Here is a 57671-nt window from a genome sequence, read left to right as displayed (position 1 = left end):
TGAACTTTGCCAACGGCGACATGGTAGGCCACACCGGCGACATGAATGCGATCCTTAAGGCAATCCACGCGGTAGACGCATGCGTGAAGGAGGTTGTTACTGCGGCTCGCGCCAACGGATACACCGTACTTATCACCGCCGACCACGGCAACGCCGACAACGCCATGAACGAAGACGGCTCGCCAAATACCGCCCACTCGCTTAACCCAGTTCCTTTCATCGTAGTTGACGATGAGATTAAGAGCGTAAAAAGCGGCGTGCTGGCTGATATCGCGCCAACCGTGCTTAAGCTAATGGACATCCCTGCCCCTGCAGAAATGACAGGAACGCCTTTGGTATAAGCATCCAATAGCATATTACAAGATAAAAGCCCCGCTCATGTTTTTGAGCGGGGCTTTCTTTTTGCCTTCTAGTAAGCAAAAAAAGGGCTGCATTGCTGCAGCCCTTTGAGGTATAAACGATAAAAATTTAGTCGTTTAGAGAGTAGCGAACGAAACCAGTAACCTTAACTTCAGCATCAGCACTCTTAACATAAGCCTCAACGCTCATCTTGTTATCCTTGATGAAGTCTTGAGCAAGAAGAGTACTTTCCTTGAAGAACTTGTTAAGCTTACCAGGAGCGATCTTTTCGATCATATCCTCAGACTTACCTTCAAGACGAAGTTGTTCCTTAGCAATGTGAAGTTCTTTTTCCACTACATCAGCTGGAGTAGAGCTCTTATCAAGCGCTACAGGCTTCATAGCAGCAACCTGCATTGCCACATCCTTAGCAACTTCTTCGTTGATACCCTTAGAGAAAGATACCAAAGTTGCAAGTTTGTTGTTCATGTGGATGTAAGGAATAACGTATCCATCCTCAAGCTTTCCGTAGAAAGAAACGCTCAACTTTTCGCCAGTAACACCAGACTTTTCGGTAACTAGATCAGCTACAGAAAGCTCACCCATCTTAAGAGCAAGAAGGTCTTCTAGGGTTGCTGGGTTTTGCTCGATAGCAAGGTTTAGGATGCTTTCAGCAAGAGCTACGAAATCTGCATTCTTAGCCACGAAGTCAGTTTCGCAGTTAAGACAGATAACAGCACCACGCTTGCCATCGGCAGTAGTTTTAGCGATAACGGCACCTTCAGTAGCTTCACGGTCAGCTCGCTTGCTGGCGATAAGCTTACCTCTTTCGCGGATAAGGTCCTGAGCACGCTCGAAGTCGCCATTAGCTTCTTCAAGAGCCTTCTTGCAGTCCATCATCCCGGCACCGGTCATTTTACGTAGCTTCGCTACGTCTTGTGCACTAATTGCCATAGTTATATTCTTTATCAGTTATTGAAATCGGATTATTCTGCGCTCTCTTCTGCCTGAGCAGGAGCTTCAGCATCAGCCTCGTCAGCTACAGTAGCCTTCTTAACCTTTGCCTTACCAGCTTTTTCAGCCTTAGCAGGTTGGCTGTCCTTATCCTTTTCCTTTTCAACCTTGCGCTCTTCTAGTCCTTCTTGAATAGCAGAAGCAACTACGTCGATTACTAGGCTGATAGACTTTGAAGCGTCGTCGTTAGCTGGGATAACATAATCAATTGGTGTTGGATCACAGCAGGTATCTACCATAGCAAATACTGGAATGTTAAGCCTCTTTGCTTCACGAACGGCGTTTGCTTCTTTTTGAACGTCAACGATGAAAAGAGCAGCAGGAAGACGAGTAAGATCTGCGATAGATCCTAAGTTCTTCTCAAGCTTAGCACGTTGACGGGTGATTTGTAGTTTCTCACGCTTAGAAAGCGCATCGAAAGTACCATCATTGGTCATCTTCTCAAGAGAAGCCATCTTCTTAACCGCCTTACGGATGGTTGGGAAGTTGGTAAGCATACCACCGGGCCAGCGCTCGGTAACATATGGCATGTTTACTTGACCTATTCTTTCCGAAACGATATCTTTTGCTTGCTTCTTAGTAGCAACAAAAAGAACCTTACGGCCTGATTTTGCGATTTGTTTTAGGGCGTTTGCAGCCTCATCTAGCTTTACAACGGTCTTGTGAAGGTCGATAATGTGAATACCGTTACGCTCCATAAAGATATAAGGAGCCATTTTAGGGTTCCACTTTCTCTTCAAGTGACCGAAGTGAACACCAGCGTCTAGCAGCTGGTTGAAATTTGTTCTTGGCATTTTTTTGTGTTTTACTTTGTTTAAAACCTCTTCGTCAACTAGCGAGTAGCATTACGATCTCGTCAGTTTTTCGCAGCTGGGCAACTTCCAAGTAGTACATCTGATGTAGTCTTGTAGGTTTGAAACCCAATCCGCAGTTGTTGGAAGAAGAAAAAATATTAACGTTTGCTGAACTGGAATTTCTTACGAGCCTTTGGTTGACCTGGCTTCTTACGCTCAACTACGCGAGAGTCGCGAGTTAGAAGGCCACTAGCCTTAAGCGCAGGACGGTAAGTTTCGTTGTCAATTTCGCATAGTGCGCGAGAGATAGCAAGACGTAGCGCCTCTGCTTGTCCCTTAACACCACCTCCATCAAGATTTACCTTAATGTCGTACTTACCAAGCTGGTTAGTAACAATAAGACCTTGGGTTGCAGTGTACTGAAGTACTCCAGTTGTAAAATAAGCCTCTAGCGGTTTTTCGTTAATTACGATTTCGCCCTTCCCAGGGGTCATGTAAATACGAGCTACAGCTGCTTTTCTTCTTCCAATAGTGTTAACAACTTCCATGCTCATTACTTAAGTTTATTAACGGTGATAACTTTTGGTTGTTGAGCCTCATGTGGATGCTCTGCGCCAGCGTAAACGTGTAGATTACGGAACAAAGCAGCACCTAGGCGGTTCTTTGGTAGCATACCCTTAACAGCCTTTTCTACAACGAAAAGAGGCTTACGCTTTAGCATATCAGCAGGAGTTGCAAAGCGTTGTCCACCTGGGTAGCCAGTGTGGCGAACATAAACCTTATCGGTAAGCTTGTTACCGGTAAAGCGTACCTTTTCAGCATTGATGATGATTACGTTATCACCACAATCTGAGTTTGGCGTAAAAGAAGGCTTGTGCTTACCTCTCAGAATCATCGCAACTTGAGAAGCAAGGCGGCCCACTACTAGATTGGTTGCATCTATCACTACCCACTCTTTCGGAGCAGATACCTTGTTGACAGATACAGTCTTGTAACTTAGTGCGTCCACTTTACTGTAAATTTTTGGTTAATACCTAAATATAACTGTGATCCAACCCCACTATAAGGGGTTTGCAAAAGTACAACTAATATTTCAAACAGCCAACTACCGCTCAGCGTTTTGTTTTACTGGCCATTACATTTTAACAATACATCCCTATGTAAGCTCCTGCAACTGCGACACAGCCGCCTTTTAAACCCTTTAAGCCCCATCCTATTCGCAAGTACGAACCTCCCAAAACTCACTTTCAAACTATTTAGGATTTCTTAATTATATATAGGTAGAATCATTTTACATTCCCGCTGTAAATTGTGTTTCTCTTATGAAACAACTTCGGGTAGGAGCCAATCAAACAAACGTACACAACAGCCAAACTCCTGCACGAAACATTTTGTACCAACATCCATCTTTAAAAGTAGAGTAAGATGAAGATTACTATTGTGGGGAGCGGGTATGTCGGTCTTGTAACAGGCGCCTGCTTTGCAGAAACGGGTGTCGATGTAACCTGTGTTGACGTGAATATCGAAAAAATTGAAGGCCTGAAAAAGGGGGTTATTCCCATATACGAACCAGGTCTGGAACAGCTTGTAGAACGAAATGTGGCAAAAGATCGGCTGCACTTCTCCACAAGCCTAAAAGATAGCCTAACCGATAGCGAGGCTGTGTTTATTGCCGTAGGAACGCCTCCTGACGAAGACGGTAGCGCAGATCTAAAATACGTAATTGGTGTAGCCCGAGAAATAGGACAATACGCCGACCACTATCTGGCCGTAGTTACCAAAAGTACGGTTCCCGTAGGTACTGCAAAAAAGGTAAAATCCGCGCTTCAAGAGGAGTACGCTAAGCGAAAAGCAACATTCGGCTTCGACGTTGTTTCCAACCCAGAGTTTCTAAAAGAAGGAAATGCCATTGACGACTTCCTAAAACCTGACAGAATCGTGGTAGGTGTAGAATCGGAAGAAGCCGAAAACTTAATGAAACGCCTCTATGCCCCGTTTGTACTCAACGGACACCCAATTATCGTAATGGACATTCCATCTGCAGAGATGACTAAATATGCGGCAAATGCAATGCTAGCCACTAAGATTAGCTTCATGAATGACATCGCCAACCTTTGCGAAATAGTTGGCGCAGATGTAAATTGGGTACGCAAAGGGATTGGAAGCGACAACCGAATTGGCAACAAATTTATATATCCCGGCATTGGCTATGGAGGATCTTGCTTCCCCAAGGATGTGAAAGCCCTCATACAAACAGGCAAAGAGCACCATCATAAGTTAGAAATACTGCAAGCGGTAGAAGATGTAAATCAACGCCAAAAAAATGTTCTTTTCCAAAAAGCCGTGAAATTCTTCGATGGTGACTTAACAGATCGCACATTTGGTATCTGGGGCTTAGCCTTTAAACCTCAGACCGATGATATGAGAGAAGCACCTTCAATAGTAATAATTGAGCACCTTCTTCAAAACGGCGCAAAGGTCAAAGCCTACGATCCAGTAGCCCAAAAAGAAGCTCGACACCACTTTGGAAATAAAATAGAATACTGTCAAGGACCGTATGAAGCAATCATTGATGCAGATGCGCTCTTCTTACTAACAGAGTGGCCCGAGTTTAGGCTTCCAGACTTCAAGGCTATCGAAAAACTCATGAGAGGAAATACCATTTTTGACGGACGCAACATCTACGACCCTGCTGAAATGCATCAGCTTGGATTCAACTATTTTAGCATTGGACGATTACCTATTTTAGCGAATAACGTAATTGGTGTTAGGCCTGCAGTAAAGCATGCCTAATACTAGACTATCAGTCGTTTGAAACGAGCCCCGCCAAATGGTGGGGCTTTTGCAAAACAGTTCAAGCAATACGCCAGCCTCTGAAATTAGACTTCGACACTCATTATCCGGCCAATTACCGAGGAGTTCCAAATTCTTGAGTCCAATAATTACCTACCCTAGCAGCACCCAACTCTTTAAATTCCTTCCGCATTATATTAAGACAGTGCCCCTCGCTAGCCAACCAAGCATTCATAACATCCTTCTCTGAAGTATAGCCCATAGCAATATTCTCACCTGTAGCCATCCATGAATAGCCAGCATTGGTCACCCTTTGCGAAGGAGTTGAACCATCACTCCCGGTATGCTCAAAAAAGCTTTTCGTAATCATATCTACGGTATGCACTAGTGCTGCCTTTTCTAAGTTATCGTTCCACGTTAAGGGACCAACCGGAGGCATATAGGTAGAGCCACAATTACACCCCTTCGCTCTAACTTCATTAACTAGAGCCAACATGCTGGCTTTATTCACTACATTTTTACTCGAGGACACAGGAGGAGGAGTTGTGCTAACAGCAACGTTATCGCTTTCCTTGCTGCAACTCCCCAACAACAACGCGCCTACAACAATTTGACAAACCAGTTTCATAATCAACCTTATTTTATAGTGGTCAGATGATGCATCAACCTAAAGTCTCCATCTCCTTTAAGAAGAAACATCATCCAACCTACAATTAAAAGCCCCAAATGTATTTGAATAAAGCATGTACAGTTACCATGTTAAATCTATTTAGTCATAATTCAACCTCTATAGTAGACGATAGCTTAAACGAAAAAATCCCATAGGAGACCTTCTCGGCATCCTATGGGAGGACGGACTATAAACCTAAAGCTGACCTTTTTAGGGTTATATTATAATGCTAGTTCAATAGCAACAGTTCTCTATACTTTGGGAGAGGCCACAACTCGTCATCAATAAGCGCTTCTAGCTTATCAATGTGGTAGCGGATTTCTTCAAAATATGGCAACACCTTAAAGTAGTAGGCATCAGCCTTATCTTCAATCGCATCAATATTATTGGCAACCTTTCGCTCTTCAATCATATCCAAAACTTTTGTGCGAATCTCAATAATATGCTGCGAAATTGTTTTTAGCGTATCAACCTGAGGTGCAGCAAATGTTTCAAACTCACCCGCTCCGTATAACTCTTTAAGCCCTTTTAGGTTTTCAATAAGGGTATTCTGATATTTAACAGCCGTTGGAATAATGTGGTTGATAGCCAAATCGCCCAATAGTCTCGATTCAATTTGAATCTTTTTCTCCATTGCTTCCAAACGAATATCAATACGCGCATGGATTTCCGAAAGGTTGAGCACCCCAAACTCTTCAAATAAACGAACAGACTTCGGGTTAAGGAATTCCTTAAAAGCAGCAGGTAGGTCTGGAATACTAGCCAACCCACGACGAGCAGCCTCTTCCACCCATTCCTTACTATAACCATTCCCTTCAAAGCGGATTTTTTTCGTTTCTACAATAATTTGTCGAAGCACCTGTAGAATCGCCTCATCCTTTTTAACTCCCTTTACTTCAATCAGGTTATCAACTTCAGCCTTAAACCTCACCAGCTGTTGAGCCATTGCTGTATTAAGGATAATCAAAGGAGAAGCAGTGTTGCTAGACGAACCTACGGCCCTAAACTCAAACCTATTACCTGTAAATGCAAATGGAGAGGTGCGGTTACGATCAGTATTATCTAGAAGGATATCTGGAATACGCCCAATATCAAGCTTTATTTCTGTTTTTTCGTCAGGAGTTAGCTTCTTATCTGTAATTCGCTCCTCTATCTGATCTAAAATATTAGAAAGAGTAGTCCCCAAAAATACCGACATGATTGAAGGAGGAGCCTCATTACCGCCTAAACGATGTGAGTTAGAAAAACTTGCTATGCTACTAAGCAATAATGCGGCATGCTCATCTACGGCTTTCATGCTGTTAATCATGAAAGTTAGGAATTGGATGTTCGTTTTAGGAGTCTTCCCAGGAGAAAGCAGGTTTGTTCCCGTATCAGTCATCATAGACCAATTGGCGTGCTTTCCAGAGCCATTAATTCCTTTAAAAGGCTTTTCGTGGAAAAGAACTCTAAGCTTATGTCTACGAGCCACACGATGCATAACCGTCATCAACAACAGGTTGTGATCAACCGCCAGATTAGCCTCCTCGAACATCGGAGCACATTCGTACTGGTTGGGAGCAACCTCATTATGACGAGTCTTTAACGGAATACCTAATTTATAGCATTCTACTTCAAAATCTTCCATAAATATTTTAATCCGATCAGGAATCGAACCAAAATAGTGATCTTCTAGCTGCTGATCTTTTGCGGAAATATTTCCCATAAGCGTTCGGCCGGTGATCATCAGATCTGGTCGTGCAAGAAACAATCCTTCATCAATTATAAAGTATTCCTGCTCCCACCCTAGGGTTACGCTTACCTTTTTTACATCCTTATCGAAATATTGGCAAACATCGGTAGCCGCTTTATCTAGCGCATTTAACGATTTTATATGAGGCGTTTTAAAATCAAGAGCCTCACCCGTATATGCCACAAATATAGTTGGTATACAAAGAGTTCCTTCAAGAACAAAGGCAGGAGAAGAAGGATCCCATGCGGTATAACCTCTTGCTTCAAACGTATTGCGCAAACCGCCATTGGGAAAACTTGACGCATCGGGCTCCTGCTGTACCAACATGGAACCTTTAAAAGACTCAAAAGAGCCACCATTCCATAGTGGTTCAAAAAATGAATCATGCTTTTCGGCAGTAGAGTCATTTAATGGTTGAAACCAGTGGGCGTAGTGTGTTGCACCTCGATCCATGGCCCAAGCTTTCATGCCCGCGGCTATTTGATCCGCCACCTTACGATCGATTCTTCGCCCCTCCTCAATTGCACTTACCACACTTTCGTAAGCTTCAGGGGATAAGTACTGACGCATTTTTGCGCGATCGAAAACATTTTCGCTATAATACTTCGAAATATTCTCGCAAGAAGGAGACAGCCGTTCTGCCTTTTTGTTTACTAAATCTGTTAGTGCTTTAAATCGAAGAGTTGCCATAGTTTGTTTTTTAATGCTCGGACAAATATACAACCTTTTTCAAATACACCCCTGTTTTTTGTGCGCTTTTTCATAAAAAAAACACAAAAAAAACACAAGACACCCCAATAAAAACAAAGATACAAACAAAAAATAATCAAACAAAACTCATCTTAAAGACAAACTCGATGGTTCCCAAACTAACAAAAGCCCACAAAAAACAACTAACAACCGTTCAGAATAAAACTCCACCTAGCAACATTATCATTAGCCAACCTTTTTGAACCTTTTTCACTAAGTTCCCTCCAATAGGACTACCCTAAAATTTTACATGAACAGAAAAAACAAGATATTTCAATTTGCAAGAACAAAATAGCGCAAATACAAATCACTGATTAACAATAAATTTTATTTAATTTCAAAAAAAAACAACTTTTTCACTATTTTTTTTCGAAAAAAAGTTAATTATTTAAATTTAATTATAACTTTGTCATCAAATAATCATTGAAAGTTATTTGGCTGTTGGTCATATATATTTAAGTTTAGGTAGCAAACCTTTCAAACCTCAAACTTTCTTATAGCTAAACCTTAACCGAAAAGAAAGCGACTGCCGTGAAGCAGGCGCTTTTTTGTTTTTATGATCTCTTAGGTTGTTTTATTTCTTTCGCTATATTTAAATGCAATTTGAATAACCCTAGCATGCAATGATAAAACGAGTTTTGATTTTAGTATCTATTTTGATATCAAGTTTTTACTGCAAATCAGAAAGCTACAAAAATGTAACCATAAGCATATTAACAGCCTCTCCTGGAAATGAATTGTACTCCCTATTTGGCCACAGCGCCATAAGAATTCAAATTCCGCTAAAAGGCATTGACGTTGTTTATAACTATGGAGTCTTCGACTTTAATACTCCAAATTTTGGGATTAAATTCCTCAAAGGAAACTTAGACTACATGCTCGCAGCAAACAACTACAACGACTTCTACCAGAGCTATTTCTGGGACGAACGCGATCTGCTAGAACAGACTCTAAACCTTTCGAAAGCAGAAAAAGAAAAAATCATATCGCTTTTAGAGGAGAACTACCTTCCTGCCAACAGATACTACAGGTATGCCTTCCTTGACAACAACTGCGCTACTCGCATCAGAGATATCATTGAACAAGGGCTGAACGACCAGTCCGTATTCAATAGAGCATCAACCAACTACCCCTCGATGACATACCGACAAATGTTACGATCCTTTTTAAAGGGTTATCCGTGGGTTGACTTTGGCATCAACTTAGCTCTTGGGCTACCAGCAGATAAAATCACCAATAATTCTGAAAAGATGTTTTTGCCAGAATACATGAGGCAAGTTGCCGCTGGAAGTAAGAAATTAAACGGGGAACCTCTTGTTGAAGAAACAAGAACCCTGCTAGCATCGATAAAAGAACCATACCAAACGGTTAACTTCCTAACGCCTACATCGATTTTCTTTGCAATGCTAACGCTCTCCTTGCTTGGATTTTCGGCAAGCAACTATTCGAGAATATACTGCTCAATATTCTACTTTGTACTCGGAGTGCTTGGGCTAGTTCTGACTACTATCACCTTTGTAACTGAGCATAAGGCGGTACAACAAAATCTAAACATTCTTTGGGCTCTTCCTCTCAATATCATATTTTTTAGAGCAGCAGGAAAATCCACCATCAATAAAATACAGCGATACTATTTTATAATTATAGGTATAATCGCGATTATGCTATTAGCAAGTTGGGGGCATTTCCCACAGCAGTTTCACCCAGCAATTATACCTATATTAATTACGATTGTCGTTACAGCTGTTCAAATTAGCTTTCAACGATACACTCCCAGAACGGCAAAGCGTAGTAATAAAAAGTGAAATAGGAAACCTTTAATTATTAACATTCGACCTTTAAGGTAAGGCGTTCATAACAACATAAGATGAAAAGGATACTTGTTGGAATATTAGGGCTAATCGGCTTAAGTATGAGCGCGAATGCCCAACAGCAGCTTTTAGATAAAGCTGACGCTCTTTTCAACGCAGGAGCGTATGTCGAAGCGATTGCAACCTATCGCAATGGAGACTTTATTCAAGCGATTGATAAGGCTCAACGCGGAGGTGTATTCTATAAAATAGGAGAATCGTATCGAAGAATCGGACAAAATCGCCAGGCAGAAATATTCTACGAAAAAGCCCTCGACAAAGGATTTTCAGAAGGGGACTTCTACCTCAACTATGCCAAAGTTTTGTTAATCAACGAAAACTACGAAAAAGCGCTAAATTCCTTCAAAAAGTACAAAGAGCTAAAACCAAACTCTAGAGATGCTGAGATGGGAATTCAATCGGTAGAGTTTGCTCAAAAGTGGAAGCAAACCCCCACCAACTATTCTGTCGAACCACTACCTTTTGCCAATACACGTTACAACGATTTTTCGCCTTGCATCATCCCCAACGAGCCTAACACACTTATATTTTCTTCATCAAGAGATGTTGCAACCGGCTTTACCACCCACAAGACTACAGGTGAGAAGTTCTCTGACATATTCATTTCTCAAATAGATAAAAGAGAAAAATGGACAGCACCCAAGCCAATTTTAGGAATATCTACAGAGGTAGAAGAAGCCACATGCACCTTTAACGAAGATGGCTCCACAATAATATTTTCCCGCGCACGACTTGCAAAGCGCAAACAAATGGGTTGTGAAATATACATGGGTAAAAAGGAAGGTGAGCGATACGTTGACATTACACTTATTCCTATTGCAGACGACAGCACCATCGTTACCCACCCTTCTCTTTCTGCTGATGGGAACACGCTTTACTTTTCCTCAAATATGAGTGGAGGATTAGGAGGCCTTGACCTCTGGAAGATTACGCGAGATGGAAACAAAGGCAGCTGGAGTAAGCCCGAAAATCTCGGCATTTCAATAAACACTCCAAACGACGAAGTTTTCCCATACATCCATACTGATGGTACCCTCTATTTCTCATCTAATGGAAAACCCGGAATGGGAGGATTAGACATATTTAAGGCGAAACCCAATGGGAACGACTGGGTGGTCGAAAATATGAGATATCCAATAAATACATCTTCAGATGATTTTGGGATTGTCTTTTTCCCAGGAAAAGAAGCTGGATACCTTTCATCTAGAAGACCTGGAGGAAAAGGTGGCGACGACATCTACATGTTCAACCTCCCCCCCATTTCAATCAATATCTCGGGAACAATCATTGACAGTAAAACACAGAAACCACTACAGGATGCAATTGTTAAGTTGCTAGGAAATGACGGCTCCACGCTAAACAGCCAAACAAATCTTGATGGCACTTTCAAATTTATGATGAAGCCAAATACTGACTACATTGTAATTGGGACTAAGAAAGGCTACCTGAATGGCAAGTATAAGTTAAATACATTCGAAATAAAGCAAAGCAAAGAATACAATGCAAAAATAGAGCTCACCTCATACGAAAGACCTGTAGAGGTTCCCAATATTTTCTACGATTTCAACAAATGGGAGCTAAACCCAAAATCTACAGCAGCTCTTGATATGCTGATTGAAACACTGAACGACAATCCTTCCATTATAATTGAACTTGGAAGCCATACAGACAGCAGAGGGACTATAGAGTACAACTACAACCTATCTCAAAAAAGAGCACAAGCGGTCGTAGACTACCTTATCGAGAAAGGTGTTCCGACAGAAAGGCTCAGGGCCAAAGGCTACTCTTCCTCTACGCCAAAAATTGTTGACGAAGCTATGGCGAAACAATACCCATTCTTAAAGGCAGGAACAGCATTAAACGAACAAATAATATCCGGCCTCACCAACGACGAACAAAAAGATATTGCTCACCAACTAAATAGAAGGACTGAGTTTAAAGTTATTTCAAGCACCTACATGCCAAAAAACAAATAGTGACAAAATAAAAAAAGGCGGTTTTAAAACCGCCCTTTTTTATTTCTTATAGTACTTCATCACTTCTGGCAATGATGCCCGAATCTTATCAATACGGGTATTTTCTGCAGGGTGAGTCGAAAGAAACTGAGGATTTTTTCCTCCTTTACTCATATCTGCCATACGTTGCCAAAAAGGGATTGCCGTATCCGGATTATATCCTGCCATAGCCATAAAGATAAGCCCCATCTTATCAGCCTCTAACTCGTTATCTCTACTATAAGGAAGAATTACACCAACCTGCGCTCCTATTGGATATAGAGTTTGGAATACCTGCTGAGTTTGCTGAGATTTCCCACCCAATAGTACAGCCCCTAATTTTCCTCCCATTTCCAAAGCCATTGCCTGAGACATTCTCTCAGCTCCATGGTTAGCAATAGCATGGGCTATTTCGTGCCCCATAACTACAGCTATTCCATTATCATCTTTACAAATGGGTAGAATCCCAGTATAAAAGGCAACCTTACCTCCAGGCATACACCAGGCATTTACGATAGTATCATTCTTTATGAGATTAAACTCCCAATTAAAACCTTCAAGCCTAGAAGCAAGCCCATTATCAGCCATGTATTTTTCTACAGCCTTTTGAATTTTCAGGCCAACTCGCTTAATTTGTTCGGTTTGAATTTTATTAGTCGACAATTTTGATTGCCCAAGAGTCTCCTTGTAATTCTGCTCGCCAAGAGCGACCATTTCGCCAGAAGACACTAACGAAAGCTGCTTACGCCCTGTTACAGGAACGGTAGTACAAGCGGAAATAAAAATACCTGCGCCCAACGCAAACATCAAAAATTTTCTCATAACTAAATGGTTTGAGTGTGTGTAATATTCTTCAACCTCGATTTAAAACACAAATATAGGAGAAATGTTACGGACGAAAAATGGAGAAAATAAAAAAGCCCAAGTAAAACTTGGGCTTGTGGTGCCACCAGGAATCGAACCGGGGACACAAGGATTTTCAGTCCTTTGCTCTACCAACTGAGCTATGGCACCTTGTCAATGATTAGCCTGCGTTAAACTTTCGTTTGGTGGTGCCACCAGGAATCGAACCGGGGACACAAGGATTTTCAGTCCTTTGCTCTACCAACTGAGCTATGGCACCTTTTAGCCGCTAAGCCGTTTTTCAAAGACGATGCAAAGGTACTTCAATTTTCCAAACCTGCAACATCCCACAGCCTATTTTTAAGATTTATCCGTGCTAAAATAACGAACTACCTAAAGTTCAAAAGCATCTCCTATCAAAAAAATAAGTTAAAGAAGCGACAACTCACTAGCAAGCCTTACTATTAGCGTAAGATTACTACCTTTGTGCAAATTATTTGTATGGATTTTCAGATTTTCCAGCTTCCTAACGGAATTCGCTTCATTCATCAATACAACAAATCGGCGGTAGCGCATTGCGGGCTTCTAATCAACTCAGGCACCCGCGATGAATTTCCTCACGAACATGGGCTCGCGCATTTCATAGAGCACGTCCTATTTAAAGGCACCTCAAAAAGAAAAACATACCACATCAATTCCAGACTAGAAGATGTCGGTGGTGAAATTAATGCTTATACATCGAAAGAGGAAACAGCAATCCATGCAACTGTTCTAAAAACAGACTTTGAAAAAGCCGTAGAGCTAATTGCTGACATTGCGTTTAACTCCATTTTCCCCGAAAAAGAGCTGATCAAGGAAAAGGAAGTTATTCTAGACGAAATAAACTCGTATAAAGACAGCCCTGCCGATCTCATTTTTGATGACTTCGAAGACCTTCTCTTCAACGAAACATCGTTAGGCCGCAATATCCTTGGAACAAAAAAGCATCTAAAATCCTTCAATAGAGACGCCGTATTGAAATTTATCGAAAGAACGTACAATACCGATCAAATGGTATTTAGCAGCGTAGGTAAAATAAAACCCGATAAAGCACTTGCAATCGTTCATAAATATTTCGGATCATTACCAGCCAACTTCAGATCATATAGCAGAGACTTACTGCTTCCATATACTCCTTTTAAAAAACAAGTAAGTAAAAACACTTACCAAACACATTTTATACTAGGAAACAGAGGTTATGCCTTTTCTGACGATAAAAGAATACCACTACTCCTACTAACCAATATACTTGGAGGTCCAGCACCAAATTCCCGACTCAACTATACGCTGCGAGAAAAATACGGACTTACATACAATGTTGAAGCAAACTACACCCCATACACGGACACAGGAGTTTTCTCCATCTACTTAGGAACGGACAAGTCCAATTTTGAGAGAAGTCGAGAGCTGGTTATTGGAGAAATGAAGAAGCTGCAATCCCAAAGACTCGGGATCATGCAGCTGCACCGAGCAAAAAAGCAAGTTTTAGGTCAACTTGCCATATCTGCAGAAAGCAACGAGCAGCTAATGCTCACAAACGCCAAAAGCTTATTAGTCTACAACTCTGTTGACAAAATGGATTTAATAACAGAAAGAATCAGTTCCATATCAGGAGATAAGCTAATGGAAATTGCTAACGAGATATTTGAAGAAAACGCGTTATCAACTCTACTATACACTTAAAATGCTTCAAAAGAACACGGCTATAGAACGTTACATCGAACAGCACACAACCCAAGAAGATCACTTGCTTGCAGAACTCAATCGCCAAACCCATCTTCATGTGCTCCAGCCTAGAATGGTATCTGGCCATATACAGGGAAAAATACTGGAAATGATCAGCTACATGATCAAACCTAAGTTTATACTTGAAATAGGCACATTCACAGGCTATTCGGCAATTTGTTTGGCCAAAGGATTAACGGATGACGGATGCCTACACACTTTTGAAATAAATGACGAGCTAGAAGAGCTTGCTAGTGATTTCATTGAACGCAGTGGATACACCAATAAAATAGTACAGCACGTTGGGTCAGCCCTAAAGCTCGCTCCAAACCTAAATTTAAAGTTTGACCTTATCTTTATAGACGGAGACAAGCGTGAATATCCAGAATATTACAAAATGGCAAAAGAGCTTATTACCGACGAAGGCTTTATTCTTGCCGACAATGTCCTATGGGATGGCAAAGTTATAGAAACGCCCACACCAACAGACCTCTACACACAACAAATATTAAAGTTCAACCAGATGGTACAAGACGATCCAGATGTTGAAAACGTCATTGTCCCATTTAGAGATGGAATGACATTTATAAAAATGAAAAGAAAAAAATAATACCATAACAAATTAAGACGAACTATAAAGACGTCATGCTAAATCTTGATGACGTCTTTATAGCAATCCAACATAATAAATACATTAAATATCACCACTAATGCCCGAATCTACTGCGGCAAGACATCAAAATATTCGCTATTAGCAATACCATAAACAACCGATTTCCAATCATCTATCATTACCTATGCGAAAAAAAATTCCAGCATATTAAATTGATAATATTTTTCTTTAATATTTATTAGCTTAAAAAAATAGTATTCGGATTCTAGCGCATCGTAAATTGTAGTTGATAGTCAGCCAAACCAATTTTATTTAGAAATAATTTATACGACACAGGTAAGTCGCTGATTTAATACAGCTGATCATTGTTATTATTTAGACTAATTATCAAAAACTGGGTAGTTGCCATTTGAGGGTATTGATATGTTTAACCGATAGCGTATATTTGTTAGACATTTATTTTGACTAAGTTTAAATAAACATAAAACCAACGTCTATGACTGCAGCTGAATTTAGTAACCAATTGCTCAACCTAGAGCAAAGCTTGGAACGCTTCGCGTATAGCCTCACTGCAAACAGAGAGGATGCCAAGGACTTATTGCAAGAAACCTTTCTTAAGGCGTTAACCTACAAGGAAAAGTTTGAAGATAACACCAATCTTAAAGCTTGGACTTTTACCATCATGAAAAATACGTTCATCAACAACTATAGAAAAAGCATAAAGCAAAATACGACATTTGACACAAGCGATAATCAGTATTTGATGAACAGCAAGCCCGATCAAATCAATCCTGAAGTTGAATTTTCGCACAGCGAAATCAGCAAAAAAGTTGATTTGCTAGAGGATGAATTCCGTATTCCTTTCCAAATGCATAATTCTGGATTCCAATACAAGGAGATAGCAGAAATGCTAAACCTAAAAATTGGCACTGTAAAAAGTCGGATCTTTTTCTCCCGCCAGAAATTGATGAATTCGCTAAAAGATTTTGAGCACAAATATTAAAACAAAGAAGGAAGCGGAGATTTTATTTCCGCTTCCTTCTTGTTTAACACCCACACAAAAATATTTGCTCATCAAGGTGCTCTTCTACTCCTTCCACTACCAAGCTAACGGTATACGGATATCCAGGGCCTCCTGCATTAGTTGTAGTCTCCCCCTTAAATTCATAATCAATATTCTTCATATCGCAAACATCTCCAAAATAACTAAAGGCATCCCTAAAGTTATCAAATTGACGATTTAGATTGGATAAATCACCAACGCTCTCCTTCACCTTGGATATAATTACAGAAAAACTAGCCATAACAAAACCTTTTTGAACTACGTCAACAGCACAATTTTAACCATCATGCACCGAGGCAATGTATGTAAAAAAAAATGTGCATCAAAAGATCGTTATCTGTTTTTCAGCATCAAAAATTCCTTTTTATACTTAACCTCACTCCTAAATTCAGCCCTCTCCTGCCCTTTCTCTCCTTTTACAACAAATACAAGAGCATATTCCGTATCACTACTTACAATCACAGCATCAGGAATTCCTGCATCAATGAGCCTTATCGGATTGGCAACTGCTCCATCGACAAAGTAGACAAACGGAGTCTCCATTGACCTTACGTCTAAAAAGCAAACCTGCCCGTTTGCGATCATAAAAAGCATGTCATTCAGACTAAAAAGAACGTCAACAATTCGGATAGGATGCTCAACATCGATAGTCTGATCTGTAGCATAACTCAATTGCTTAATGTTGAATTTAGAAACATGCCGCTTGCGAATTACAGAAGACAGTAAAGATGCAAAAGGAGCTGATACTACTTTCCTCAGATAATACAGGCTACTATAAGCCCCCTTCAACTCAACATTTTCGGGCAACACCCCCATTTCTTTTCGGAGTTCTATATACTTCGGATCATTCTGGTAGATATTATCAAAATACGACCTCAAGGTAACAGCCGTCTTACCATATACATGCAGATAGTTGGTTAAATTTAGATTGTCGTTGTAGTTAGAAACAACGGCCATTCTACCATTAGCTACCGCAATTCTTTTGATGAACTGAAGTTTTGTCGTGACCTCTAGCTCGCGCACTTTCAAAAACCTTGGTTCAAATGGATTTGAGACATCATATTCAACAACACCCATTGGATAATGATTTTCAAATAGATAAAGAGAATTTTCATACACGTTCATATGTAAAATACTCTTCCCCGAATATCGTTTGTATTGAACTTCCGATTTTACTCTCACTTCATTTCCAGCAAAATCTATACAGACCAAAGGGTCGAGCGAAATATTGGGCAAGTAGAATGCCCCTAAATACACAACATTCCCCTTTACAGCTATATGAGAATAGCACACATCATGAATACACTTCTCCCAAATTAATAAAGGAGCACAATCAACTATTTTGTGAGCATAAATGTATGTTTCTGCCCCAGCCTTTACCAATGAGACAATTTTTTCATTATCACAAACAACAACTTTAGCCTGCCCCTTAAAGGCAATCTGACAAATTTCGATTAAACCAGAAGAAGAAACCTCAACAATAGAAACATTTGTTTTTAGAGGTATAGCAACAAGATTTGGCATATTTTAGAACGTTAGATATTGTCAATAAAGAGAGGCCTTCATCTCCATCTACCCATCATCACACGCCCCATGTGTTAAATTTAGTATTTTTTTTGAGATTTATTAAACAACTTCTTCCGTTTTATTTTAAAAATAAACCGATAACGCCCAAAACGTAAAGAATAAAAAGCAATGACAATCTAGACAATAACAAAAAACCCTTTGCAGATTCATAATCTACAAAGGGTTTAGAATGTACCTGGAGCGGGAATCGAACCCGCACGGCCGCAATGGCCACAGGATTTTAAGTCCTGCGTGTCTACCTATTCCACCATCCAGGCAACTCGAGCGGAAAACGAGACTCGAACTCGCGACCCCAACCTTGGCAAGGTTGTGCTCTACCAACTGAGCTATTTCCGCATAATTTTAAGAACTTCATTCCGGAAGTTTCCCTTCCCAAATGCGAATGCAAATTTAGTCATTTTGGGCAAATCTCCAAAAGGAGATTGCCCAAAACGACTACAATCCTGCAATTTTTTTTATTTCATTGAGCTTATTCAACGCCTCTATAGGTGTTAAATTATTAATATCCATCCCCTTAATTTCGTCTCGAATCTTTTTCAAAACAGGATCATCTAACTGAAAAAAGCTAAGTTGCATCCCTTCTCTATGTGCTGCAATCTGGTCTACAGGCTTATCGAGTCCGTTACCTCTATGAGCACTCTCCAGTTCTTTCAATATATCTCCAGCCCGTTCAACCACACTACGAGGCATTCCCGCCATTTGAGCAACATGAATACCAAAACTATGCTCAGTACCTCCTTTAACTAGCTTACGCATGAACAGCACCTTACCATCAACCTCTTTTACTGAAACGTTGTAATTCTTAATTCGATCAAAAGAATTTTCCATTTCATTAAGTTCATGATAGTGGGTTGCAAATAGCGTTTTTGCACGTGCTGTAGGATGCTCGTGAATGTATTCGACCATTGACCAAGCTATTGAGATTCCATCGTACGTACTTGTTCCCCTCCCAATTTCATCCAACAAAACAAGACTTCGAGGAGAGAGGTTATTCAAAATACTGGCAGCCTCATGCATTTCAACCATAAAAGTCGATTCGCCCTGCGATATATTATCGGTAGCTCCAACTCTTGTAAAAATCTTATCAACAATCCCTATTTTAGCAGCAGATGCAGGCACAAAACAGCCAACCTGAGCCATCAGCACAATGAGCGCCGTTTGCCGCAGAAGAGCACTTTTACCGGCCATATTGGGTCCAGTTATCATGATTACCTGCTGGTTCTTCGAATCTAAATAAACATCATTAGCAATATACTGCTGATCATGATTCAGCTGTTTTTCAATTACGGGATGTCTTCCATCTTTTATGTCCAAAACATCAGAATCCACCAGCAAAGGACGACTGTAGCCATTCATCAACGCCACCTTAGCAAAGCCAATTAGGCAGTCTAGCCGAGCAACTAACGACGCATTTAACTGTATAGGTGCAATATATTCTACCAATGCAGATACCACCTCACTAAAAATCCGCTGCTCTAGTGCAAGAACCTTTTCTTCAGCTCCAAGTATTTTCTCCTCGTAATGCTTAAGTTCTTCTGTAATATACCGTTCAGCGCTTACCAAAGTCTGCTTCCGAATCCAATCAGAAGGAACTTTATCTTTATGTGTATTCCGAACCTCTATATAGTATCCAAAAACGTTATTGTAGCTAATTTTTAGAGAGGTAATCCCGGTTCTCTCAATTTCTCGCTGCTGTATTTGCAGCAAAAAATCTTTCCCGTGATTCATGATAGCGCGGATCTCATCAAGCTCCGCATTTACACCATCTGCAATAATGCTTCCTTTCCCTAAAATATTACCAGCCTCTGGCCGAATTTCATGCTCTATTCGCTGCCTAATATTCTCGCATAAGGCTAACTGTTCGCCCAAATCTCTTAAAGAGCCGTTTTCTGCCAAGGCACACTCCTCCTTTATGCCTTTTATTGCATAAAGTGCATTACGCAAATGAACCACTTCGCGAGGTGTTACCCGACCTACGGCAACTTTCGATATTATGCGCTCCAGATCACCTATTTCATAGATATGCTGCGACAAACCTTCTCGAACATCTTCCTTGTCAATAAGAAATTCGACAACATTTAATCGGGTATTTATAGCAGATATGTCCTTTAAAGGCAATGCCAACCAACGCTTAATCAATCTACCTCCCATTGGAGAAATAGTTTGATCTATAACATCAATAAGCGTTTTAGCATTCTCGTTTACCGAATTGAACAACTCCAAGTTGCGAATTGTAAACTTATCGAGCCATACATAGCGATCTTCCTCCAAGCGAGAGATGGAACGGATATGGCCCACCTGATGGTGCTGAGTTAAATCTAAGTAGTAAAGAATTGCTCCTGCCGCAGAAATTGCATAAGGCATATCCTCTACTCCAAACCCCTTTAATGAGGCCGTTTGAAAATGACGCAGCAGCCTTTCATAGCCAATCTCTTTGCCAAAAACCCATTCGTCAACCTTATAAGTGTAAAATTTAGAGCCAAAGTGAGCCTCAAATTCATGGTCAGTACCGCGCTGATAGAGAACTTCTTTGGGAGAAAAATTGGTTAAGAGCTTATCAACGTACTCAAAGGTCCCTTGAGCCGCAAAAAACTCCCCAGTTGAAACGTCAAGAAAAGAAACTCCAGCTAATTTTTTATCTGCATACACACAAGCAAGAAAGTTATTTTCCTTGTGTTCCAGAACATTATCATTAAAGGCTACACCAGGAGTAACCAACTCTGTTATACCTCGTTTAACAATTTTTTTTGTCAGCTTAGGATCTTCGAGCTGCTCACATATGGCAACACGCTGACCTGCACGAACTAAACGAGGAAGATAGTTATCAAGAGCATGATGAGGAAATCCTGCTAGCTCCACAAATGAGGCTGAACCATTGGCACGACGTGTAAGCGTTATCCCCAATATCTCACTCGCTCTGATGGCATCTTCGCCAAATGTCTCGTAGAAATCCCCCACCCTAAAAAGCAAAATAGCGTCAGGATGCTTCGACTTAACGCTATAGTACTGCTTCATCAGCGGAGTTTCTACATATTTCTTTTCTTCAGCCAAGGTTATATCTGGTTTGATTTGAAATTCAAAAATAGTGAAAGGGATTTAGTTTTTCTTATGAAGAGAAAATAATAATTCATCGAAACAAACTTAACTCGTACTTAAATACCTTGCTGATCTTCTATCTCATAATCTCATTCTGCTATTTTCCAACAAACCCGCCCTGTAAATTAAATTTATTCACCTTAATACAAAAATATTAAGTTCGTTTTTTATAAAAACCAAACTTACCTTTGACGACTTTAACAATAGCAGATCTTTAACCGTTAGTTCCTATTATATATTTGATTTCAATCCATATAATCACAAAAAAACCAGGCATTCAACATGAGTTTCTTTTAAAAATCATAATTATAAACAAACAATGCCAATAAGGCTAACTTATTCTTCAATCCAAAACTATTAGTTCTTATAAATAAAAAACGAATGGACAACTGTCAAATCTGTTTAATTACATGATAATCAACACATAAAACTAAACACACAAACTAAAAACCCTTTATTTCTTCAGTATCTGAAAACATCAACAAGAATGATGTCTTTCCTCAAAGAATGAAAACAATAACTTCATGAGATGAATTCGGACAGATATCTCCTCCAAAACCTCCTCTTTTTACCGTTTTCAAGCGGTTCGACTCCATATATAATCTCCATCGTAAAGCAACTCATACGCAAGATTAATCTTTACCAAGATTTAAGGCTTTATAAAATAAATAATTAACACCAATTATCTACAAAATAGAATTATCCTGCCCCTGAGAGTGCTCTAAGAGGAAAATTTTTATAAAAATCTCACATATATAAGCCAATCCGCTTAGTCATTCATATTCTTTTGTCTTCGAAATAGAATAATTACGATGTAATTATTTAAAATTTTATCAAAAGAGGCTGTTTAATTCTCATTAAACAGCCTCTTGAAATTATTTACCAAGTAAATTTTAAGGCATATCTTCAGGCCAAGCAGTTCTTCTGAAACCCTTTATCAAATAGGTTACAGTACTATTCGTTGTTGGTTTCATCTTAAACGAAATAAAATCGCTTTTACCGCCCGATGGAGTATCAAATCCATTTAAAACGACCTTACCTTCAGTAATTGTCAGTTCATTGTCAGTCGTAAAAAAAGTGTTAACTCCTTTTACAATGCTAAATGACTTCTCTGCTACAGAACAATTCACTTTACCCAAAACACCAAAAGGGTTCGCACTATTAGACAATCTAACCCACATAATGTTATCGACATTCGATGAGGTATTATAGGTATAAAGCGTATAACCATCACCATTAGGAATTAGGGATCCTGTAGCAGCATCGTGTATGCTTACTACCCATTGTCCGCAAAGAGGAAACAAAGGAGAATATTCTACTTTTTGATCCTCATAAGTCTCACAGCTTGCAAAAGCTAAAGAGAAGAGACTTATTAATGTAAATAACTTTAATATCTTCATTAATGAAACTTTTTAATGTTAATAACATAAGAATCGAAAGATTCTTACCTCTCTTTTTTATTGCTTATGCCACCACATCTTTTGTGCAATCGGGATAATCTTGGGGGCATTGGGATTATAGTCTGAAGAACTCTTAGGAATAATTAGTCTTCGAGGAAGTTCTCCTGCATTAAGAACGCTGTTGGCTGCAGGAACAAGCTGACCAACAACATAACCACCTTCTGTAGTTTGCTTAGTACCTAACTTTGGATATCCCGTTCTATTAATATCGAAGAAGGAGTCCCATGCTTGGCATCTTGTAGAAGCTATCCACTTTTGTGTAATTATTGCTTCAATCATTTTAGTATCATCACTAGGAAATTCATAAGCACCTCCAACTTTAGTAAAGTCAGCAGCATTAGTATAACCCCAGCGAAGAAATGCCTCATTTACTGCTTTATCGTAAAACTCTTTTGCTTTAGCCGCATTAGGTATTCTGGCATAATACTCTGCTAGTGTAAAGTACGATTCTGCAACCGACAAAAAGTATACAGGATCTGTTGCCGCTAGCATGGCGCGTGAAGTTGTATTACTTGGTAAAGCGGAAGAAGAAATCGATGTATTACCATATGGTATACCCTTATAAATACCTTTGGCCTTTTCAAAAAAGTTGGCAATCCTAGGGTCATTCTTAACGGATAAAAATGCTAATAGTGTATTTGAAGCTTTTATATTATTAGTTGTGTTCAATTTTCTTCTGTCATTTTCATAAAAAGGATTGGACTTATTTTCTTGATCAACAAATCCATTCATTCTAGCATCAACAGTTACAAAATCGTTGTCGGCAATAAGTTTGGCAAGAGCATCTTTATTTGCCTCATAATCACGCATTAAAACCTTAAATTTTAGTGATTTTGCAAACTGAATCCATTTTTTCATGTCGCCATTATAAACAAAATCCTCTGCCTTAATGGGATTTTCGTCATTTGCGGCTATTGCCAAATCCTTCTTTTCAATAGCCTCGTCAAGTAACTTAATAATTCCTGCATAAACAGTCTTCCCGTCATCATACTTAGGTTTCATGTTAGCCTCCCCCTGTAAAATCTCGTTAAAAGGAACTGTTTCGTAAAAATCTGCTAAAACATGAAAATTGAACGCCATAAGTATTTTTGCGGGCACATAGTAGTTCCACTGCTTTTCTGCTTCCGAGGTCTCTACTATAGACTTTAGATCTTTCAATGCACCAGCATATGCAGCAGACCAAACACCATTGTAACTAGAATAAGTTAGAGCATACGTTACTGTTGTGTTGTACTGGTTAGCCGTATTGTTCTGAGTGTAATGCTGACACCAAAAACTACCTATCATCTGTAGATCAGAACCGACTCTAGATGCAGTCCAAGCAATGCTTGAAGGTAGCAACAACTTTGGTGACGCTTTCTCAGGATAATTAGGATCTTTATTTATATCCAGAAAACTTTCACATGCGGTGAGCATAAAAAAAGCGGATATAAGAATTATGAAGATTGAATTTTTTTTCATCTTGATCAAATTTTAAATTTATGTGCTAAAAAGTGATTTTTAAACTACCTCCGTAATTCCTCGTTGTTGGGGCTGCTGCAAACTCACCAAGTTCTGAGGTGATGTCATTTCCAAAATTGGTAGCCTCTGGATCTACAAAATTATTGTCTTTAGGTGTCCATAAGAACAGGTTACGTCCCACAACTCCAAAACTAACTCCTTTAACATAACCCTTTTTGAAAAGTTTACTAGGTAAAGAGTATGATACCGCAATTTCTCTCAACTTTAGATAATCCTTAGGAAGCACAAAAGTCTTTTGAATTGGAGTGTTTTTAGAGTTGTTATAATAATCATACATTGCATTATTAGCAATAGGAATGTCGTTTTCTACATAAACAGGTTTCCCATTTGCATCAACACCTGTCTGCTTTACAGAATTAGGGATAACAAACGGTTGTCTTTCGTTAAATGTAGTTTTAGTGGCATTACCATTAAAATTCATAATATGAGAAGTGTAACTCCAGAATTGACCACCTTTTCGCCAATCTAAAACACCGCTAAGAGTTATCCCCTTGTAGGTTACACGCGTATTGAACCCCATTGTAAAATCAGGCTGCGAAGTTCCCACATTATCCTTTTTACTTGCGTCAATTTGAGGTCGACCTGCTGAATTAACAACAATTTTACCTTTATGCTCTCCTTCTGCAACCCGAAGTTCCGCAGGGGCAAGGAATTGACCAAGAGGTTTACCTACAATGGCTGTGAAATCTATGTCATATCCAGATACGATGAGATACCTGTCAGTACCGGCCCAGAGTTCTTTTACCTTACTTTTATTCTTTGCAAAAGTTACACCTATTTCCCATTCCAAATCAGATGTTCTAACAGGAATAATGCGCATATTTGCTTCAATACCTTGATTTTGGATTTTACCAATATTCTGTGTTCTAGAAGTGTAACCTGTTTCTGGCGCCACTGTAGCAGAAATGATTTGATCCCTAGTCTCTTTATTGTAGTAAGCAATATCAAATGTTAATCTATTCTTGAAAAAGCGAGCATCAATACCAAACTCAAGTTCAGTAGTAATTTCAGGCTTAAGCCCCATATTTCCTAAACGGTTGCTCTCTGTTAATCCAAGGACTCCTCCATATGGGAAATATAAATCCCCAAACCCAAGACCAATCTGAGTTGGATAATAGGCTGATTGTGTTCTATAAGCAGGGGCGTCATTACCCGTTTGACCGTAAGCCGCTCTTAACTTTATAAAGTTTACATTATCACTTTGCAATGATTTAAACATATCTGTTAAGATTACAGAAGTATTTAATCCCCAGTAAAAGAAACTATTTTTACCCTTAGGTAAAGTTGAAGACCAGTCATTTCTTAAAGAAACTGTTAAGAACCAGTAGTTTCTAAAATCAAAATTCATTTGGCTAAATGCGCCAATCAATCTTCTTCTTGAAATACCAGAACTGGTTATAGGCATTACTTCTCCATTTTCTAAACTATACCAATTAGGTTGTACCAAACCTGATAGCGATGAATTATGATAAGAAGATGAACGTTGGTTGAAGTTGTAACCCAAAACACCATCGAATCCAACATCTTCTGTTAACTTGTAGTTTCCAGATAGTAAACCTGTAAAATCAATTTGATCCCATGCATCATTTCTCTCATTATAGTAGCCTACTTCATTTTTCTTCCCACCTTCGGCAGCATAACTACCTACTGTTCTTCTTGCAATCGCATTCCATCTTTGTTGACGAGAGTTGGTAAAATCACCTCCTAAACGAGCTATTGCTTTAAGTCCTTTTAGAATTTGGTAGTTTAATTCTGTTTTCCCGTATACGCGATCGTCCTGATACTTATTCCCATTGTTTTTAACAACCCACCAAGGATTTTCCGCATAAACAGTATAGTAATTGTCTGTATTATTGTAAATGTTGTTTAGATCCTTTGTATCTTGGAAGTCTACATCAACAGCATGCTGCAACAATTCAGGAAAGATAGTAGCTCCATTATCCCCCTGCCCTGCACTTACATTGTTCATATCTTTGCGAACATAGTTAACAGAGTAATTGATATCAAAGTTGTTATACTTCGTATTTCCTCTAAACGAAAAAGTGTTTCGACTGTACTTGTCTGCATCAGTAGGAATTACACCGTTAGCATAAGAGTTTCCATACGAAAATACCAAGCCTGTATTTTTAGTACCTCCCTTAATGCTTACGGAGTTGTTGGTTTCAAAACCTGTTTCATAAAAGTTTCTTAAGTTATCTTCAACATATGAAAACCTTTTAATGCGGCCTTTAGCATTTGGATCAAATTTCCCGTTTGCATCAAGTGGTGCTCCCCAATCATGAAGACGACCATCTAATTTTGGACCCCATGAGCCATTTTCCATTCTATCCCAATCAGGCCATCCTTGTCCGAAAACATTTTGAGTTTGAGGCACTCGAAGCACATTACTAGCCGTAAACGAACCATTGTACTCAACTGTAATTTTCTCATCCTGTTGAGCTCTTTTAGTGGTAATCATTATTACACCACTGGCAGCCCTTGAACCATAAAGAGCGGTTGCTGATGCTCCTTTTAGAACGGTTAGAGACTCAACGTCATCGGGGTTGATGTCGCCAGCTTGGTTTCCAAAGTCTACAGCATCAGAACTACTACTGCTTCCCGAGAAACTGTTTTGAATAGGTACTCCATCAACAACATACAGTGGCTGGTTTTGTGAAAAAGAAGAATAACCACGTACAATTACCTTTTGAGAAGTTCCTGTTTGTCCGGATGAAGAGACATTCACTCCTGCAACTTTACCTGCAATACCCGACATTACAGATGCAGAACGTCCTGCGAGTAGATCTTCGCTTTTTACTGTTGATGCAGCATAGCCTAATGTCTTCTCCGATTTTTTCATACCCATTGCAGTCACCACGACCTCATCAATCTTTTGAGTCTCGGGAGATAAGATTATATTAATCTCACCACTCTTAATTGCAACCTCCTGAGTTTGAAAACCTACAGTCCTAAAAACTAAAGTCTTTGCGTTGACAGGAAGATTTTTAAGTGTAAATTGACCCTCAACGTTGGTTGATGTACCAACACTTGATGCCTCCTTAACAAATACACTAACTCCAGGAATCGGTTGCTTATCCTCTGCGGACAATACCTTTCCTGTTACTTGCTTTACTTGTCCAAGCGCCGAGCCAGCACCAAAAACAAGCAGCGTTACGAGTAACGTTAGAAATCGCCTCATAATAGTTTGTTTAGCAGTTTGTAATAAATTTTCATTCTACCGATCTTGCGAAATCAGGTGTGCAATCACCTCTAGATAAATCAAAATCGACACCTGCAAATTTATAACATTATTTCACAACGACAATACTTATTTAAATTTTTAATAATTACGGTTAATATTAGTTGCAATAATCATTCTAAATCTAATTTTTCATTACAATTCCTTTAATAATCTAATGACCTAGTTGAAATTCATAAGCTTTCAAACAAATAACCTACGCTCCCTAAAGGCTTAAATGCGATTTTAGTCCTAATACAAAACAAAAGGGTTACCTGTGATGGTAACCCTTAAAGTTATAGACAAAATTTCTTATGGCAATTCTAATGTTTCTGTAAAACTTTTTACCAAAACAGCATATTTACCATTTACAACCACAAGACCTTGCAATGTAAATGCCAATGTCTGACCAGTTCTAACCATAGATTTTCCAGAGAAGTACACCATTCCGTAAGTATTATGTTTATAACCAGACGCTTGAACCGACCATGAAGCTAAAGACTGACCATCTTCACTCAACACAAAAACAAAAGGATAACCTTTAAAAATACAATCTGGCAGTCTATAAATATTTCCTTCTTTGGCCTTTTCGATAGTTTGATCCCACGCCTCACCAAACAATCCTGAAGTATACTTACCTACACCATACACTTCCCAAGTTAATTTGCGTTTCAATTTTACAACTAACGTAGCAACACCTGATATAGACAATTTATCTTCATTTGCTATTGAGACCTTTACTTGATACTCATCTGTAACTCCCAAATTATTTACATCACCGAAACTCAATTCTGCATAAACAACAGATTCATCTTTACTGAATTTAACTGATGGAGTTTTCAATGAAAAAAGGTTGCTCGATGAAGTCATCGTCAAGTCAACACTTAAATCACCGTCTTTGGATCCTCTATAAACAGGAAATTTAACAACACCTTTATCATCTGCTGTAACTTCGATATTCATCTGTGTAGAAGCAAATGAGACCGTATTTACATTCTCATTATAAATGACTCCTTCTGCATCCTTATTACACGACACAAAGGATACATATACAAAGATAGCTAGTAAAAAAAATAATATTCTTGCTTTCATAATTTTCCTCCTGTAAATTCATTAATTACCTTACAATAGGATTTTGATCCTTGTCTGTTATATTTTCATTCCCATCAATCTCTGATTGAGGTAAAGGAAGAATAAATAACGGAGAAGCTGCTGTTGTAGGTTTAGTCGACACTTTTTCAGTATGATTCGACTTATCGTAAACTCGACTATAACCTAACCCTAACCTTTGTAAATCAAATATCCTACCAAATTCGCCCCACAGCTCCAACCTTCTTTGGAATAAGATCTCATCCATAAGCGTTTGCAACGGAGCATTTGTATCACTATTGAAAGTTTTTGCATCAGTTCGTAATGCTAATCGATCCTCAAACTTACTATCCCTCGCATTTCCCAATAATTTTAGAGTAGTTCGCGCTTCCGGATATTTATCTAATTTACATTCTGCCTCCGCCTTAATTAAAATCATTTCTTCTGCACGCATAAAGATATAATCTCCGGTTCGTGTAGAATAATCAGCCATTTTAAACTTAGTTTGACAGTAACTTACATTTGAATTTAAACCAATGTCTGGGGTTAACTTCCCCCTAAACCAAGAAGACTTACGTTCATCAGTATCTGATATCAGATTATACAAACCATAACTAATACATTGACGTGCTTTAGATCCATATGAACCGGGAACATCTGCATCCATGTGGGCAAAAAAACTACCAACGCCACTTGTCTGATCTTTGATTATTTCCACTCCCCAAAGAACATCAGACACCTTTACACTATTATTCCCGCCCAACTCTTTTACGGTTGCAACTTTCAAATCAGGTCTTCCAAGAGCTTCCTTTGCTGCATCAATAGCATCTTGATAATGCCCCTGAACAAGGCTTACTCGCGCTTTAATACCATTTGCCACATAGTAATCAACCTGAGAGGCATGCTTGTGAACTTTATTTTTCACCCCACCTAACAAAGTAATGGACTTTCCTAGATCTGCATTAATCAAATCATATACTTGCTGAACAGTCCCCCTTGGCTTCCCTACAGATCCTGCAACTGTAGGTTCTGTGTACAAAGGAACTCCAGGATAAGTCTCATGCCCAACATAGGTTTGTTGATAAAGTTGTATCAAATAACTATACGCAAAAGCTCGCATAGCATAAGCCTGACCTATAATACTTTGTTTTAATTCTGGATCTCCAGCCATAGCCGATTCTGAAGCAATTATATAGTTTACATTACAGATCATTGTATAATAAAAGTTCCAAATAGAATAGGATCTTCCACTTTTACCCGAAAAATCTCCATGCACGTTTAGACGATAATCTTCATAAAACCATCCCGATCCCTGATCCTGCATCAAATGGTCTTCCGCCATAAGATCTGCGAGAAGATTTATTGCTGTTTGACCGCAATTCTCATGAGCCCAACTTGAACTCCATCCCATTACGTACAACATCCGATAAACACCATTAATAGCTGTTTCTGCACTAGTTGCATCTTTAAAAATAGTTGGCCCAGAAACCTTGTCGGAAGGGACTGTATTCAACTCATCTGTACAACTGCTTACAGAGAACGCCGCAAAAAGAGCAATTGCATATATAATCTTTTTCATAATCTGCCTCCGTTAAAATCTAACATCAATTCCAAATGTAATATTCCTTGTTGGAACATAACCAAAATTAGTTCCTCCAGTGAAGTTATACTGAGGATTCATTCCCTTTAAGTGCGTGAACATCGCAATATTATCTCCTGCAGCTGTCACCCGAAAGGATTCAATACCAGCGGTTTTTAACCATTTAAAAGGTAAGGTGTAACCAACAGTAACATTCTTAATAGCAAAATACGAAGCATCAATTAGATTATTATCGGTAGTAACCTGAGTAGTCCCAATTTCTATCCTAGGAACATCCGTTACATCCCCTGGCTGCTTCCATGCTCTCTCTAAATGTCTACTTCGTGCCTGACCCACGTAATTTCCATACATCAAAGTACTATAAACTCCATCTAGAATTTTCCCCCCTAAGGAATAAGTACATAGAAAGGAAAAGTCAATGCCTTTATATCTAAACTCATTATTAATTGACCCATATAAGTCTGGAATTCTACTCCCTTTTATTTCACGGCATGTTGTTGCTTTGGTCATATTATCAGAAACATACTTCTGCCCCTTATTTCCATCAGCATCAATATCCCAAACCCAATACAACTGCTTACCTGTCGCAGGATCAACTCCAGCTGCACTCGATGTATAATAAGAATTTAGAGTTTCTCCTTCCTTTATTATATAATTACCAGATATAATCTCTGGCTTATCAGCAAGTTTTAATACTTTATTCTTAATTACAGAGCCAATTAAAGTTGTTCTCCATACAAAATCATTACTTTTTAAAACGTCAACCCCAATTGTCATGTCAAGCCCTCTATTTCTCATCGATCCAATATTTTTTCGATATCCATCGAATCCCAAAGATGACGCCATTGGAAAATCCATTAACATATCGGTTGTCTTTCTTTCATAACACTCGATAGTTGCAGAAACTCTGTTAAAAACTTTCAACTCAACACCTATGTTAAGGTTTGAATTTTTTTCCCATTTAAGCCCCTTATTCTCCAAAGACGTAATAAGAGCTCCACTCATAGAAGCATTAGGATACCCCAAGTCATATAAAGATTGCCAAGCATAAAGTGTATTGACATTATCATTACCTTGAACTCCATAACTTGCTTTTACTGCCAAGTTATTTAACCAAGATACTCCTTGTAAAAAGGATTCTTGTGAAATTCTCCAATTTCCACCTACTGACCAAAAATTCCCCCAACGATTATCTTCATGAAACCTAGAGGAACCATCGGTTCTAAAACTTGCTGAAAAGTAGTACTTATCGCCATAGTCGTATCCAAATCTGGACAATACAGACTCAATTGCATAATTGTTCTGATAACTACTTGCAGCAGTAATAGAAGTCGCAGCATCTAGTTCAAATAGACCTCCAAATGGGAAACCTGTTTTCGATGCACCCAAGTAATCATATCTATACTTATAAAACTCATGACCTGCTAATGCTTCAAAATGATGCTCTCCTATTTTGCGATCATATTTGAGAATTTGGTTAAACGTGTAACTAAAAGTTCTCCCATTAGCCTTAGAAAGTGATCCTTTCACCGCAACAGAATTTCCATTATATGGATTATAGTAAGATGCGCTTGCTGAGTTTATAAGATCAAAACCATAACTTACAGATAACGTCAACCCCTTCAAAGGACCAGAATTCAAGTTACCAATATCAGTAAAGATACGCCCACTCAAATTATCACTGCTAGAACTGTACATGTCATCATAAAGAGTTGCAATCGTATTCCAATTTGCAGTAGCGCCTGCAGGACGGTTCACCCCATAATCAAACACCGGACTCCCTAAATTATCGTAAATAGTTTGCCCTTTATCATCTTTTTTATAAACAGGAAATATAGGAGCCATCAACTGATTGGTATACCAAACATTAGAATTTGCAGAACTATTCTCTGGAGCAGAATTACTCTCATTCCTTGAATAACTTGCACTCATCCCTGCTTTTAACCATTTTGCAACATCTGAGTCAATATTTAACCGACCATTATACCTGTTAAATTCTGTTGTTTTCAACAACCCCTCTTCTGTTAAGTATCCTGCGGAAAACATATATCTAGTCTTTTCATCTCCGCCAGAGAATGACGTAACATACTCTTGACGAAGTGGATTCTTAGCCATCACTTCATCAAGCCAATCTTCATGATAGCGTAATTTTGCATCAGACCTTACTTTTCCCGTTTTAGGATCAATCAATTGGTTTATAGAATAATTATATGGATTATACTCCTCGTTATTTCCAAATATCGCAGCAGAACCACTTCTCATCGCTTCTAGCGCAGCAATTGCAGCTGCTTCGGGTGAAAGCCCATCAGAAATGATGGATTTATTTTTATATGATTGAAAAACGGTTTCCAAGTAACCAGCCTCATCCATTGTTTCATATCGAGGAATTGAACGAGAAGCAACTCCCCAGTTAGCCTTGAAGTTAACTTTAACTTTACCTGCCTTACCCTTTTTCGTATTGATCATAATCACACCATTAGCCCCTCTGGCTCCATAAAGAGCTCCAGAAGAAGCATCTTTCAGAATAGTCATAGATTCAATGTCATTAGGATTAATCGATGAAATATTCCCATCGTAAGGGGCACCATCTACAACGTAAAGTGGAGATTGAGATGATGTTATCGATCCATATCCACGAACAACTATAGAAACTCCTGAACCAGGTTGACCTGAACCAGACGTTGTTTGAACACCTGCAACCATTCCATCTAATGCTTTTGTTACATTCGCAATCGGTCTTGTGCTCAACTTCTCGGATTTTACAGACTCTGCTGATCCTGTAAAAGAACTCTTTTTTGAAGTCCCATAAGCAACAACCATCACCTCTTCTATCTTTTGAGACTCAGGCTGAAGAGCAACATCTAACACATTTTTAATAGGAAATTCCACAGTGGCATACCCTACGGATTTAAACACAATAGTTTTTGCATTAGCGGGTATGTTTTTTAAAACATACTTTCCGTTAGGATCAGAAGAAGCCCCCACAGAAGGAGCCTCCTTCACAAAAACGCTTACGCCTGGTATGGGCTGCTTATCATCCGAAGATTTGACAACCCCAGTAACTTGCTTTACCTGTCCTAGCGCTGAGCCAACACCAAAAACAAGCAGCGTTACGAGTAACGTTAAAAATCGCCTCATAATAGTTTGTTTAGCAGTTTGTAATAAATTTTCATTTGTCTGATTCCGAAAAACTAAGCGCAAACCAGCCCATTGATAATACGAAATCGACATTTGCAAATTTATAACATTTATTCACACAAGCAACTTTCGACTTAATTTATTCGAATATTAGTTAATCTATGCTTATCTGAAAGTAAAAAATAGCATTCTAGTTGCTGTTGATAACCTGATTTCTAAAGTTGCTTACAGTTCGTCAGACTACTCATAATTCGAACCAGAACGCATTCCAAAAACCGAATAAGACAATTTCACCTCATTTATAGGCATCAGTATCATGACATAGCATAAAAAAGCAAGGCTACCTAAAAGGTAGCCTTGCCAATTAAAAGTGTATGTTTTATTCTAGAAGTTAGGGTTATTAACAGCCTCAACTTCAGGAATTGCAAACGTCAGGCGTGGATCATCATAAGAAATAACCGCACCAGGATATTCTGAGTGATTTACACCTCTTTTTACGCTCTTTTGGAAACGCTTCATAATAGAAAGAGCACGTCCTTCTCCCCAAGTTTCGATTCTCCACTGCAAGTATACAGCATCTAGAATGTTGGTCATGTCGTAGGTAGGTGCGCCAGCAGGTGTGCCTGCAGGGAAACATCCAGGTGTTCCTTCAACAGCGGCTCTTTTGCTTAAAAGGGTGTTTAATGTTGTCGAAGCATCACCAGCCTTTCCAGAACGTGCCTGAGCCTCAGCCTTTACAAGAATAAACTCATCGGCTCTCATCCAGAAAATATCATTTTCCCATTTTCTGTCTCCACCATTAACACGCCCCTTATCATAAAACTTCCACAAAGGAAGTAACGATGAACTACTAAACTGGTACTTTCTTACATCTTGTGCTGATATCTGATCATACAAGCCTTTGTCAATGGTTTTACGAGCACCAGCATAAACATAGCTATAAGTATAAATATCCATATGCCCCCAAAATGTCACTAAGCTCCCAGAGTTCTCATTGGTTATATCCACTCCCCACATCAAACTTGGAGCAGCAATAGAATTTAATCCACCTGTAACTTCAAGCGCAGTCATTGGCTTGTATGCAGCCAACACCTTATCAGCAGATGCAATTGCCTTGTCGTACTCTCCAACTGTCAAATAAACGTAAGAAAGCATACCAGAAGCAACATATTCGTCAATTTGGTACTTTCCGTCACGCTTAAATCCAGCTAGCGCAACTACTGCATCTTCCAAGTCTTTCTTTGCAAATTCCAGCACCTTACGAACAGAGCTCAAAGGAGCAGCAACATCCATGTTTTTAACATTGTATATAGGAACACAAAGATCATCTGGAGAGCTATACCCCTTCGAATACATCATTGCCAAGTTATAGTAAGCATAAGCTCGTAAAGCTTTTGCTTGCCCCCATTTTGCCTGATTTTCTTTAGGCTGCTCAGTATCATTCTCAAAGAACAGCGATAGAATGTCATTACAAGACTTCACAACTTTGAAATAGTACTTCCAGTACATCTGGTTTGTTCCACTTGTTCTTGTAGTAGAAAGCAACTCCTCATTATTATAAAAATGCCCGTAGCTACTCTTTCGTTGCGCCATATCTCCTGATAAAATATCAGTAGAAATATCAACCGACTTTTGACCAAAGTCAGAGTGCCCAGTTGTACCTCCTGAACCTGTTTTGAATAGCATAAAATAAGCGCCTCGGATCATTCCATCAATAACCTTTGGATCCTTTTTATACTGCTCCTGCAAGTTCTTATCTGATATTGTTTCAGTAGGCCTCTTGTCGAAATTATCTTCACTACAGCCAACCAGCAAGGCTCCTAACGATAGGAAACCCAATAAATATTTTGCTTTTATCATCGTTCTACGTTTTAGAATTGAACCTTTAATCCAACAGATACGGTGCTCAAAGGAGAGTACCTGTAGCTGTCGTTGCTACCACTAACTGATGTAGAAGGAACATAGCCCTTTCTTTTGGTTGTCAACCAGAGGTTATCACCACTTACGCTTATAGAAGCACCTTTAACGCTCAACTTGCTTACGATATTCTTTGGCAACTCGTAAGATAGAAGAATATTGTTTAGGTTTAAGTAGTTACTCTTTACAATACCTCTATCAGAAACGCTATAGCCATCCTTATCGTAGTCATTTGTTAGACGAGGAATAGAAGTTGCATCTCCGGGCTTTTGCCAACGCTTCTCTATATCAGTAGACCAGTTGTTTCCACCTGATTCGTTATTTGACATCAAACCTGCGTACATATTGTCGTAAGAATATCCGCCAAGGCTATACAAGAATTGAGTTGCTAGCGTGAAGTTTTTGTACGATACATCGAAACCAAAGCCCCCTGTTAAAGCAGGTATTGCTGATTTTCCAATATACTTTTTAGTAGCATTGTTGTAATCAAATGTTTTTTCCACCAACACCTTACTACCTTTTTTATCACCAGCTAAGAATTCTTCCATCGAAGAAATAGTCACCTTGTTTGCTCCATCCATGTAGTAGTAACGATTCCACTGTGGTAAACCTGTTTGAGCCTCTACCCCAGCATACTCTCTAACATAAAAGTCGTATAAAGAATGGCCTTTGGTATAAGCATAAGCACCCTGGTCATCAACAATTTTTTCCTTTCCTGTAGCCTCGTCAATAGGCATTCTCTTCATTTCGTTGTTGATGTGCGAGCCATTAATTCTGAAATCAACTCGCAAGTCGTTAGTATTTACTAGGTGAGCCGTAAAATTAAACTCAATACCTGTATTTAATAGTTTACCATCGTTTACGGGAACTTTTTCAAATCCAATAGAAGGAGAAACTCTCTTATAGAAAAGAAGGTTATCCGTGTTTTTTCTGAAGTACTCAACCTCACCATCAATATAGTTTCCTAAAGAGAACTCCAAACCAACGTTGAACATCTTACTTTTTTCCCAAGTAAGATCCATATTTCCTCTGTAGTTATATACAAAGGCTGGTTTCTTTTCAAGGTTTTCAATTGCATAGTTGTTGTAGGCGGGATAGTTCCCAATATCTTGGTTTCCTAGAATACCATAGCTAGCCTTAAGTTTCATGCTACGAATAAACTCGAATTGTTTCATGAAATCCTCTGAAGAAATGGCCCATGCAGCACCAACTGCACCGAAGTTACCCCATCTGTTATTGGGGAAACGAGAAGAGCCATCGCGACGGATTGTTCCGTATACAAAATACTTTTCCTTGTAGTCATAGTTTACCTGACCAAAGTAAGACTCAATAAAGTAGTCGACAATATACGAGTTCATTGAAGACATGTTTACGGCATTGTTCCAAGTTAGCGTTCCTGGCTCAACCAAACCATCCTTCTGTCCGTTATTGTACTTGTTATCCTCCGAAGTAACTTCGTGAGCAATAAAAGCATTCACGTTATGTCCTCCGTCAAACTTAGTAGCATATCTAAGCATCTGAGTCCAAGTGTACGAAGAAAGAATATTCATTTCTTTGTAAATTCTACCTAAACCAGCAGCATCTCCGTAATATGGATTAGTAAGAGAAGATAGATCGTTAGCCAAAACTTGGGTTCCGAAAGTTGTGCTCAATGTTAAACCTTGAGCCAAAGTAGCCTCCAAGTTCGATGTTGCAGAAATTTGATGTGCAAATGTTCTTCTTTTGTCTAATCTTACGGCGCCTGCAGGATTAATACCATCACCAAAAGGCCTTCCGCCTAAGCTGCTAAAAGCATAGTCGTAACGGTTACCCCCAACAAGCATATCAGGAATTAGCGCTCCATTTTCATCACGTTGAAAAACAGGATAAATGGACGGAATATTATTTACAAAGTAGAATCCGTTATTGGCAGAACCAGTCTGTCCCGGATTGTTTGTCTCCATGTAAGAGTAGGCCATATTTACGCTTCCCTTAAGCCATTCCTTAGGCTTATGGTTTACGTTTAAGCGAGCATTTAAGCGAGAAAAGTCAGAACCAATGTAGTACCCCTGGTCATTATTGATACCAAATGAAGAAAAATACTGAGTCTTTTCATTTCCACCACTAAATTTTACAGAGGCTTCAACCTTCTTTCCTGTTCTAAAGATATTATCCTCCCAATCTTCTGGAGTGTACTTACGTTCGATACCTTTAATAAACTTTCCAGTTGTAGGATCTATAAGCTTATCTCCATCTGCTTTCCACATGTTATATACGCTGTTGATCCCTTTCTGATTGCCATCGAATATATACTTCGAAGCATTAACACCAGCAGCAGCATAGTTTGCATCCCAATAAGCTTTAAAACCAGCAGCATAAGCAGCAGGATCTGACAACTTCAAAGAACCAGCAGGAGTGGCGTCGTAACCTACTGCAATCGTTCTATTTCGCATAGACTCCCAAGTCAACTCCATAAAATGCTCAGGATTGCTAATTACATCGTAGCTTGGAAGCAGCTTCATATTCCAACCCGTTTTAACTTCTACATCAATAGAAGAAGAGTTTCTATCACCCTTTTTGGTTGTAATCAGAACTACCCCATTGGCACCTCTAGCACCATAAATGGCGGTAGCTGTTGCATCCTTTAAAACAGAAGTCGTTGCAATATCACTAGGAGAAATAGAGCTAATGTCTCCGTTAAAAGGAACTCCATCAACAATGTAAAGAGGGCTTTGGCTTGCATTTACAGATCCAAAACCACGGATTCTAATGGTTGCATTACTACCTGGCTGACCTGATGTATTTACAATGGCAACACCAGCAACCTCACCAGCTAGAGCTTTAGAAATTTCAGAAACGTTCTTACGCTCCAACTTTTTTTCGTTAATCTGAGCAACAGAACCAGTAAAGGCACTCTTCTTAGCAGTACCATAGGCTACAACCATTACCTCATCGATTTTTTGAGCCTCAGACTGAAGCGCCACGTCTAAGGTAGCACTAATAGGAAGCTCTACCGAAGTGTATCCTACGAATCGGAATACAATAGTTTTTGCATTTGCAGGAACATTTTTAAGGGTGTACTTTCCGTTGATGTCCGTTGAAGCACCCACAGATGGAGCTTCCTTTACAAAAACGCTTACCCCTGGAATGGATTGCTTGTCATCCGCAGATGTAACAACCCCAGTGACTTGCTTTACTTGCCCTAGCGCTGAGCCAACGCCAAAGACAACTAGCGTTACGAGTAACGTTAGAAATCGCCTCATAATAGTTTGTTTAGCAGTTTGTTATTTGATTAATTCACTCTTCCACCATCCCTCATGGTGGAGCTGCAGCAGGCTACTTACCAATACAAAAGATTAGCCTAAATATCCAGCCAGCAACATATGCAAAAGTAGCACTTAAAATCTACTAAACAATAAAAACAAGCTGTCAGTGTCAATTTTTCGTAATTAACTGTAACCAATACTGTTTTTTTACATTGCAATTTAGCTATACGAACCTGCTTTTGCTTATAATTTATAAGCTGTTACCCTAAATAAGGCTACAAACAAAAACACAATCTTAATTTATGCAAAACACCTATAAAGGCACATTTAAATACATATGTTAATACACAATAACAATTCGCATTTAGTTGATTATCTGACCATTCCATACAATACCATTCAAGTTGCCAGAATAGCCTTCTACGAAAACAGGTCTACAGCATCCCCTAGACACAGCTTCCCGAATCCCCGAAATCCCCGATATTCAGGCTTTATTTAAATAATGAGCAATTACCCATCATTCTTTTGTGAACAGCAAGCGCCTGCCGCTACTCCCTCAAGTTCCTCTTCAGTGGCAGCTTATTACTGAACAGAAATGAGCCATTACTGATAAGAAATAGCGTGATAAGAAATGAGCCATTACTGATAAGAAATAGCTCAAAACTGATAAGAAATGAGCCATTACTGATAAGAAATAGCGCAAAACTGATAAGAAATGAGCCATTACTGATAAGAAATAGCGCAAAACTGATAAGAAATGAGCCATTACTAATCAGTTATGGGAAGTAACAAACAAGGCAAAACAACTGTACAATCCACGCATACTGCACGTTAACAGGGTAAACTGAAAATTTATACACCATCGTATTCACATATGCACAAAGCCCTCTATGCTCCAACAGAAAAAAAAGAGCCAAAAAAGAACTTTTCAAAACCTCCCGTTGTTAATCATTTAGCAAACAACAAGGAAGTTAAACTATAAATAAAAACAGCTAACATGAACAAACACGAAGTTTGCATTGACTACTCCAAGCTCTCAGATAGCGAGCTTCCCATCACAGGCAGATCCGTTCATAACTGCCTAACGGGCAACCCCAACTTCACCTTCGAGGCAGAGGTAATACCCAACCTGAAGGTTATTAACACCGACTACGAAACCAAGCTAGCCAAGGCGCAGAATGGGACTTCGGCTGATATTATTGCCAAAAATGCGTCTAGGCGCGTGCTATCGGATGCCTTACGGGAAATAGCCCTAGAGGTAAACCGGCAGGCAAAGGGCGATTTAAGCAAGCTGCAAACAACTGGCTTTACGATTGCAAAGGATAATAAAAAGGTTGGTACGCTACCAAAGCCCGAAGGGTTTAAGGTTACAGGAGGCGAAAATATGGGTGACGTGCTCGTTTCGGTAGATGCCAATAGCAACGCGAAGGTGTACAACTTCTACTCGGCGCCGGTGCCTGCACCTGCCAACATGACGGAATGGAGGCTAACCCCATCGACTACGCGTAAGAAAAATATTTCGGGCTTTACACCTGGAAAGGAGTACGAGTTTAGATGCGCCTACCAGGGGGCAGACGAGACGCTGGTTTACAGCGATTCGGTAAGAATATTTGCCCACTAGAACGATACGTCTTATTTTGAAGTGCCCCCTGCGGTAGGGGTATCGTAGCCGCTTTTGATAGCAAGAGATGGGCTACCGGCTGCTGCCGCATACGAGTAAAAAAGAAGGAGCGCCTTTCAACAAGGTGCTCCTTCCTATTAACTGCTAAATCAAACTACTAGTATCCCTTATTTTGCTGATCCTTTATGAGAGGATTGGCGTCAACCTCCACCTTAGGGATGGGGAGAATTGCACGATAGTAGGTGTTGTCGAAGCTGGCCGACTTCATATCGGGCAGCGTACTATGCCATCCTTTATCAGCAGCACCAGTATACCTAGTAATTGTCTTTCCGGTTCTCATGGCATCAAAGAAGCGCTGTCCTTCGCCAACGAGCTCCAAACGTCTTTCCTTAAGAATGCGGTCAAGCGTTACGTCTGCTTCTACCACATGCGTGGCATTGTCAGCACGGTTTACGATAGCATCCAAATACTTGGTTGCGTCGGCTGCCGTAGCACCACCCTGAAGTGCTGCCTCTGCTGCTATAAGGTAAATCTCTGATAAGCGTAGCACTGGGATGTTGTTTACACGAACATCGTTGGGGCTAAAGTCTGCACGACCGGGGAACTTGGTCAGATAAATCTTCATTCCGGTAACATCTACCCCGTTGATCTTCTTCTTGCCATTCTTATCCAACGTTGCAGGAATGGTAAACATACCTAGGCGAACGTCGTTCGGATTTTGGTTAACCAAATCGTAGAAGTTCTTGGTGATGATGTAGTCGTCGTATCCCTTTTCGGCAAGCAGGTAACCGATAGCTTCGCGGTCTACCCAGTCGTCGCTACCCTTGTTTACGATTTCGAAAAGAAGCTCCGAGTTACCAGCCGAAGACCAAGCGTTTACGTACTCGCTATTGGTCCATAGCCTGTAGGGGCTCTTGGTAATTACGTCAACGGCGGTTGTGTAGGCGTTGGCGTAGTCGGCCTTGTAAAGGTATACCCTAGAGAGTAGCGCCTTTGCAGCCCAAGAGTTGATGTATCCCACCTTTTTGGAGCTAGCCAAAAGGGTAACCGACTTGTTTAGGTCGGCAATAATCTGATCGTAGCACTCCTTGAGCGTGCTGCGTCCAACCTTGGCAGTATAGCCTCCAGGAGTTAGCACGATAGGTACTCCAAGACCAGCTCCGTTGCTAACATAGTATGGCTGCGAGTATACGCGGGTTAAATCGAACAGCACCAAAGCGCGTACGGCATAGGCCTGACCAACGATGTCGTTGATGTTAGCCGCAACGCCATCCTTTACCTGGCCATTCTCTACAGCCTTAATGATATTGTTGGCACGACGAATTACGTTGTAGGGGGTTGCCCACATTTCGGGGGCGCTCTCTACAGTATAGTTCATTTCGTAAAGAGGATGCGTTCTCTTTCCGGGAGCTGTAGACTGCATATCATCACCACGTACATCGCCGTAGTAGAACATACGGGCTCCGTAGTAGTTTTGATCCTCCTGCAGGCCGTCATACATACCGTTCTGTGCTGTAACCAAATCGTAGTACGAGGTTATAGCTTTTTCTGTTGGGATAGAGGTGCTAGGCTCTCTATCCAACCAGTCGTTGCTGCAGGATGATACCCCCACCGCTGCAATAGCAACTGCCATATACTTGTAAAATCTTTTCATCTTGAATTCGTTTTTAAAGGAGCAACGGGGTTGCTCGATTATATTCATTGTATTCTAGAACCCAATGTCAATACCAAATGCAAGAGTTCTTAAAGCAGGAGCCGTGAACAGCACAATACCGTTGGTTGGCACCTCTGGATCGAAGTATAGATCCTTATCCTTAAAGGTAAGCAGGTTGGTACCAGAGAAGTATAGACGAACCTTTTCGAATCCGGCCTTAGCTACCCAGTTCTTTGGAATGTTATAGCCAAAGGTTAGGTTCTTTAGGCGTAGGTGATCGGTCGATTTCAGCCAACGAGTTGATACGTTGTTGGTATTACCGTAGGTAAACTGAGGAAGGGTTGCCTTGGTATCGCCAGGGCCAGTCCATACCTTGTTGATGTCGTAGTAGCTAGGTACGTTACCGTAGTAGTTGTAGGTACCTCCGTTACTTTGAATCCAAGTAGCGTTATCGTAAGCCTTACCACCTAGCGAGTAGGTAAAGGTGAAGTTAAGGTCAAAATCCTTCCAACGTAGGTTGTTAGACAAACCTCCGCTTACCTTAGGATCAACTGATCCGGCAGTTACATACTTGGCGGCGCTTGGATTGGTAGTTGTACCACCTGTACCGTCGTTGGTATAGAATAACTCCTTACCAGTTTGTGGGTCTACACCAGCATACTCTCTTAGGTAGAAGGTATTGTAGGCATATCCTACCTTATGGATTAGGCGACCATCGATAATTTCGGTTTGGTTGCCATCTAGCTTGGTAACCTTATTCTTATTGTGAGTTAGGTTAAAGCTGGTTGTCCAAGTAAAGTCGTTAGTTGCAAAGTTTCTAGAGGTAATCTCGAACTCGAAACCACGGTTATTCATCTCGCCGATATTTACCAGGTAGTTAGAGAATCCGGTTGTTTGAGAAACAGGAAGATTCATGATCAAATCCTTGGTATCGCGGTTGTAGTAGTCAACAGTAAAGCTTAAACGGTTGAAAAGGGTAAAGTCTAAACCGATGTTGGTTGCGTAGTTCTTCTCCCACTTCAAGCCCGAGTTCTCGAGCTGGGTTTCGGCCGATCCGGGGTTTCCGTTGTAGTTATATCCGTAACCGTAAAGAGCCATAAAGCCGTAAAGGTCGGAAGGTTGCGTACCGTTTACCCCGTAAGATAAACGTAGCTTACCGTTAGATACCACGTTCTGTAGAGAAGACATGAAGTCTTCCTTGGTGAACATCCAAGAGGCCGAGGTAGACCAGAAGTTACCCCAACGAGAATCTGGAGATAAGCGAGAAGTTCCATCGCGACGGAAGCTACCGCCCACAAAGTACTTGTTATCGTAGTTATAGTTTACACGACCTACATAGGAGATCATTCTATGGCCATCGGTAGAGCTAGAAGCACGGGTGGTTGAAGCATTTCCAATTTCTGGCTTCTGGAACGAAGGGAAGGTATTACCGTTACCGTAAAGGCTTTCGGTTTTATTATCTTCCAACTCGTAGGCTGCTAGCACGTCTACGTTATGAACATCGGCAAATGTCTTTACGTACTGAGCCTGCGTTTGAGAACTTAAACGAGTTCTGTTAATGGAGTACTTCTGCATAACACCTTTAGAACCTTTACCATCGCCAAAACGAGGATCCCACCAAACAGAGCTGTTGGTGTTGTTAAAGTCTAAGCTCAAGGTTTGTTTTACCGAAAGGTCCTTGGTGATGCTATATCCTGCAAAAACGTTATTCTGCGTACGAATAATCTTACTTTTATTGTAGTTAACATTAGACGATTGCAGCGGGTTGCTATCAGCATTCAACGCAGGGAAGTAGGTAGCATAGGTTCCATCTTCGTTATAAGGATAAGAAGATGGGGAGATAGTCATAGATAAAGCCATCAATGGGTTAGAGAAGCTTGTTCCTTCCGTATTTACGTCTTGCTCGGTTGAAGCAAAAGTTACGTTCGCACCCATGTTAAAGTTACCCGCCTTGTGGTTAAGGTTTAAACGACCTGTAACACGCTCGAAGTCGGAGTTAAGGGTAATACCCTGTTGGCTGGTGTACGAAAGCGATGAGTAGAAGTTGGTATTCTCCGAACCACCTGCTGCCGAAACCTCGTGGTTTTGGTGCATACCTCTTTGAAGAAGCAAGTCTCTCCAATCTGTATAGCCACTCCAAGGCTTACCTGCGTAGGTATCAATGTTGGTGTTGGCATAACCAGTAGGATCTGCAATACCATTCTTGGTAGCGTAGTTAACAAGACCGAGGTGAAGAATCTCACGACGATCGTCGCCATTTAAGGTTGGACGATAGTTGATAGCCATGTCAGAGAAACCAAAATCCGACTTAACGTTGAACTTTGTCTTTCCGGCTTTTCCACGCTTGGTGGTGATTACGATCACACCATTTGCCGCACGAGAACCGTAAAGAGAGGCTGCCGCAGCATCCTTAATAACGGTCATGTTCTCAATATCGTTGGCATTTAGCGTAGACAAAAGGCTACTACCAGCCGACTCGTAGGAGAAAGAGCTCGCATTACCAGTCATCATCGGAACACCGTCAATAACGTAAAGAGGTTGGTTTCCGGCATTCATCGAACCCATACCACGGATGCTAACAGACTGCACCGAGCCAGGTTGACCAGAAGTAGAGGTAATGTTTACCCCTGCAACAGCACCCGCAAGCTTGTTTTCGATAGATACGGTTGGTACATCCATCGTTTTCTTAGAGTCGATGGTTGATGCCGATCCCGTAAAAGCCTGCTTCTTATAAGTACCGTAACCGGTAACAACAACCTCCTCAATTTGCTGGTTGTCGGCTTCCATTTTTGCATTAATAACGTCGCTTGTGATCGGACGTTCAATAAGCTTCATACCAACAAAACGGAAAACAAGCGTTTTGGAGCCTGCAGGAAGAGATTTGAGCTCATACTTTCCGTCAATGTCGGTGATAGTTCCAGTGGTGGGAAATTCTTTTACAAAAACGTTTACCCCTGGTAAGGTTTCCTTACCATCCATCGAGGTAACCTGGCCTGATACTTTTCGTTGCTGAGCAAGCGCAGTGCTTGCACCAACTAAAAGAATCAGCAAGAACGATAGAAATCGTCTCATAGATTCAAATTGTTTAGTAGTTAGTAAAAATAAAATTGGTAACATCTCCTAGCCGTGGCTAGAATTACAATTCAAAAACCCCGAAGGGCAGGTGCCGAACTTTAATAGTTGGCATTCTCTACTGATTTTTCACAAAATCATACAATTCAAAAAAAATGCGCTGTGCTTTCAGCTTGTAATTTTACAACGCACGATGCGAAGGTACCATCCTCTACGAATTTTCCAAATGTTTTTTATGATAAACGACAAACGAAAATGTTAAATTGATTAAATACACCATAATTCTAATTACAATTTATCGATTTAACGCATTGATGTAGTTACAATTTTACTAATTACACCGCTTGCAAGCTTAAAATCTTTTTTAACACTTTATTTTGTTAATAAAATAAATTAAAAAAGGCATGGACTCAAAATCGCCATGCCTTTGCTCATATTTTTATTTAGCATATTAAATCGACAATACCCCTTAGCAATGCTCACAAAGTGGAAAATGTGCAGTTTGCACCTACTAGCAGGCAGAAATTAGCCAAACAGGTAGAAATCGCCCGTTAACGAAAGGTAATCTTTCGAGTATAGGTGCCTTCCCCTATCCTCCACCACCAGGTCGTTTTCGATTAACGCCTGCTGTACCTTAGAGAACTCGAGCAGCAAGCGCTTTATACCGCCATCGGGCGTGGGATAAACGTTTGTTTTTCGGATACAAAAAAGCCCCTTGGCGGCAGCCATCGCAATAAACACGCTCCCTTCAACGTAGGGCAGAATAACACTTAAACGCCCAGCAGAAGTAAGTAAATCGACAGAACGCTCAATAAGGGTTTCGTGCGGCAGCTTATGGTCGTGCCGAGCAATTGCGCGCGACTTCTGATCAGGCTTTAACGACTGCTTAAAATAGGGTGGATTGGAAACTATAAGATCAAAAAGTTCGGATTCTCCCTGCCGAAAGGTTCCGTAGTCGGCATTCGTCACCGCTATTCTCCCGCGCCATGAGGAGGCTTCCACATTCTCCAACGCTTGATCAACAGCATCAGAATCAATATCAATAGCCGTTACTGCTGCCTCGGAATTCCGCTGCGCAACCATTAACGCAATTAGGCCTGTCCCCGTTCCCACATCGAGAATGGAAGCGGCTTCATTAACATTAGCCCATGCGCCAAGAAGCACGCCATCGGTACCCACCTTCATGGCCGTTTTACCCTGCTCTACCTTAAATTGCTTAAACTGAAACCACGTATTTGCCATATATATTAGATTTCCTGTTCGCCACTTGCTATCCCTCCGCTAACGCCAATCGAAAACAATGCGAAATCGTACCGAATTGGATCTAACGGATCAAATGTCCGGAGGACCTCCGTGAGTTCCTGTACCGCCTTAAAATCGTTTTGCCTGCGCTGCAGCAACCCTAACTCGCGGGAGACATTCCCAACATGTAAGTCTAAAGGTATTAAAAGATCTTTCGGCTGCAACGACTGCCAAAGTCCAAAGTCGACATTCTCTCGGCAAGATCGTACCATCCACCTAAAAAACATATTTAACCGCTTAGCAGCCGATCCTGCATCTGGATTGGCAACATGGCGCATAGAGGTACTATAAACACCTTCCGTTTCGAGGAAGCACGAACGTATCGCCCTAATGGCATCCACTGGATTACTTACGCCTCTACTGCCCAAAAATAGGTCCATAGAGAGGTGATTCCGGTATATTGCGGAGAGCGCACGAACAAAGCTAACGGCATCCTTATCTCCAAAGGTACGATGCCGAAACCCTACAAGGCTTTTCAAATCGGCCTCGGTAAAGCTGCAAATAAATTCGTGGGGATTATTATCCATCCGCGCAATAAGCTCCTTCGACTTTGAAATGATTGTTTTTCGCTGTCCCCAAGCAAAGGTGGCGGCAAAAAAGCCCGCTATTTCGATATTCTGTTGGGAGTCGAAGAGATGAGGAATCTGAATGGGATCGTCGTCGATAAACGAGGAGGTGCAGTAACGGTGGTACTGCTCCTCAAGATACTCCTTTACCTCTATTAGGTTGTCACTACTCATTAATGACAAAGCCATCGTTTAAGGTGATCGTCCTATCAGACATACGCGCCAGCTCGTGGTCGTGCGTTACAATGATAAAGGTATGCTTAAACTGGTCGCGAAGTTTAAAGAAAAGGCTATGCAAATCCTGCTTGCTGGAAGAGTCGAGATTGCCAGAAGGCTCGTCGGCAAAAATTACCGAAGGGTTGTTGATTAAAGCGCGAGCTACAGCAACACGCTGCTGCTCTCCTCCTGAGAGTTCCTGTGGCCGATGGCTCATTCGATGGGATAAGCCCAACAAATCGAGCAGCTCCTTAGCTTGTGCCTCCACCTCGCGCTGAGATCGCTTGGCAATAAAGCCTGGAATGCAGACATTCTCCAACGCCGAAAACTCGGGAAGAAGATGATGAAACTGAAACACAAACCCAATCTGCCTGTTTCGAAAATCGGAAAGTTCGGCCTCCTTCATACCACAAATGCTTGCGCCTTCGATAAGAACATCTCCAGATGTGGGTTTCATTAAGCTCCCCATTATCTGCAAAAGGGTTGTCTTACCCGCACCGCTAGCACCAACAATGCTAACCACCTGGTTGGATTCTATTTCGAGATTAATGCCTTTAAGCACCTCGAGCGTGCCAAATTCCTTCCTTATATCTTTTACTGTAATCATTGTCACCTTCTTTGCTACGAAGATATAAAATACGGTTCAATTATTACATAAAATACGAAGTCCACACAACTAGGGCAACCCTTAAAAACAAAAAGGGCAGCTCGATGGGCTGCCCTCATATTTGTATGAAAGATTATTCATGAAGATTTTTCTGCTCTTCCCCATCCTTAAATAGGTCGTAAGCAATTGGAGTTGCAACAAGCACTGAAGAGAATGTACCAATAAGTACACCAAGCAATAATGCAAAAGAGAAACCTCTAATAACGTCGCCCCCGAAAAAGAAGATGGCAAAAAGAACCACCAATACAGTACCTACGGTATTGAATGTTCTCGCAAGGGTGCTGTTAATTGCTTGGTTGATGTTTACCTTAAGCTCACGCTTTGGATAATCTCTACGATACTCGCGGATACGGTCGAAGATAATCACCGTGTCGTTGATTGAGTAACCGATAATGGTCAGAATCGCCGCAATAAAGCTCATGTCCACATCCATATTAAATGGCATGATGGCAGAGAACAGCGAGTAGAAGCCAAGCACAAACATTGTATCGTGGAATAGAGAGGCAACACCTCCAAGTCCCCACTGCCAACGTCTGAATCGGATAGCGATATAAATAAAGATAGCAATTAGAGATACAATTACAGCAATAATCGCTCCCAACTTAATGTCGTCTGCCACAGATGGACCAACAACCGAAGAAGACATGATGCCAATCGGAGTCTTGGTAGTTGTTGCAAACTCATCATAAGTTAGCTGCTTAGTGTTGTACTTATTTAGTGCAACGTAAAGTTTTTTGCTGATGATGCTATCAACATTACTCTTGTTATCTTCGATCATGTACTTGGTGGTAATCTTCACCTGTGTAGCAGGACCAAATTGCTTTACTTCTGGACTTTCGCCAAAAGCAGCGCCAAGTTCATGTCTGATCTCATTAGTGCTTACATTCTTGTCAAATCTTACGGTATACGTTCTACCTCCGGTAAAGTCAACACCGTAGTTAAAACCTTTTATTACCCACGAAGCAGTTCCTAGCGTAATAACAGTTATAGAGAAGATGTAGGCGTACTTACGAATACCAACAAAGTCGATCTTTGTGTTATGTAGGAAGTTTTCAGTAAGCTTTGTAAAGAACTTAATGTCGCGTCCCTTATTCAACCACCAATCGAATACCAAGTGGCTTATAAAGATTGATGTGAACAACGAAGTAGCGATACCAATGATAAGCGTTGTAGCAAAACCTTGAACAGGACCAGAACCAAAGATGTAAAGAGCAATACCCGTAATCAAAGTAGTTAGCTGACCATCGATGATTGCAGGAAGCGCATGCTTAAAGCCATCCTTAAGAGCAAGGCGTAAGCCCTTTCCAAGTCGCATTTCCTCCTTAATACGTTCGTAGATAATAACGTTCGCATCAACCGCCATACCCATGGTAAGTACAATACCTGCAATACCAGGAAGTGTAAGAACAGCCTTAAACGAAGCAAGAACTCCAAATAGGAAGAAAAGGTTAGCAAGAAGAGCGACATTGGCAACCAAACCAGCACCGCTGTAGAAGAATACCATGTATCCAAGAACAAGCAGGAAGGCTATGATAAACGAAATCATACCAGCATTAATAGACTCCTGACCCAAAGATGGACCAACAACGTCCTCTTGTACGATTTTAGCAGGAGCAGGAAGTTTACCGGAGTTTAGCACGTTGGCTAAGTCTTCTGCCTCTTGCGTTGTAAAGTTACCTGAAATAGAAGAACGTCCTCCTTCAATTGCTTGATTTACTTTAGGAGCAGAATATACAAATCCATCAAGAACAATGGCAATTTGCTTTCCAACATTATCTGCAGTAAGGCGAGCCCAAGTCTTTGCACCTTCTGCATTCATTGACATACCAACCTCTACAGAACCTTGGCGATCGTCAAACTGCTTAGAAGCATCAACAATAACAGATCCATCAAGAGGAGCTTTGCCATCGCGGCCTGTTAGCTTGATTGCGTAAAGTTCAATTCTATCGGTTTCCTTCTTATCCTTAGTTACGATAGGCTTAACGCTCCACATCAACACTAAGTCGCGAGGGAATAAAGCCTTAACGGTTGGCATATTGATAAAGGCATTCACCTTAGATGTATCAGAAATCTTTGCAGTTCCCACAATGGCACCAGGAGCAACGCCACCTTGTCCATCAAAATATGGAGTCAACACCGAGAATAGCGGCATATCTGCTCTGTTCACCTTAGAGGTATCCTTACCTACCTGCTTTTTCAAAGAATTCTTTTGAGCAGGAGCAGCAACTTTTGCAGCTGTATCCTTAGCAACAGGAGCAATTCCCATTTTTTGAATTTCAGCAATCTTGCTGTTGGCAGCCATCAAAGATGGAGCAAGCTGAGACAGCTCATAGGTTTCAAAAAACTGAAGGTTTGCCGTTCCTTGAAGCAGCTTACGAACACGAGAAGGATCTTTAACACCTGGAAGCTCCACAAGAATACGACCAGAGTTACCCAAACGTTGGATATTTGGCTGAACTACCCCAAAGCGGTCGATACGATTACGAAGAACGTTGAACGAGTTGGCAATCGCTCCATCAGCTTGCTTACGAAGAACTGTAATTACCTGCTCATTGGTTGATTCTGGTGTAATTTGACTTTTCAGCTCGTAGGTGCCAAAAATTTTCGAAAGTTTTCCATTAGGAGCAACCTCTTTGAATGCCTTATCAAATAAAGAGATAAAATCATCCTTGCTAGTCTTTTGCATCTCCGTAGCACGAGCGATAGCCTTTACAAAAGAGCTGTCTGCGCTATGGTTCGAAAGGCTTTTTAGGATTTCGGCAACAGAGACCTCCATGGTAACGTTCATACCACCCTTAAGGTCAAGACCGAGATTGATTTCCCTATCCTTACATTCCTGATAAGTGTATAAATTGAATAAGTACGCAGGCTGATTCTTCATAGAATCAAGGTAGTTGGACAACTTACGTTGATCCCCATTTGCGTACTCCGCTGCCTTCTTCTCCACCCTCGATGTTACAAACGAAAACGAGAGTTGAAATAAGCTGGCAATAGCTAGTACAACTGCGATAAAAGTAATCGCTCCTCTATTCTGCATTGGTTGAAAATTTATTAATTGTCTTTCTTATTATTACACCTCTAAGCATGTAAGGCGCAAATTTATTATTTTTTTCGAATTCCAATTCAAAAAAAGATAAGAGATATGGTCTTTCCTGCTGTCATCTAAATAAAAATAGAAATTGCGGCCGTTTTATGGAAGGCGCAAAATATCAAAAACCTAGCGAGTAATGGGATTCAGCTAACTATTATTCTGTTAAAAATAGAGCCGTAAAGCCAAAGTGGCGAAGGGATCACCCATTTTTAATCCTATTCTTATAAATAAAGTATGGTGCTTGATAATAAGAATAGAGCATAAACCTTACCTTTGCACCAAAACTTATGAAATTGTAACAACAATGAACAAGCTACTTGCAACATTTACAATGATTTTCTTTGCGGCAATATCTGTCGCAACGGCTCAAAATCCAAATGCACCTACCATTGAGTTTAAAACACTCGAGCACAACTTCAACAAGCTCGAACACAAAGGAGATGCAAGCTACTTCTTTGAATTTAAGAATACAGGAAAAGTTCCTTTAATTCTTACTAGCGTTAACCCATCCTGTGGATGTACGACTCCAGAGTGGTCGAAGGAGCCTATTGCGCCAGGAAAAACGGGAAAAATTAAAGTAACCTACAACTCTCAAATTGTCGGTGTCTTCACCAAGCTGGTATACGTTTACTCAAACGCAACTACGAGCATGGTAACACTCACCATAAAGGGGGAGATTCTTCCTCCAAAACAGTAATAACAACCTAACAAGGACTATATGCCTAAATTATCGGAAAAATCGGCTGTAATGCCAGCGTCTCCCATCAGAAAGCTGGTTCCATTTGCCGAAGCTGCAAAAAAAAGAGGGGTAAAAGTTTACCATCTCAACATCGGACAGCCTGACATTCCAACTCCAACAGAAGCGTTGGAAGCAATTAAGAACATAAAAGAAACGGTAATTGAGTATACCCACTCTGCAGGAAATGAATCGTACCGCAAAGGACTCGCCGAGTACTACCAAAAGGAAGGTATTGATATTTCTGCAAAAGATATACTTATAACAACTGGAGGATCTGAAGCAATCACATTTGCATTTGGAGCGTGCCTGAATCCAGGCGAAGAGGTAATCATTCCAGAACCATTCTACGCAAACTATAACAGCTTTGCGCTTCAAACAGGGGTTGTTGTAAAACCGATTACAGCTTCTATCGAAAATAATTTTGCTCTACCCCCAATCTCTGAGTTTGAAAAACTTATCACTCCCAAAACAAGAGGTATTGTAATTTGTAACCCTAATAATCCAACTGGTTACCTTTACACAAAAGAAGAGCTAGAGACATTAAGCAGCATAATAAAGAAATATGATCTATTCCTTTTTGCTGATGAAGTTTACCGTGAATTCTGTTACGATGGAGAAAAGCATTTCTCGTGCTTAAACCTAAAAGGGATAGAAGACAACGTAGTTCTATTCGATTCTGTATCGAAACGATATAGCATGTGTGGAGCACGAGTTGGCGCACTAATTTCCCGCAATCAAGAGCTCATGTCGGCAGTTCTTAAATTCGGACAAGCACGCCTATGTCCTCCCGCAATTGGCCAAATTGCATCAGAGGCAGCACTTCGCACTCCAAAGTCATATTTTGAAGGGGTTTACAATGAGTATATTGAACGCAGAGACTTCATGGTTAGTGCGCTCAACAACATGCCTGGCGTTTACTGCCCAACACCTAAGGGAGCCTTCTACACAGTGGTAAAGCTTCCTATCGACGACTCTGACAAATTCGCCCAATGGCTACTCGATTCGTTTGAATATAAAAATCAAACCGTGATGGTTGCTCCTGCTACAGGTTTTTATGCAACTAACGGATTGGGTAAAAACGAAGTTCGTATTGCATATGTTCTAAAAATAGAGGACTTAAAAAATGCAATGGATTGCCTAGCCGAAGCACTAAAAGTATATCCAGGAAAAACGGAATAGTATAGAAAAGGGAGCACTTGCTCCCTTTTTTACTTTCAGTACAATCATCCTCTCTTTTTTCATAGCTGCAATTATGCTATCTTCATCCCATTAGTTTTAGCAAAATCACAACCGTTGAATACTGAACTTTTTATTGCTCAAAGGCTCGTTAAAGAGCGTAACTACCAAGGTTTAATCGCTCAACGAATGAGCCGCATTGCAGCCATCAGCATTGCAATTAGTACTGCCGTTATGGTTATTGCGCTAGCAATAGTAACCGGTTTCAAAAAGGAAATCAGAGAAAAAGTAACGGGCTTCACGGCTCCTATTCAAATCAACAACCTAGAAGCAAATGCATCTCTCGAAATTTCGCCCTTAAACGCAAAAAAAGTTCCCATCGCCGAGCTTCTTAAAGTCGATAATGTAAAATCTATCCATCCCTTTACAATAAAACCGGGTATAATAAAATCGCAAACCGAAATACAAGGGGTCATTCTAAAAGGTGTTGATAAATCTTTCGACTGGAATTTTTTTAAATCGAACCTAGTTGAAGGGCAAATACCAAACTACAACAGCGCAACAACATCAAACGATGTTTTGATATCAAAAAACCTAGCATCAAAACTTAAAATGAAGTTAGGTGATAAAATCAGAACGTATTTCGTTCAAAATCCACCTCGCCAAAGAGCATTTACCATTGTGGGAATTTACGATACAAAGTTCACCGAATTCGATAGCAAGTACGTAATCAGCGATTTACGTCACACCCAAAAATTAAATGGGTGGAGTCCTAACGAATATGCTGGGTTTGATATCCTCCTTAAAGATTTCAACAAGATAGATGAAACAAACAACAAAATACAAGAGATTGCAGGGTATAAGCTGTATAGTGATGGTTCTAGGCTTCGCATACAGAGCATAAAAGAAACCATGAGCAACATTTTTGATTGGCTCAATCTTCAAGATATGAACGCATTGGTTGTTCTTATACTAATGCTTTTTGTAGCAGGAATTAATATGATTACAGGAATTCTAATCCTGCTTTTAGATAGAGTAAAAATGATTGGTGTTCTAAAAGCACTTGGGATGCCAGCAAAAGCGCTACGCAAAGTTTTTGTTTTTCTGTCTGCTTCTATTGTTTTAAAAGGATTACTCTGGGGCAATATAGTTGGATTGCTAATTTGCTTAATTCAAAAATACACAGGAATCATTAAGTTAGAGGAATCCACCTACTTTCTAGCAAGTGTCCCCATTAGCATTGATATATTATCAATCATAGTGCTAAACATTGCCACATTTATTCTGTTAGGCCTCTTCATGCTTATACCATTAGTATTAATAGGAAGAATATCGCCAGCCGAAATTATAAGGTACGAATAATGAATTTAGTCGAAACCATAGAAATATTAACCAGCTTTAGGACGGAAGATTTAAAAGGAGAAAAAGCACACATTCAAGCATATCCTCCTTTTCGACTAGCCTTGTATAAAGATAAAAAGCCGACAGAAAAAACAAGAAAAAGTGCCGTCTTAATACTATTTTACGAGGCTGACTCAAAAGTCCACTTTTGCCTAATAAAACGTCCGCAATATAATGGTCATCACAGTTCTCAGGTTGCCTTTCCAGGCGGAAAGTATGAAAAGTTTGACAGCAATTTAATTCAAACGGCTTTAAGAGAGGCTCAAGAAGAGATTGGTGTTGAACCGTCATCCATAAATGTAGCTAACGAATTAACAACCGTATATATTCCAGTAAGCGAATTTACAGTAAAACCCGTGCTAGCCTATACCTTACAGCCTCCCGTATTTCAACCATCCAACAACGAAGTTGAGTATATTATAGAGGCTCAAATTGAAGAACTGCTTGCATCAACCTTGGTTAATGCAGAAGTTAATACTCCTAAAGGAAATATTGTTACCCCAGCTTTTTTAATTCAAAACGAAAAAATTTGGGGTGCTACAGCGATGATTCTAAATGAGCTAAGGATGCTTCTCTTGGAACGGAATGCTTAACTTAATGAAAGAGCCTTATAATTATAGTAGCGCTCCAACACCTCTTTCACAAAGCGAGTTGTTTCGTTCTCATTTTTAACCTTATGAGGATTCACTAAACTAGGATTTTTTCGCAAGAAGAAGATGGATACATCCTCCCAATTATAAGGATTTCTTCCATATTTAGCCGTTATTCGCATTGCATCGAGAACTCTTCCAATACCTCCATTGTAAGCCGCCAAAACAAACTTTCTTTGCTCTTCAATACCAATTGGATACTTAGAAAAAATCCTAGCCAAACGAGAAAGAAGCCGAGTTCCAATGTAAATATTGGTTGATGCAGAATGAACTGAATGGTAACCAAACTGATTCGCAGTTTCTGGCATAACCTGCATCAAACCTTTTGCCCCTCTAGACGATACTACAGATGGTTTAAATTGAGATTCCTGGTAGATCAAAGAGGAAATTAGAAGCCAATCCCAACCTATTTTTGAACTAAAATTCTTTACGACTTCATCATATTCCGAAAGGAAAAACTCACCAGTCAAGTTTACACCACTTGACAATGCTCTGTTTACCTTATAGTTTTGGTAAAAAGATGAATAGTAACTTGAGTGATTTGCAGAATTGCGAGTTTCTGCAATCCATTTATTCAAATCTAATAGGAATGAATTTTTACTCGAGACATACCACGAGTTTGCTCCAAAATCCTTCATTTCTTCGATATGAACCCCAGAATACTTTAGGCTAATAGCTTCCGCTACAGAGGATTGAACAATAGCGCATGATCGCCTTTTCATCTGAAGGTGCTCAACCAGTAAGCCTGTATTCAAGCCATTAAACGTTACAACATTACGATATTTACCTTTCAAATCAGCAAGTTCGTCCTGAGTTAGCAAGCTGCTTGGAATATATATAGCATCTGAACTGCCCAACTTTACAGAAGAAAAAGATAAAATTGAGTAATGAAGCTTCCAGTGAGGAACGGTTTTAAGCAACCCTGGCTCGTCTGCAACAGAACTATTTTCTATGGCTAAAATATCTGCTTTACCAGATTTAAGAAACTGCGCCGCACTTTCTTTTGATGTAAAGGGAATAATCTTAAGGTAAAGTCCTCTCTGTCTAGCATAGGCTTTGAGCATTTCATAATGATAGCCAGTTGGCTGCCCGCCTTTTAAAAAATAACCTGGTGTATTAACCTCTAAAATTGCAGTTAAATACTTACTCTCCTTTAAGCCCAAACCTCTAAAACTCGTCTCTCGAATATTATCCCGAGAACAAGAAAAAAGTAGAACAAAGAATATGACCAGGGATACAATTAGTCGTGTTCCTTTCATACCCGTTATTTTGAGTAGAATAGTTTGTAGTTCAACAACAGAAGTACAAACTATGTTCAAATAAGCCTCTACAACATTAATCGTAGAACGACCATGTAAGGCCGTACTGCAACTGAATAGGCACTCTTGGATAGCCTAATGCTGAGAAGTAATCGTAATCTCCTACATAATCCTTACCGATATTCGTCACCTTAAAAAATAAGGCAGCCCTTTTCCACTTAAAGTTGGCAAAAGCATCCATCCACGGATAGTTTCCAACCTTTCGTACATTCTGGAGATGAAACTGACCAACAGCAGGATTGTAGGCGTAAGTATAGTATGCCGAATTGTACTTAACATCAACACCTAGTTGAGATTTTAGTACATTTTTCACAATATTAAACTGATAGTAAACGGCAACATTCGCAGCAATTGCTGGCAGTGGGAGTATATCTTTTTTTGATGATTTCTGAAATAAAACCTGCCCATCTAAATGCAGATGGCCAATGGCCAAATTTTTCTTAAGATATGCAGACGTTACACTAATTACGCTGCCTGCTTGCTTCGGCAAGGTATCTTTTGCAAAATAAATGTAGCCATCAACTACCGCTTGACGAGCACCAATTTCTAAATCAAGAAATGGAATATCTAACTTTAACTCAACTCTAGTATCAACAACTCTTTCAAAATTATTATTCCACTTAAAGTGGTTAGAAAAAAAGTTTGAAATGTAAAAATCTGGAGTCTCTGTTTTAAACTTAAACTCACCTACCAATTTCACCTCCTTCTCCCATGGATAGATAGAAAACGAAGCGGTTCCTTTGGTATCTATATCACCCGAATTATAGCCAGCAAGCACTAATTTCCCAAAAGCATTCCAATCTATATACTTTCTGAATTTTCCAGAGGCATAACCATAAACATAGGCATTATAGTTGGTTGTACTCTTATTCCCATAAAGATAATCTCTAAAATTGAACATATAGTACTTCAAGTTCTGGTAGCCAATCCCCCCTCCAAACAAATTCAGCAAAGAATTGTCAGTATATGGACGAATCTGCGCATAGAATCGGTTATCAATCTCTCGTAATCGGGTAGAATCGTAACTTATTTTGGGGTCGATGTAGAAGTTGTTATAATACTTAATTTGGTCAACTTCAGACATATCATCCTTGTAAATACGGTGATACGTTGCATATTTTGAATACATTCCAACCAATAACAATGGGCCGGAATAAATACCATTTTTCGTGAAGTTTTCTGAATTAGACAATTGCACCCCATAAGTCTGAGACAGAAAGAATGTATTATTTCGCACAATGTTAGAAGCATTGCGGAGCTTAATGTTGATATACTCAGGCTTGATAACTGTATCTCTAATTTCCTTTTCATCAGCAACACCACCATTTTCCTGAACGTCGGCTAGGTTGTATATATATCCCGCATATGCTGTATATTTTTTCCCTAAATAAGAGGCATATGCGCTAAAATCTTTCGTCTTAGACCTTTGTCTCTTGTACATGCCTTTCGTTCCCCAACGATCATAGTTAATCCCAAAACTTAAGGAGGGCGATACGTTCTGAGCTAACGTAAGTCCAAAAATTTCCTCTGCGTTGGTTCTATTCCCAGCAGTTACATATCTGACTCTAGAATAAGGTACTTTTGTATTATAGAACTTTACATCATCAGGAGTAGACAAGAATGGAGTATACACATTTTGAAAAAAGAACGGAGTCTTAGCTACATTCTTAAAAAAATCAAGATTAACAGTAGCACTACCGATATTCCCCAAATAAACAGCACCAACATTATCCATCTCGTAAAATGGATACACACGCTGCACATTCCTTTGCCCAGTATCTAACTTGATACGCGTAGGGATATTCGTATAAGAACTAACATTCCATGCAAACAGCCGAATTCGATTCAAACTATCATTAAAATAGAAACTATTCAATTTCTTATTTAAGAGTGAATCTGGAGTAGCCATTTTTTCAGATACGGATACATTTCGTTCAGGAGCCTGAGCAAAAACTGCAATCGTAATAATTAAGAACAGCGCGAGAGTAGATATTCTTTTAAGCATACTGTTGCAAAGATAAATAAAAAAGCCCTAGAAAAAAATTCTAGGGCCTCTTGTAAGGTTGGCGGCCACCTACTCTCCCGCT

At 40.1% G+C, this 57671-nt stretch carries 38 protein-coding genes and 4 tRNA genes (1 of these 42 running past the window's edge); 12 read left to right on the top strand and 30 right to left on the bottom strand.

The genetic code is table 11. The annotated features are described in order from the left end of the window. Positions 1 to 341, top strand: partial view of a 2,3-bisphosphoglycerate-independent phosphoglycerate mutase gene (gpmI, locus tag L990_RS10210; protein ID WP_047448487.1) — the 3' portion only. The gene continues 1177 nt to the left of window position 1, outside the view; only the last 341 of its 1518 coding nucleotides appear in the window; its start codon lies beyond the left edge, outside the window; the stop codon is at positions 339 to 341. A 127-nt stretch (positions 342 to 468) separates the two neighbouring features. Here gpmI and tsf read toward each other — a convergent pair whose 3' ends face one another. From tsf to rplM, 4 genes are all read right to left on the bottom strand, one after another. Continuing rightward, positions 469 to 1293: a translation elongation factor Ts gene (gene tsf / locus L990_RS10205; RefSeq protein WP_047448484.1), complete on the bottom strand. Its 825-nt coding sequence runs from the start codon at positions 1291 to 1293 to the stop codon at positions 469 to 471. Between the two features lie 32 nt (positions 1294 to 1325). Then, a complete protein-coding gene (gene rpsB, locus L990_RS10200) occupies positions 1326 to 2147 on the bottom strand; it encodes a 30S ribosomal protein S2 (protein WP_047448481.1) in 822 nt (273 codons plus the stop codon). A gap of 158 nt (positions 2148 to 2305) precedes the next feature. Next, positions 2306 to 2695, bottom strand: a complete 390-nt coding sequence (rpsI, locus tag L990_RS10195) for a 30S ribosomal protein S9 (protein WP_047448849.1) — start codon at positions 2693 to 2695, stop codon at positions 2306 to 2308. 5 nt (positions 2696 to 2700) lie between these two features. Next, a complete protein-coding gene (gene rplM / locus L990_RS10190; protein WP_047448478.1) occupies positions 2701 to 3156 on the bottom strand; it encodes a 50S ribosomal protein L13 in 456 nt (151 codons plus the stop codon). Between the two features lie 416 nt (positions 3157 to 3572). On the opposite strand from rplM, the gene L990_RS10185 reads away from it, so the two are divergent. Beyond that, positions 3573 to 4940 (top strand): UDP-glucose dehydrogenase family protein, encoded by a 1368-nt coding sequence (locus L990_RS10185; RefSeq protein WP_052180902.1) that lies wholly within the window; start codon positions 3573 to 3575, stop codon positions 4938 to 4940. Positions 4941 to 5055: 115 nt separating this feature from the next. Here L990_RS10185 and L990_RS10180 read toward each other — a convergent pair whose 3' ends face one another. Both L990_RS10180 and L990_RS10175 read right to left on the bottom strand, forming a co-directional pair. After that, positions 5056 to 5568, bottom strand: coding sequence for a CAP domain-containing protein (locus L990_RS10180; RefSeq protein WP_052180901.1), 513 nt, complete (start codon positions 5566 to 5568; stop codon positions 5056 to 5058). 271 nt (positions 5569 to 5839) lie between these two features. Continuing rightward, positions 5840 to 8032, bottom strand: coding sequence for a glutamine synthetase III (locus tag L990_RS10175; protein WP_047448475.1), 2193 nt, complete (start codon positions 8030 to 8032; stop codon positions 5840 to 5842). Positions 8033 to 8715: 683 nt separating this feature from the next. Between L990_RS10175 and L990_RS10170 the strand changes: the two genes are divergently transcribed. Together L990_RS10170 and L990_RS10165 are read left to right on the top strand one after the other, a co-directional pair. Next, positions 8716 to 9897, top strand: coding sequence for a DUF4105 domain-containing protein (locus L990_RS10170; RefSeq protein WP_047448472.1), 1182 nt, complete (start codon positions 8716 to 8718; stop codon positions 9895 to 9897). 62 nt (positions 9898 to 9959) lie between these two features. After that, on the top strand, positions 9960 to 11939 hold the full coding sequence (locus L990_RS10165; RefSeq protein ID WP_052180900.1) for an OmpA family protein: 1980 nt from the start codon (positions 9960 to 9962) through the stop codon (positions 11937 to 11939). A gap of 39 nt (positions 11940 to 11978) precedes the next feature. On the opposite strand, the gene L990_RS10160 is transcribed toward L990_RS10165, so the two are convergent. The 3 genes from L990_RS10160 to L990_RS10150 all read right to left on the bottom strand — a co-directional run bounded on the left by L990_RS10160 (position 11979) and on the right by L990_RS10150 (position 13080). Continuing rightward, on the bottom strand, positions 11979 to 12779 hold the full coding sequence (locus L990_RS10160; protein ID WP_047448469.1) for a M48 family metallopeptidase: 801 nt from the start codon (positions 12777 to 12779) through the stop codon (positions 11979 to 11981). 119 nt (positions 12780 to 12898) lie between these two features. Next, positions 12899 to 12971, bottom strand: a tRNA-Phe gene (locus L990_RS10155). Between the two features lie 33 nt (positions 12972 to 13004). After that, positions 13005 to 13080: transfer RNA gene (locus tag L990_RS10150), tRNA-Phe, on the bottom strand. Positions 13081 to 13301: 221 nt separating this feature from the next. On the opposite strand from L990_RS10150, the gene L990_RS10140 reads away from it, so the two are divergent. The 3 genes from L990_RS10140 to L990_RS10130 all read left to right on the top strand — a co-directional run bounded on the left by L990_RS10140 (position 13302) and on the right by L990_RS10130 (position 16180). Further along, positions 13302 to 14522, top strand: coding sequence for a M16 family metallopeptidase (locus L990_RS10140; RefSeq protein ID WP_047448464.1), 1221 nt, complete (start codon positions 13302 to 13304; stop codon positions 14520 to 14522). A gap of 1 nt (position 14523) precedes the next feature. Next, a complete protein-coding gene (locus L990_RS10135) occupies positions 14524 to 15174 on the top strand; it encodes an O-methyltransferase (protein ID WP_047448461.1) in 651 nt (216 codons plus the stop codon). Between the two features lie 499 nt (positions 15175 to 15673). After that, on the top strand, positions 15674 to 16180 hold the full coding sequence (locus L990_RS10130) for an RNA polymerase sigma factor (protein ID WP_047448458.1): 507 nt from the start codon (positions 15674 to 15676) through the stop codon (positions 16178 to 16180). Between the two features lie 43 nt (positions 16181 to 16223). On the opposite strand, the gene L990_RS10125 is transcribed toward L990_RS10130, so the two are convergent. The 13 genes from L990_RS10125 to L990_RS10065 all read right to left on the bottom strand — a co-directional run bounded on the left by L990_RS10125 (position 16224) and on the right by L990_RS10065 (position 38107). Next, positions 16224 to 16481: a hypothetical protein gene (locus L990_RS10125; RefSeq protein ID WP_047448455.1), complete on the bottom strand. Its 258-nt coding sequence runs from the start codon at positions 16479 to 16481 to the stop codon at positions 16224 to 16226. Between the two features lie 92 nt (positions 16482 to 16573). Then, positions 16574 to 17764, bottom strand: a complete 1191-nt coding sequence (locus L990_RS10120; protein ID WP_047448452.1) for a hypothetical protein — start codon at positions 17762 to 17764, stop codon at positions 16574 to 16576. A 235-nt stretch (positions 17765 to 17999) separates the two neighbouring features. After that, positions 18000 to 18084: transfer RNA gene (locus tag L990_RS10115), tRNA-Leu, on the bottom strand. Between the two features lie 6 nt (positions 18085 to 18090). Further along, positions 18091 to 18163 (bottom strand) — tRNA-Gly (locus L990_RS10110). 99 nt (positions 18164 to 18262) lie between these two features. After that, positions 18263 to 20842: a DNA mismatch repair protein MutS gene (mutS, locus tag L990_RS10105; protein ID WP_047448838.1), complete on the bottom strand. Its 2580-nt coding sequence runs from the start codon at positions 20840 to 20842 to the stop codon at positions 18263 to 18265. A 974-nt stretch (positions 20843 to 21816) separates the two neighbouring features. Beyond that, positions 21817 to 22323 (bottom strand): lipid-binding protein, encoded by a 507-nt coding sequence (locus tag L990_RS10100; RefSeq protein ID WP_047448449.1) that lies wholly within the window; start codon positions 22321 to 22323, stop codon positions 21817 to 21819. A gap of 57 nt (positions 22324 to 22380) precedes the next feature. Continuing rightward, a complete protein-coding gene (locus tag L990_RS10095) occupies positions 22381 to 23844 on the bottom strand; it encodes a SusD/RagB family nutrient-binding outer membrane lipoprotein (protein WP_047448446.1) in 1464 nt (487 codons plus the stop codon). Between the two features lie 25 nt (positions 23845 to 23869). Further along, complete coding sequence (locus L990_RS10090; protein WP_047448443.1) at positions 23870 to 27082, bottom strand: SusC/RagA family TonB-linked outer membrane protein; 3213 nt, start codon at positions 27080 to 27082, stop codon at positions 23870 to 23872. 351 nt (positions 27083 to 27433) lie between these two features. Further along, positions 27434 to 28213, bottom strand: coding sequence for a hypothetical protein (locus L990_RS10085; protein WP_047448440.1), 780 nt, complete (start codon positions 28211 to 28213; stop codon positions 27434 to 27436). A gap of 25 nt (positions 28214 to 28238) precedes the next feature. After that, the gene (locus L990_RS10080; RefSeq protein WP_047448437.1) at positions 28239 to 29789 is read right to left on the bottom strand and encodes a RagB/SusD family nutrient uptake outer membrane protein; all 1551 of its coding nucleotides are present in this window, start codon (positions 29787 to 29789) and stop codon (positions 28239 to 28241) included. Positions 29790 to 29801: 12 nt separating this feature from the next. Beyond that, positions 29802 to 33041 (bottom strand): SusC/RagA family TonB-linked outer membrane protein, encoded by a 3240-nt coding sequence (locus L990_RS10075; RefSeq protein WP_231562271.1) that lies wholly within the window; start codon positions 33039 to 33041, stop codon positions 29802 to 29804. A gap of 291 nt (positions 33042 to 33332) precedes the next feature. Then, positions 33333 to 34808 carry a RagB/SusD family nutrient uptake outer membrane protein gene (locus L990_RS10070; RefSeq protein WP_047448434.1) on the bottom strand — a complete coding sequence of 492 codons (1476 nt, stop codon included), beginning with the start codon at positions 34806 to 34808 and terminating at the stop codon, positions 33333 to 33335. Positions 34809 to 34819: 11 nt separating this feature from the next. Beyond that, entirely contained in the window at positions 34820 to 38107 is a 3288-nt protein-coding gene (locus L990_RS10065) for a SusC/RagA family TonB-linked outer membrane protein (RefSeq protein ID WP_047448431.1), read from the bottom strand. Positions 38108 to 39107: 1000 nt separating this feature from the next. Here L990_RS10065 and L990_RS10060 point away from each other — a divergent pair. After that, the gene (locus L990_RS10060) at positions 39108 to 39731 is read left to right on the top strand and encodes a hypothetical protein (protein ID WP_047448428.1); all 624 of its coding nucleotides are present in this window, start codon (positions 39108 to 39110) and stop codon (positions 39729 to 39731) included. Positions 39732 to 39888: 157 nt separating this feature from the next. Here L990_RS10060 and L990_RS10055 read toward each other — a convergent pair whose 3' ends face one another. From L990_RS10055 to secDF, 6 genes are all read right to left on the bottom strand, one after another. Beyond that, a complete protein-coding gene (locus L990_RS10055; RefSeq protein ID WP_047448831.1) occupies positions 39889 to 41385 on the bottom strand; it encodes a RagB/SusD family nutrient uptake outer membrane protein in 1497 nt (498 codons plus the stop codon). A 54-nt stretch (positions 41386 to 41439) separates the two neighbouring features. After that, the gene (locus L990_RS10050; RefSeq protein WP_081981668.1) at positions 41440 to 44457 is read right to left on the bottom strand and encodes a SusC/RagA family TonB-linked outer membrane protein; all 3018 of its coding nucleotides are present in this window, start codon (positions 44455 to 44457) and stop codon (positions 41440 to 41442) included. 525 nt (positions 44458 to 44982) lie between these two features. Then, complete coding sequence (locus L990_RS10045) at positions 44983 to 45699, bottom strand: tRNA1(Val) (adenine(37)-N6)-methyltransferase (protein WP_047448425.1); 717 nt, start codon at positions 45697 to 45699, stop codon at positions 44983 to 44985. Between the two features lie 5 nt (positions 45700 to 45704). Then, positions 45705 to 46514 carry a TIGR02757 family protein gene (locus L990_RS10040; protein WP_052180899.1) on the bottom strand — a complete coding sequence of 270 codons (810 nt, stop codon included), beginning with the start codon at positions 46512 to 46514 and terminating at the stop codon, positions 45705 to 45707. After that, complete coding sequence (locus L990_RS10035; RefSeq protein WP_047448419.1) at positions 46492 to 47148, bottom strand: ABC transporter ATP-binding protein; 657 nt, start codon at positions 47146 to 47148, stop codon at positions 46492 to 46494. The genes L990_RS10040 and L990_RS10035 overlap by 23 nt, the downstream gene beginning before the upstream one ends. A 133-nt stretch (positions 47149 to 47281) precedes the next feature. Continuing rightward, on the bottom strand, positions 47282 to 50245 hold the full coding sequence (gene secDF, locus L990_RS10030) for a protein translocase subunit SecDF (protein ID WP_047448416.1): 2964 nt from the start codon (positions 50243 to 50245) through the stop codon (positions 47282 to 47284). A 358-nt stretch (positions 50246 to 50603) separates the two neighbouring features. Between secDF and L990_RS10025 the strand changes: the two genes are divergently transcribed. The 4 genes from L990_RS10025 (at position 50604) to L990_RS10010 (ending at position 54208) form a co-directional block, all read left to right on the top strand. Then, on the top strand, positions 50604 to 50996 hold the full coding sequence (locus L990_RS10025; RefSeq protein ID WP_047448413.1) for a DUF1573 domain-containing protein: 393 nt from the start codon (positions 50604 to 50606) through the stop codon (positions 50994 to 50996). 21 nt (positions 50997 to 51017) lie between these two features. After that, positions 51018 to 52217, top strand: coding sequence for a pyridoxal phosphate-dependent aminotransferase (locus L990_RS10020; protein WP_047448410.1), 1200 nt, complete (start codon positions 51018 to 51020; stop codon positions 52215 to 52217). 114 nt (positions 52218 to 52331) lie between these two features. Further along, positions 52332 to 53576 carry an ABC transporter permease gene (locus tag L990_RS10015; protein ID WP_047448407.1) on the top strand — a complete coding sequence of 415 codons (1245 nt, stop codon included), beginning with the start codon at positions 52332 to 52334 and terminating at the stop codon, positions 53574 to 53576. Then, a complete protein-coding gene (locus tag L990_RS10010; protein ID WP_047448405.1) occupies positions 53576 to 54208 on the top strand; it encodes an NUDIX hydrolase in 633 nt (210 codons plus the stop codon). The genes L990_RS10015 and L990_RS10010 overlap by 1 nt, the downstream gene beginning before the upstream one ends. On the opposite strand, the gene L990_RS10005 is transcribed toward L990_RS10010, so the two are convergent. Together L990_RS10005 and L990_RS10000 are read right to left on the bottom strand one after the other, a co-directional pair. Beyond that, positions 54205 to 55524 (bottom strand): transglycosylase SLT domain-containing protein, encoded by a 1320-nt coding sequence (locus L990_RS10005; RefSeq protein ID WP_081981667.1) that lies wholly within the window; start codon positions 55522 to 55524, stop codon positions 54205 to 54207. The genes L990_RS10010 and L990_RS10005 overlap by 4 nt on opposite strands. Before the next feature lie 76 nt (positions 55525 to 55600). Beyond that, entirely contained in the window at positions 55601 to 57589 is a 1989-nt protein-coding gene (locus L990_RS10000; RefSeq protein WP_047448399.1) for a putative porin, read from the bottom strand. Between the last annotated feature and the right edge of the window lie 82 nt (positions 57590 to 57671).

Source organism: Alistipes sp. ZOR0009, from assembly GCF_000798815.1.
In the GTDB taxonomy this organism is placed as follows: Bacteria; Bacteroidota; Bacteroidia; order Bacteroidales; family ZOR0009; genus Acetobacteroides.
This window is presented reverse-complemented; position numbering and strand designations above follow the sequence as displayed.

What these genes read in the sequence shown, in the direction of transcription:
- L990_RS10090 (WP_047448443.1), bottom strand. Translation starts at nt 27,082, where the DNA reads ATGAGGCGATTTCTAACGTTACTCGTAACGCTGCTTGTTTTTGGTGCT.
- L990_RS10085 (WP_047448440.1), bottom strand. Translation starts at nt 28,213, where the DNA reads ATGAAAGCAAGAATATTATTTTTTTTACTAGCTATCTTTGTATATGTA.
- L990_RS10035 (WP_047448419.1), bottom strand. Translation starts at nt 47,148, where the DNA reads ATGATTACAGTAAAAGATATAAGGAAGGAATTTGGCACGCTCGAGGTG.
- L990_RS10080 (WP_047448437.1), bottom strand. Translation starts at nt 29,789, where the DNA reads ATGAAAAAGATTATATATGCAATTGCTCTTTTTGCGGCGTTCTCTGTA.
- L990_RS10045 (WP_047448425.1), bottom strand. Translation starts at nt 45,699, where the DNA reads ATGGCAAATACGTGGTTTCAGTTTAAGCAATTTAAGGTAGAGCAGGGT.
- mutS (WP_047448838.1), bottom strand. Translation starts at nt 20,842, where the DNA reads ATGAAGCAGTACTATAGCGTTAAGTCGAAGCATCCTGACGCTATTTTG.
- L990_RS10020 (WP_047448410.1), top strand. Translation starts at nt 51,018, where the DNA reads ATGCCTAAATTATCGGAAAAATCGGCTGTAATGCCAGCGTCTCCCATC.
- L990_RS10175 (WP_047448475.1), bottom strand. Translation starts at nt 8,032, where the DNA reads ATGGCAACTCTTCGATTTAAAGCACTAACAGATTTAGTAAACAAAAAG.
- L990_RS10065 (WP_047448431.1), bottom strand. Translation starts at nt 38,107, where the DNA reads ATGAGGCGATTTCTAACGTTACTCGTAACGCTAGTTGTCTTTGGCGTT.
- L990_RS10010 (WP_047448405.1), top strand. Translation starts at nt 53,576, where the DNA reads ATGAATTTAGTCGAAACCATAGAAATATTAACCAGCTTTAGGACGGAA.
- L990_RS10125 (WP_047448455.1), bottom strand. Translation starts at nt 16,481, where the DNA reads ATGGCTAGTTTTTCTGTAATTATATCCAAGGTGAAGGAGAGCGTTGGT.
- L990_RS10165 (WP_052180900.1), top strand. Translation starts at nt 9,960, where the DNA reads ATGAAAAGGATACTTGTTGGAATATTAGGGCTAATCGGCTTAAGTATG.
- L990_RS10070 (WP_047448434.1), bottom strand. Translation starts at nt 34,808, where the DNA reads ATGATAAAAGCAAAATATTTATTGGGTTTCCTATCGTTAGGAGCCTTG.
- L990_RS10050 (WP_081981668.1), bottom strand. Translation starts at nt 44,457, where the DNA reads ATGAGACGATTTCTATCGTTCTTGCTGATTCTTTTAGTTGGTGCAAGC.
- L990_RS10185 (WP_052180902.1), top strand. Translation starts at nt 3,573, where the DNA reads ATGAAGATTACTATTGTGGGGAGCGGGTATGTCGGTCTTGTAACAGGC.
- tsf (WP_047448484.1), bottom strand. Translation starts at nt 1,293, where the DNA reads ATGGCAATTAGTGCACAAGACGTAGCGAAGCTACGTAAAATGACCGGT.
- L990_RS10140 (WP_047448464.1), top strand. Translation starts at nt 13,302, where the DNA reads ATGGATTTTCAGATTTTCCAGCTTCCTAACGGAATTCGCTTCATTCAT.
- L990_RS10095 (WP_047448446.1), bottom strand. Translation starts at nt 23,844, where the DNA reads ATGAAAAAAAATTCAATCTTCATAATTCTTATATCCGCTTTTTTTATG.
- secDF (WP_047448416.1), bottom strand. Translation starts at nt 50,245, where the DNA reads ATGCAGAATAGAGGAGCGATTACTTTTATCGCAGTTGTACTAGCTATT.
- L990_RS10000 (WP_047448399.1), bottom strand. Translation starts at nt 57,589, where the DNA reads ATGCTTAAAAGAATATCTACTCTCGCGCTGTTCTTAATTATTACGATT.
- L990_RS10075 (WP_231562271.1), bottom strand. Translation starts at nt 33,041, where the DNA reads ATGTCGATTTCGTATTATCAATGGGCTGGTTTGCGCTTAGTTTTTCGG.
- L990_RS10040 (WP_052180899.1), bottom strand. Translation starts at nt 46,514, where the DNA reads ATGGCTTTGTCATTAATGAGTAGTGACAACCTAATAGAGGTAAAGGAG.
- L990_RS10130 (WP_047448458.1), top strand. Translation starts at nt 15,674, where the DNA reads ATGACTGCAGCTGAATTTAGTAACCAATTGCTCAACCTAGAGCAAAGC.
- L990_RS10060 (WP_047448428.1), top strand. Translation starts at nt 39,108, where the DNA reads ATGAACAAACACGAAGTTTGCATTGACTACTCCAAGCTCTCAGATAGC.
- rpsB (WP_047448481.1), bottom strand. Translation starts at nt 2,147, where the DNA reads ATGCCAAGAACAAATTTCAACCAGCTGCTAGACGCTGGTGTTCACTTC.
- L990_RS10180 (WP_052180901.1), bottom strand. Translation starts at nt 5,568, where the DNA reads ATGAAACTGGTTTGTCAAATTGTTGTAGGCGCGTTGTTGTTGGGGAGT.
- L990_RS10170 (WP_047448472.1), top strand. Translation starts at nt 8,716, where the DNA reads ATGATAAAACGAGTTTTGATTTTAGTATCTATTTTGATATCAAGTTTT.
- L990_RS10160 (WP_047448469.1), bottom strand. Translation starts at nt 12,779, where the DNA reads ATGAGAAAATTTTTGATGTTTGCGTTGGGCGCAGGTATTTTTATTTCC.
- L990_RS10025 (WP_047448413.1), top strand. Translation starts at nt 50,604, where the DNA reads ATGAACAAGCTACTTGCAACATTTACAATGATTTTCTTTGCGGCAATA.
- L990_RS10100 (WP_047448449.1), bottom strand. Translation starts at nt 22,323, where the DNA reads ATGAAGATATTAAAGTTATTTACATTAATAAGTCTCTTCTCTTTAGCT.
- L990_RS10005 (WP_081981667.1), bottom strand. Translation starts at nt 55,524, where the DNA reads ATGAAAGGAACACGACTAATTGTATCCCTGGTCATATTCTTTGTTCTA.
- rpsI (WP_047448849.1), bottom strand. Translation starts at nt 2,695, where the DNA reads ATGGAAGTTGTTAACACTATTGGAAGAAGAAAAGCAGCTGTAGCTCGT.
- L990_RS10120 (WP_047448452.1), bottom strand. Translation starts at nt 17,764, where the DNA reads ATGCCAAATCTTGTTGCTATACCTCTAAAAACAAATGTTTCTATTGTT.
- L990_RS10055 (WP_047448831.1), bottom strand. Translation starts at nt 41,385, where the DNA reads ATGAAAAGATTTTACAAGTATATGGCAGTTGCTATTGCAGCGGTGGGG.
- L990_RS10135 (WP_047448461.1), top strand. Translation starts at nt 14,524, where the DNA reads ATGCTTCAAAAGAACACGGCTATAGAACGTTACATCGAACAGCACACA.